Source organism: Mycolicibacter senuensis (assembly GCF_002101885.1).
In the GTDB taxonomy this organism is placed as follows: domain Bacteria; phylum Actinomycetota; class Actinomycetes; order Mycobacteriales; family Mycobacteriaceae; genus Mycobacterium; species Mycobacterium senuense.
This window is the reverse complement of the sequence record NZ_LQPS01000036.1, coordinates 1-55472: the sequence shown is the minus strand read 5'-3', so window position 1 is coordinate 55472 and position 55472 is coordinate 1. Positions and strand designations below refer to the sequence as shown.

The 55472-nt window shown below is 68.9% G+C and carries 58 protein-coding genes and 3 tRNA genes (1 of these 61 running past the window's edge); 34 read left to right on the top strand and 27 right to left on the bottom strand.

Going from position 1 to position 55472, the window contains the following annotated elements:
- Positions 1–75, top strand: partial view of a plasmid pRiA4b ORF-3 family protein gene (locus AWC24_RS10740; protein WP_207568314.1) — the end only. 696 nt of this gene lie to the left of the window's left edge; only the last 75 of its 771 coding nucleotides appear in the window; the start codon falls outside the window, past its left edge; its stop codon occupies positions 73–75.
- Between the two features lie 169 nt (positions 76–244).
- On the opposite strand, the gene AWC24_RS10735 is transcribed toward AWC24_RS10740, so the two are convergent.
- A complete protein-coding gene (locus AWC24_RS10735; RefSeq protein ID WP_085084732.1) occupies positions 245–466 on the bottom strand; it encodes a DUF4926 domain-containing protein in 222 nt (73 codons plus the stop codon).
- Between the two features lie 166 nt (positions 467–632).
- Entirely contained in the window at positions 633–2573 is a 1941-nt protein-coding gene (locus AWC24_RS10730) for an SEC-C domain-containing protein (RefSeq protein WP_085084730.1), read from the bottom strand.
- A 117-nt stretch (positions 2574–2690) separates the two neighbouring features.
- Between AWC24_RS10730 and abc-f the strand changes: the two genes are divergently transcribed.
- The gene (abc-f, locus tag AWC24_RS10725; RefSeq protein ID WP_085084728.1) at positions 2691–4355 is read left to right on the top strand and encodes a ribosomal protection-like ABC-F family protein; all 1665 of its coding nucleotides are present in this window, start codon (positions 2691–2693) and stop codon (positions 4353–4355) included.
- 15 nt (positions 4356–4370) lie between these two features.
- On the opposite strand, the gene AWC24_RS10720 is transcribed toward abc-f, so the two are convergent.
- Both AWC24_RS10720 and AWC24_RS10715 read right to left on the bottom strand, forming a co-directional pair.
- Entirely contained in the window at positions 4371–4796 is a 426-nt protein-coding gene (locus tag AWC24_RS10720; RefSeq protein ID WP_085084726.1) for a tautomerase family protein, read from the bottom strand.
- A gap of 28 nt (positions 4797–4824) precedes the next feature.
- Positions 4825–5526 (bottom strand): SDR family oxidoreductase, encoded by a 702-nt coding sequence (locus tag AWC24_RS10715; protein WP_085084724.1) that lies wholly within the window; start codon positions 5524–5526, stop codon positions 4825–4827.
- Between the two features lie 94 nt (positions 5527–5620).
- Here AWC24_RS10715 and AWC24_RS10710 point away from each other — a divergent pair, with 94 nt between their 5' ends.
- Together AWC24_RS10710 and AWC24_RS10705 are read left to right on the top strand one after the other, a co-directional pair.
- Complete coding sequence (locus AWC24_RS10710) at positions 5621–6106, top strand: winged helix-turn-helix transcriptional regulator (RefSeq protein WP_085084722.1); 486 nt, start codon at positions 5621–5623, stop codon at positions 6104–6106.
- A 31-nt stretch (positions 6107–6137) separates the two neighbouring features.
- Positions 6138–7133 carry a hypothetical protein gene (locus AWC24_RS10705; RefSeq protein ID WP_085084720.1) on the top strand — a complete coding sequence of 332 codons (996 nt, stop codon included), beginning with the start codon at positions 6138–6140 and terminating at the stop codon, positions 7131–7133.
- A gap of 2 nt (positions 7134–7135) precedes the next feature.
- Here AWC24_RS10705 and AWC24_RS10700 read toward each other — a convergent pair whose 3' ends face one another.
- Positions 7136–9178: a YecA family protein gene (locus AWC24_RS10700; protein ID WP_133055715.1), complete on the bottom strand. Its 2043-nt coding sequence runs from the start codon at positions 9176–9178 to the stop codon at positions 7136–7138.
- Between the two features lie 41 nt (positions 9179–9219).
- On the bottom strand, positions 9220–9639 hold the full coding sequence (locus AWC24_RS10695) for a hypothetical protein (RefSeq protein WP_085084716.1): 420 nt from the start codon (positions 9637–9639) through the stop codon (positions 9220–9222).
- 131 nt (positions 9640–9770) lie between these two features.
- Between AWC24_RS10695 and AWC24_RS10690 the strand changes: the two genes are divergently transcribed.
- From AWC24_RS10690 to AWC24_RS10675, 5 genes are all read left to right on the top strand, one after another.
- The gene (locus AWC24_RS10690) at positions 9771–10754 is read left to right on the top strand and encodes a metallophosphoesterase (protein ID WP_085084714.1); all 984 of its coding nucleotides are present in this window, start codon (positions 9771–9773) and stop codon (positions 10752–10754) included.
- 218 nt (positions 10755–10972) lie between these two features.
- Complete coding sequence (locus tag AWC24_RS23325) at positions 10973–11107, top strand: hypothetical protein (RefSeq protein ID WP_013827576.1); 135 nt, start codon at positions 10973–10975, stop codon at positions 11105–11107.
- A 51-nt stretch (positions 11108–11158) separates the two neighbouring features.
- Complete coding sequence (locus AWC24_RS10685) at positions 11159–12802, top strand: NERD domain-containing protein (protein ID WP_085084713.1); 1644 nt, start codon at positions 11159–11161, stop codon at positions 12800–12802.
- 117 nt (positions 12803–12919) lie between these two features.
- A complete protein-coding gene (locus tag AWC24_RS23005) occupies positions 12920–13819 on the top strand; it encodes a hypothetical protein (protein ID WP_234807327.1) in 900 nt (299 codons plus the stop codon).
- 23 nt (positions 13820–13842) lie between these two features.
- Complete coding sequence (locus AWC24_RS10675; RefSeq protein WP_085084711.1) at positions 13843–13962, top strand: toxin-antitoxin system HicB family antitoxin; 120 nt, start codon at positions 13843–13845, stop codon at positions 13960–13962.
- Positions 13963–13972: 10 nt separating this feature from the next.
- On the opposite strand, the gene AWC24_RS10670 is transcribed toward AWC24_RS10675, so the two are convergent.
- Positions 13973–14365 (bottom strand): type II toxin-antitoxin system VapC family toxin, encoded by a 393-nt coding sequence (locus tag AWC24_RS10670; protein ID WP_085084708.1) that lies wholly within the window; start codon positions 14363–14365, stop codon positions 13973–13975.
- 6 nt (positions 14366–14371) lie between these two features.
- Positions 14372–14629 (bottom strand): type II toxin-antitoxin system Phd/YefM family antitoxin, encoded by a 258-nt coding sequence (locus tag AWC24_RS10665; RefSeq protein ID WP_085084706.1) that lies wholly within the window; start codon positions 14627–14629, stop codon positions 14372–14374.
- Between the two features lie 164 nt (positions 14630–14793).
- Here AWC24_RS10665 and AWC24_RS10660 point away from each other — a divergent pair, with 164 nt between their 5' ends.
- From AWC24_RS10660 to AWC24_RS10650, 3 genes are all read left to right on the top strand, one after another.
- Positions 14794–15267, top strand: coding sequence for a nuclear transport factor 2 family protein (locus AWC24_RS10660; RefSeq protein ID WP_085084704.1), 474 nt, complete (start codon positions 14794–14796; stop codon positions 15265–15267).
- 1 nt (position 15268) lies between these two features.
- On the top strand, positions 15269–16105 hold the full coding sequence (locus AWC24_RS10655) for an SDR family NAD(P)-dependent oxidoreductase (RefSeq protein ID WP_085084702.1): 837 nt from the start codon (positions 15269–15271) through the stop codon (positions 16103–16105).
- A gap of 61 nt (positions 16106–16166) precedes the next feature.
- Positions 16167–17765, top strand: a complete 1599-nt coding sequence (locus tag AWC24_RS10650) for a peptide chain release factor 3 (protein WP_109560406.1) — start codon at positions 16167–16169, stop codon at positions 17763–17765.
- A 16-nt stretch (positions 17766–17781) separates the two neighbouring features.
- On the opposite strand, the gene AWC24_RS10645 is transcribed toward AWC24_RS10650, so the two are convergent.
- The 7 genes from AWC24_RS10645 to recC form a co-directional block, all read right to left on the bottom strand.
- Entirely contained in the window at positions 17782–18666 is an 885-nt protein-coding gene (locus AWC24_RS10645; RefSeq protein ID WP_085084700.1) for an NYN domain-containing protein, read from the bottom strand.
- Between the two features lie 80 nt (positions 18667–18746).
- Entirely contained in the window at positions 18747–19055 is a 309-nt protein-coding gene (locus AWC24_RS10640) for a hypothetical protein (protein ID WP_085084698.1), read from the bottom strand.
- A 39-nt stretch (positions 19056–19094) separates the two neighbouring features.
- A complete protein-coding gene (locus tag AWC24_RS10635; protein ID WP_085084696.1) occupies positions 19095–19493 on the bottom strand; it encodes a type II toxin-antitoxin system VapC family toxin in 399 nt (132 codons plus the stop codon).
- On the bottom strand, positions 19493–19765 hold the full coding sequence (locus AWC24_RS10630; protein ID WP_109560405.1) for a type II toxin-antitoxin system Phd/YefM family antitoxin: 273 nt from the start codon (positions 19763–19765) through the stop codon (positions 19493–19495). Before AWC24_RS10630 ends, AWC24_RS10635 begins: the two co-directional genes overlap by 1 nt.
- A 40-nt stretch (positions 19766–19805) precedes the next feature.
- Positions 19806–21563, bottom strand: coding sequence for an exodeoxyribonuclease V subunit alpha (recD, locus tag AWC24_RS10625; protein ID WP_109560404.1), 1758 nt, complete (start codon positions 21561–21563; stop codon positions 19806–19808).
- The gene (gene recB, locus AWC24_RS10620; protein WP_085084694.1) at positions 21560–24853 is read right to left on the bottom strand and encodes an exodeoxyribonuclease V subunit beta; all 3294 of its coding nucleotides are present in this window, start codon (positions 24851–24853) and stop codon (positions 21560–21562) included. Before recB ends, recD begins: the two co-directional genes overlap by 4 nt.
- Entirely contained in the window at positions 24850–28140 is a 3291-nt protein-coding gene (gene recC, locus AWC24_RS10615; RefSeq protein ID WP_085084936.1) for an exodeoxyribonuclease V subunit gamma, read from the bottom strand. Before recC ends, recB begins: the two co-directional genes overlap by 4 nt.
- Before the next feature lie 53 nt (positions 28141–28193).
- Here recC and AWC24_RS10610 point away from each other — a divergent pair, with 53 nt between their 5' ends.
- Genes AWC24_RS10610 through AWC24_RS10600 form a run of 3 tightly spaced genes read left to right on the top strand, consistent with a single transcriptional unit; the run spans position 28194 to position 31229 of the window.
- Positions 28194–29357, top strand: a complete 1164-nt coding sequence (locus tag AWC24_RS10610) for a zinc-binding dehydrogenase (RefSeq protein ID WP_085084693.1) — start codon at positions 28194–28196, stop codon at positions 29355–29357.
- Positions 29354–30478: a 6-phosphofructokinase gene (locus AWC24_RS10605; RefSeq protein WP_085084691.1), complete on the top strand. Its 1125-nt coding sequence runs from the start codon at positions 29354–29356 to the stop codon at positions 30476–30478. The genes AWC24_RS10610 and AWC24_RS10605 overlap by 4 nt, the downstream gene beginning before the upstream one ends.
- Positions 30471–31229, top strand: a complete 759-nt coding sequence (locus tag AWC24_RS10600; RefSeq protein WP_085084689.1) for a class I SAM-dependent methyltransferase — start codon at positions 30471–30473, stop codon at positions 31227–31229. Before AWC24_RS10605 ends, AWC24_RS10600 begins: the two co-directional genes overlap by 8 nt.
- A gap of 238 nt (positions 31230–31467) precedes the next feature.
- Here AWC24_RS10600 and AWC24_RS10595 read toward each other — a convergent pair whose 3' ends face one another.
- Genes AWC24_RS10595 through AWC24_RS10580 form a run of 4 tightly spaced genes read right to left on the bottom strand, consistent with a single transcriptional unit; the run spans position 31468 to position 33951 of the window.
- Positions 31468–32085: an RES family NAD+ phosphorylase gene (locus AWC24_RS10595; protein ID WP_109560403.1), complete on the bottom strand. Its 618-nt coding sequence runs from the start codon at positions 32083–32085 to the stop codon at positions 31468–31470.
- Positions 32078–32593 carry a hypothetical protein gene (locus tag AWC24_RS10590; protein WP_085084687.1) on the bottom strand — a complete coding sequence of 172 codons (516 nt, stop codon included), beginning with the start codon at positions 32591–32593 and terminating at the stop codon, positions 32078–32080. Before AWC24_RS10590 ends, AWC24_RS10595 begins: the two co-directional genes overlap by 8 nt.
- A gap of 9 nt (positions 32594–32602) precedes the next feature.
- Positions 32603–33454: a cytochrome c biogenesis CcdA family protein gene (locus AWC24_RS10585; RefSeq protein WP_085084685.1), complete on the bottom strand. Its 852-nt coding sequence runs from the start codon at positions 33452–33454 to the stop codon at positions 32603–32605.
- Complete coding sequence (locus AWC24_RS10580) at positions 33451–33951, bottom strand: protein disulfide oxidoreductase (protein ID WP_085084683.1); 501 nt, start codon at positions 33949–33951, stop codon at positions 33451–33453. Before AWC24_RS10580 ends, AWC24_RS10585 begins: the two co-directional genes overlap by 4 nt.
- Positions 33952–33996: 45 nt before the next feature.
- Between AWC24_RS10580 and AWC24_RS10575 the strand changes: the two genes are divergently transcribed.
- The 3 genes from AWC24_RS10575 to AWC24_RS10565 are packed head-to-tail and all read left to right on the top strand — an operon-like array spanning position 33997 to position 35979.
- Positions 33997–34434 carry an SRPBCC family protein gene (locus AWC24_RS10575; protein WP_085084680.1) on the top strand — a complete coding sequence of 146 codons (438 nt, stop codon included), beginning with the start codon at positions 33997–33999 and terminating at the stop codon, positions 34432–34434.
- Between the two features lie 23 nt (positions 34435–34457).
- Positions 34458–34934: a cyanase gene (cynS, locus tag AWC24_RS10570; RefSeq protein WP_456320083.1), complete on the top strand. Its 477-nt coding sequence runs from the start codon at positions 34458–34460 to the stop codon at positions 34932–34934.
- The gene (locus tag AWC24_RS10565; RefSeq protein ID WP_085084677.1) at positions 34924–35979 is read left to right on the top strand and encodes a patatin-like phospholipase family protein; all 1056 of its coding nucleotides are present in this window, start codon (positions 34924–34926) and stop codon (positions 35977–35979) included. The genes cynS and AWC24_RS10565 overlap by 11 nt, the downstream gene beginning before the upstream one ends.
- A 7-nt stretch (positions 35980–35986) precedes the next feature.
- On the opposite strand, the gene AWC24_RS10560 is transcribed toward AWC24_RS10565, so the two are convergent.
- Positions 35987–36817: a DUF8453 domain-containing protein gene (locus AWC24_RS10560; protein WP_085084675.1), complete on the bottom strand. Its 831-nt coding sequence runs from the start codon at positions 36815–36817 to the stop codon at positions 35987–35989.
- An 11-nt stretch (positions 36818–36828) separates the two neighbouring features.
- Positions 36829–37545 carry an MBL fold metallo-hydrolase gene (locus AWC24_RS10555; RefSeq protein ID WP_085084673.1) on the bottom strand — a complete coding sequence of 239 codons (717 nt, stop codon included), beginning with the start codon at positions 37543–37545 and terminating at the stop codon, positions 36829–36831.
- A gap of 208 nt (positions 37546–37753) precedes the next feature.
- On the opposite strand from AWC24_RS10555, the gene AWC24_RS10550 reads away from it, so the two are divergent.
- From AWC24_RS10550 to rplA, 11 genes are all read left to right on the top strand, one after another.
- Positions 37754–37826: transfer RNA gene (locus tag AWC24_RS10550), tRNA-Thr, on the top strand.
- A 38-nt stretch (positions 37827–37864) separates the two neighbouring features.
- Positions 37865–37938, top strand: a tRNA-Met gene (locus AWC24_RS10545).
- 43 nt (positions 37939–37981) lie between these two features.
- The gene (gene rpmG, locus AWC24_RS10540) at positions 37982–38149 is read left to right on the top strand and encodes a 50S ribosomal protein L33 (RefSeq protein WP_024440978.1); all 168 of its coding nucleotides are present in this window, start codon (positions 37982–37984) and stop codon (positions 38147–38149) included.
- Between the two features lie 11 nt (positions 38150–38160).
- The gene (hadA, locus tag AWC24_RS10535; protein ID WP_085084671.1) at positions 38161–38637 is read left to right on the top strand and encodes a (3R)-hydroxyacyl-ACP dehydratase subunit HadA; all 477 of its coding nucleotides are present in this window, start codon (positions 38161–38163) and stop codon (positions 38635–38637) included.
- The gene (hadB, locus tag AWC24_RS10530) at positions 38624–39055 is read left to right on the top strand and encodes a (3R)-hydroxyacyl-ACP dehydratase subunit HadB (protein WP_085084669.1); all 432 of its coding nucleotides are present in this window, start codon (positions 38624–38626) and stop codon (positions 39053–39055) included. The genes hadA and hadB overlap by 14 nt, the downstream gene beginning before the upstream one ends.
- 8 nt (positions 39056–39063) lie before the next feature.
- Positions 39064–39564, top strand: a complete 501-nt coding sequence (gene hadC / locus AWC24_RS10525; RefSeq protein ID WP_085084667.1) for a (3R)-hydroxyacyl-ACP dehydratase subunit HadC — start codon at positions 39064–39066, stop codon at positions 39562–39564.
- Between the two features lie 156 nt (positions 39565–39720).
- Positions 39721–39793: transfer RNA gene (locus AWC24_RS10520), tRNA-Trp, on the top strand.
- A gap of 86 nt (positions 39794–39879) precedes the next feature.
- Positions 39880–40329 (top strand): preprotein translocase subunit SecE, encoded by a 450-nt coding sequence (gene secE / locus AWC24_RS10515; protein WP_085084665.1) that lies wholly within the window; start codon positions 39880–39882, stop codon positions 40327–40329.
- Positions 40330–40354: 25 nt separating this feature from the next.
- Entirely contained in the window at positions 40355–41137 is a 783-nt protein-coding gene (nusG, locus tag AWC24_RS10510; RefSeq protein ID WP_085084663.1) for a transcription termination/antitermination protein NusG, read from the top strand.
- A 28-nt stretch (positions 41138–41165) separates the two neighbouring features.
- Entirely contained in the window at positions 41166–41594 is a 429-nt protein-coding gene (gene rplK / locus AWC24_RS10505) for a 50S ribosomal protein L11 (RefSeq protein WP_064855581.1), read from the top strand.
- Between the two features lie 153 nt (positions 41595–41747).
- Complete coding sequence (rplA, locus tag AWC24_RS10500) at positions 41748–42455, top strand: 50S ribosomal protein L1 (protein WP_085084661.1); 708 nt, start codon at positions 41748–41750, stop codon at positions 42453–42455.
- A 63-nt stretch (positions 42456–42518) separates the two neighbouring features.
- On the opposite strand, the gene AWC24_RS10495 is transcribed toward rplA, so the two are convergent.
- The 4 genes from AWC24_RS10495 to AWC24_RS10480 all read right to left on the bottom strand — a co-directional run bounded on the left by AWC24_RS10495 (position 42519) and on the right by AWC24_RS10480 (position 46777).
- Positions 42519–43424 carry a cyclopropane mycolic acid synthase family methyltransferase gene (locus AWC24_RS10495; RefSeq protein ID WP_085084930.1) on the bottom strand — a complete coding sequence of 302 codons (906 nt, stop codon included), beginning with the start codon at positions 43422–43424 and terminating at the stop codon, positions 42519–42521.
- A 151-nt stretch (positions 43425–43575) separates the two neighbouring features.
- Positions 43576–44439: a cyclopropane mycolic acid synthase family methyltransferase gene (locus tag AWC24_RS10490; RefSeq protein WP_085084659.1), complete on the bottom strand. Its 864-nt coding sequence runs from the start codon at positions 44437–44439 to the stop codon at positions 43576–43578.
- An 83-nt stretch (positions 44440–44522) separates the two neighbouring features.
- Positions 44523–45428: an alpha/beta fold hydrolase gene (locus tag AWC24_RS10485; RefSeq protein WP_085084657.1), complete on the bottom strand. Its 906-nt coding sequence runs from the start codon at positions 45426–45428 to the stop codon at positions 44523–44525.
- A gap of 2 nt (positions 45429–45430) precedes the next feature.
- Positions 45431–46777 carry an ABC1 kinase family protein gene (locus AWC24_RS10480; protein WP_109560401.1) on the bottom strand — a complete coding sequence of 449 codons (1347 nt, stop codon included), beginning with the start codon at positions 46775–46777 and terminating at the stop codon, positions 45431–45433.
- A 135-nt stretch (positions 46778–46912) separates the two neighbouring features.
- Between AWC24_RS10480 and AWC24_RS10475 the strand changes: the two genes are divergently transcribed.
- Both AWC24_RS10475 and AWC24_RS10470 read left to right on the top strand, forming a co-directional pair.
- A complete protein-coding gene (locus AWC24_RS10475; RefSeq protein WP_085084653.1) occupies positions 46913–51088 on the top strand; it encodes a glycoside hydrolase family 38 N-terminal domain-containing protein in 4176 nt (1391 codons plus the stop codon).
- Positions 51088–52002, top strand: a complete 915-nt coding sequence (locus tag AWC24_RS10470; protein ID WP_085084928.1) for an ROK family protein — start codon at positions 51088–51090, stop codon at positions 52000–52002. The genes AWC24_RS10475 and AWC24_RS10470 overlap by 1 nt, the downstream gene beginning before the upstream one ends.
- Before the next feature lie 51 nt (positions 52003–52053).
- Here AWC24_RS10470 and AWC24_RS10465 read toward each other — a convergent pair whose 3' ends face one another.
- Positions 52054–52377: a winged helix-turn-helix transcriptional regulator gene (locus AWC24_RS10465; RefSeq protein ID WP_085084651.1), complete on the bottom strand. Its 324-nt coding sequence runs from the start codon at positions 52375–52377 to the stop codon at positions 52054–52056.
- A gap of 70 nt (positions 52378–52447) precedes the next feature.
- Between AWC24_RS10465 and AWC24_RS10460 the strand changes: the two genes are divergently transcribed.
- The 3 genes from AWC24_RS10460 (at position 52448) to rplL (ending at position 54187) form a co-directional block, all read left to right on the top strand.
- A complete protein-coding gene (locus AWC24_RS10460) occupies positions 52448–52867 on the top strand; it encodes an anthrone oxygenase family protein (protein ID WP_085084649.1) in 420 nt (139 codons plus the stop codon).
- Between the two features lie 244 nt (positions 52868–53111).
- The gene (gene rplJ / locus AWC24_RS10455; protein ID WP_085084647.1) at positions 53112–53741 is read left to right on the top strand and encodes a 50S ribosomal protein L10; all 630 of its coding nucleotides are present in this window, start codon (positions 53112–53114) and stop codon (positions 53739–53741) included.
- Between the two features lie 56 nt (positions 53742–53797).
- Complete coding sequence (gene rplL / locus AWC24_RS10450) at positions 53798–54187, top strand: 50S ribosomal protein L7/L12 (RefSeq protein ID WP_085084645.1); 390 nt, start codon at positions 53798–53800, stop codon at positions 54185–54187.
- Positions 54188–54276: 89 nt separating this feature from the next.
- Here the strand turns inward: rplL and AWC24_RS10445 are convergent, their stop codons facing one another.
- Positions 54277–54999 carry a TetR/AcrR family transcriptional regulator gene (locus tag AWC24_RS10445; protein ID WP_085084643.1) on the bottom strand — a complete coding sequence of 241 codons (723 nt, stop codon included), beginning with the start codon at positions 54997–54999 and terminating at the stop codon, positions 54277–54279.
- Between the last annotated feature and the right edge of the window lie 473 nt (positions 55000–55472).

Here is a 55472-nt window from a genome sequence, read left to right as displayed (position 1 = left end):
CCGCGCGGCTGGGCGCCGACGCCCTTCGAGATCGAGCAGATCAACCGCGAACTGGCCCAGCAGCACCGACGATAGCCGGCAGGCGCCCACAAGTATCACCGCAGAATGTCGGTACCCCTGGCTACGGTGCACAACAGAACCTTTCCCGAGGCCGAAATCCAGTCAGGTGGCACCGCGTTGGCGTTTTGGGGAGGTAACTGTCCAGCTTGGAGCCGAGGCTCAGCTGCCACCACGTGCGGAAGAACTAGGCAACTTCGCGGACATGCAGGATCTCGCGCCGCCGTGGTGACCGGATTGCGTCGTCGCCGACGGTGACTACGGCAATCGTGCTGCCATCTGCGGCGGCAAACTCGACTTCGTAGCCGCCTGCTGCGTAGTGGCCGATGATGGCGCCGACGTCCCCAGCGAGAAGGGCTTCGGCGGGAAGGTCGCGAGTTAATACGACAACATCGTGTTCGGTATACATCGATCCACTCTTCAGCTTGGCTATGCCGTAACCAGTCGGGGAACGGCGTCGGGGCCATCGCTGATCCATACGGTACGCAATGCCACGGTTCGACCGCACGGTGTTTCCACGCGACCGTCGACGACGGATTTGAGACCATATGGCGTCCCATCGGATCACAAGGCGCCTACAGGGCAGGGACGCGAGTCGTTTCCGCACCGCCACTGAGCTGCGCCAAAAGTTCCGCCGGGTCAGGCCAGCCCGAGAGCAGCGCGAGCAGCGGGCCGCGCTGCTGCACCGAGATGGGTTCCAACCCGAAAAACCCCATACCGACGCCGACGGGCACCACCCGGGCGCAGACTAGCTGCCCGGGCTGCAGCGGGTAGCCGGCGCTGTACTCAGCGACCTCGTGGCGTTCGCCGGTGCGTGCGTCGCGCACGGCGACGCTGCCGCCACGCTGCACCCGCTCGATCTCGAATACCGAACGTGGCACCAGCCGCCACTGTTCGGCCAGCTCGCGTTCGTCCTCAGGCAGCAGCGTGCCGCGCACCGTCAGGAACTCGTCGAATCCGCCGCCTTCGAACAGCACGGTGTCGATCACCACCGGATCGGCCAGTGCCGCATTGAATGCCTCTACGTCGTCGACGATGACCGAGCGGCACCGTTCAAAGGCGGCCGCGTAGCGCAGCTCGGTCCAGTCGCCGAACAGCACGTGCGCAATGGCCTTGTGGTAGAGCCAGCCGACCCGGTCGCACAATGGCAGCCCGCCCAGATGACACTTCTTGTACTTGCGGCCTGATCCGCACCAGCACGGGGCGTTGCGGCCCAAGTCGTTTCGCTGCGTGGGGCGATGCAGCCGCAGTAGGTACACCAGCGGATGATCTGCCTTCGCTCGGGCGCGCCGCAGCAGCGCCAGCCCGGCCTCGGCGTCGCCGCGGTCGGAGGCGATGCCGGCCAAGTCGAGCAGTGGCAACGGCCAGGCGCCGTCCATCGCCTCGGCCTTCAGCAGGGCCCGTTCGAAGCCGGCGATATCGCCTTCGCGTTCGCACGCCACCGCGCGAAGCCACTGGCAGGCCACCCTCGCAGACGGCGGCACCCGCGGCGCCAACGCGTCAGCCAGCTCCCGCAGCCCGCCCGCGCTGAACCGGCCGTCCTGCACGGTCTCGGTCGCCAGCGACTCGGCGATCACCGGATCGGCCAGCGCAGCAGCGACGTCGTCCATGATGTCGCCGAAGTCGATCGCCGCAGGCGTGGCGGCGTCGTCGGCGGGATGTGACTTGCGTAGGTGGTGCACCGTAAGCAGCCCGTACAGTCGCAGCAGCGTGTTGAGCGTTACCGCGTCATCGTCGGAGAGCCGGTGACGTCGCGCGAGCCGCTCACATTGCCGTGCGAAAACCCAACGGGAGAAATCGAAATCCGGTGGTGCCAGCCGTTCGCCACGGCGGGACAGGCCACGCTCTGCGGCCAGTTCCGACAGCGGCGCTACCGGCTCGGTGAACAGTGCCGGATCGGCCAGGCACGCCGTCCAGACCAGTGCGTCGATGAGTTGCGGCTGGCCGTCGAGTAGTACGGCCAGCTGAGCGCCGGCCGCGCTCGGGGCAGCAGCAGTGACCCGTTCGACCACCAAGCCGGTATTGCCCAGGCGCAGGCCGACGAGGTCTCCATCGTCGACGCCGAGTGCCTCGAACGTGCCCACGGGCAGAGCGAGCACATCGCCGTTGTTGAGCATCTCCTCCGGAATGTCCAACTGGTCCAGCGCCTGTTCATCGCCGGAAAAAACGAGGTGCACTGCGGACCCGTCGGCCAGTCGCTGATATGGCTCGCAGTCGCAGAGTGCGGCGATCGGGGCGAGATCCGGTCCGACCGTGAGCACATCGAAGCTCACCTCGGGCTCGGTGACCCGCCGGGTGAACACCCGGTCAGCCAGTATGGCGGGTAGCCATACCCAGCGGTCATCAACCAATTGTCCTGCCGGGATGCCGATTTTGAGGCGCAGCCGCCGCAGCACATGGGCGGGATCGCCCACACCGGCGGCCCGCAGCCGCTCGGTGATGTCGTCGTCACCCAGCGGGCCGTGCTCGGTGAGGACCTTCGACAACACCCCGATGGGATCGAACGGCTCGGCCATGGCGGTCAGGCTAGGGGCGAGGCCGTTAACCCGCACTTCACTAGATCAGACGGTGTGGAGGAGTCGCTGTCACCGCCATCCCGCCGGGCCGCCGCCGCCCAGTGCGACCATGTAGCGATGACCGCAACGCTCGTCGCCAAGAATGTGGCCGGCGGCTTCGCCCACCGCACCCTGTTCGAGGGCCTGGATCTGACCGTGGCCCCGGGCGATGTCATCGGTGTGGTGGGCGCCAATGGCGCCGGCAAGAGCACCCTGCTGCGGATCCTGGCCGGTGATCTCGAGCCGTTGCACGGTGCGGTCAACCTCGCCCCGGCCGATGCGTTCGTCGGTTGGCTGCCGCAGGAGCACGAGCGGGTGCCGGGGGAGACCGTCGCGGCCTATATCGCGCGCCGCACCGGCTGCGCGCACGCCGCGCACGCCATGGATGCCGCGGCCGCAGCCCTGGCAGACCCGGATCAGGCTGTGGCGCACAGCGATCCGGCTGAGACCTACTCCACAGCATTGGATCACTGGCTGGCCACCGGTGCGGCCGACCTCGACGACCGGCTGCCGGCCGTACTGGCCGACCTGGGACTGGACACCCAAGCCGTGCGGCCCGAATCCACGCCGATGAGCGCCTTGTCGGGTGGGCAGGCAGCCCGGGTGGGCTTGGCGGCATTGCTGCTGTCGCGGTTCGACATCGTCCTGCTCGATGAGCCGACCAACGATCTCGACCTCGACGGGCTGGCCCGCCTGGAGCAGTTCGTCGGTGATCTTCGGGGCGGGGTGGTGCTGGTCAGCCACGACCGGGAATTCCTGTCCCGCAGCGTCACCCGGGTCCTGGAATTGGACCTGGCTCAGAACACCACCACCGTCTTCGGCGGCGGATACGACAGCTATCTCGACGAGCGTGAGGTCGCTCGCCGACACCGGCGCGAGCAGTATGAGGAGTTCGCCGAGAAGAAAGCGGACCTGGTGGCCCGCGCCCGCACGCAGCGCGAGTGGTCGAGCCAGGGCGTGCGCAACGCGATGCGCAAGGCGCCGGACAACGACAAGATCCGGCGCCGCGCGGCCACCGAGTCCAGTGAGAAGCAGGCGCAGAAGGTGCGTCAGATGGAGAGCCGGATCGCCCGTCTTGAGGAGGTCGTCGAACCCCGCAAGGAATGGACCCTGCAATTCAGCATCGGCGCCGCGCCCCGGTCCAGTTCGGTCGTCGCAACCCTCGACAATACTGTTGTGCGGCAGGGTGATTTCGTTCTCGGTCCGGTATCGCTGCAGGTCGACGCCGGCGAGCGGATCGGCATCATCGGCCCAAACGGGGCAGGAAAATCGACGTTGCTGCGCCTACTGCTGGGCCGTCAACAGCCCGACGCGGGCCGGGCAAGCCTGGGCGCCAACGTCGCGATCGGCGAGATCGACCAGGCGCGCGCCGATTTCACCGGCCGCGTCCGGCTGATCGATCGCTTCGAGCAGCGGGTGCCGTCCTGGCCGACCGCCGACGTGCGAACCCTGCTGGCCAAATTCGGGCTGGCCGCCGACCACGTGGAACGCGCAGTCGATGACCTCTCACCCGGGGAGCGCACCCGTGCCGGCCTGGCGTTGCTGCAGGCCCGCGGCACCAACGTGCTGGTCCTCGACGAACCGACGAACCATCTCGACCTGCCCGCCATCGAACAACTCGAGCAGGCCCTGGACAGCTATGACGGTGCGTTGCTGCTGGTCACCCACGACCGGCGGATGCTGCAGAACGTCCGGTTGGACCGGTCCTGGCTGGTCGAGAACGGGCGGGTCGCGGAGCTGTAGCAATGAGGGTGCGCCTCAATACCTCGACGCCTCATTCTCCGTCGCCCAACGCCTCTCGGCCTCCGACCCGCCCGGTGGCGGGATCAGCCCGTTGATCATCCACAGATCTTCGCTGGTCTCGTCGACGTGGAACTCCCAGTGCAGTCCGGGATGCCGGTCCAGAAACGGCGTCAGAATCTTCTTGATTCCCCCGGCGATCCGCTGCCGGGTCTCCTTGTCGCCGGCGCGCCGGGCGATGTGATCGATGACGATGCGCACCCCGACCGGAGTCGGCTCGCCCCCGACATACAGATCGTCGGGGGCCGTCTCCTGAAACAGCGCGACCACGTAGAAGCGCGGCAGCCCGACCCGCTGGTAGTGATCGGTGATGCGCGAGGCCAGCTCGTGCTTGTCGGCGGCACTGAAGATCCCGGGGGTGTGGTGAATCGTCCACAGCGGCATGGCGGTTCCGTTCTCAACAGGCGGGCGTTCAGACCGGCAGGGTGACGGACAGGTTTTCGACCGGACCCGACAGGGCGGCCTTGACGTCAACGCTGAGATCGTCGGCAAGAACCTCCAGAGCCCCGTCCTCCACGCCGTCGACGATCCGCCGGGCCACCTCGGCCGAGCTCATCTTGTCGGCGGCGATCTCCGAGACCATGTCGGTGTCGATGAACCCGGCGTGCACGCCGACCACCTGGGTGTGCTGCGCCGCCAGCTCGGAACGCAGCGAGTTGGTCGCCGACCAGATGGCGGCCTTGGACGCGCCGTAAGCCCCCGCGCCACCCAGCCACGACAGCACCGAATGCATGTTGACCAACGCCCCGCCGCCCTTGGCCGCCAGGATCGGAGCGAAGGCGCGGGCGACGCGCAGCGGCCCGAACACATTGATGTCGAACGTGTCGGTCAGGTCGTCGAACCCGCCGCCCAGCAGGGAGCCGGGGTGCAGGATGCCGGCGTTGTTGAACACGATCTCGGCGTCCCCGGCGGCGCGCGCGAGAGCGCCCACCGATTCGGCCGAGCGCACATCGAGGGCGTGCGGCACCACCTGGGGCCGGTCATCGGTGAATGCCGATCGGCCGGTCGAGTACACCTTGGCCGCCCCGCGGGCCAGCACCTCGTCGACCAGTGCCGCGCCGAGCCCCCGGCGTCCGCCGGTGACGACCACCACCTTGCCTTGTACTGCAACCATCTCAACACCCTCTCAGGCTAGATAACGAATACGTTAGGCAGATGGAACCACGAATTGCTGGATAACGCAAGCGTTAGTCACGTAGGATGTCGGCATGGAGTTCGAACCCCGCCTGCGCGACCGCACCCGGTGGTCGATCGGTGACCGCTGCTCGATGACGAAGCTGCTCAACGTGCTGAGCACCAAGACGGCGTTTTTGGCGCTGCGCGAATGCTTCTACGGCACCACCCGCTTCGAGGATTTCACCGAGCGGATCGGGGCGTCTGCGCCGGCCGTGTCCCGGGCGCTCAAGCAGCTCGAAGCCGCCCGGATCATCACCCGGGTGCCGTATCAGGAGTCCGGCAAACGCGCCCACGACGAGTACCGGCTGACCCCGGCCGGGGAGGATCTGCTCCCGGTCCTGGTGGCGTTGGTGCAATGGGGCGACAAGTACCTGCAGGACAGTGGCCCGCCGCTGGAACTCGTCGCCGCCGGCACCCAGCGCCGCATCGGGGTGCGCGTCACCGACGACCTGGACGCGCCGTCGATCGAACCCGAAGACATCCAGATCCGGCGGCCCGTCAAGCGCCGCTCACCCTGAGCTGTCGGACCCCGCTCGTAGCGTGCAGGCCATGAACGCGTTGACCGCGAGGGCCCGCACGGCACTGCGTTCCGGCGCCGGTCCCGTCGTAGCCCTGCTGTTCGTCGCCGCACTGTGCGGGTCGGCCGGGCTGTGCATCGCCGTCGTAGTCCTGGCCGCGCTCGGGTTCGCCGGCTACCTGCTGGCGCCGTGGCTCCTCGAGCAACGGGCCGTGGCCGTGCGCGGCCACGAGCAGCTGCGTCGACGCGCCGACCAGCAGCACCGCTGGGCGCTGCGCGGCGACAACCGGGGCCTCTACGGCACCGACGGCGCCGCGCTGATGCGCCGCATCGCCGCCGACGCGACCCCGGACGACGAGCCTGCCGACGGCAGCGACGAAGAGCCGCAGATCGCCGCGGTCGCCTACACCCCCGAAGGTCTGGACGCCCTGCTGGCCGAACGGCCCGCCTGCTGGCGCTACGCGGCCTTCGTCTCGGTGCTGGTGCAGCGCTACGCAGCCCTGCAATCACGGCTGCGCGATCAGCAGCTCGGCTACGCACCGACGCGAGGCGCACTCATCCGCACCCGATTTCAGCTGGGGCAGTATCTCTATGACCTGTTGGACGAGATGCTCGCGCTGATAAATCAGGTCGAGGAGTTGATGCTCAGCCCGGGGTTCACCCGGATGTTCGGCGAGCCCACCGACGAGACCACCGCCGACGCCGACGCCATTCTGCACGCGGCGCACCGGCTGATGGATCTGCACGAGCGGCTGTTGGGCCTGGCCGAGCGCTGTCGCGGCGTGAACGCGCCAGGCGAACACGCCGACGTCGTGCGTGATTGCGCCCGGGTGCTCGACGTTCCGCTGGAGGGCTACCGCAGGTTCATCGACGAATTCGTGGGGCGCGTCGGCGAACTGCCCGACGTGCTGCCGTATGCGCGCGGCACCATCCAGATGGACCCGGTGATGTTGGAGATGGAGGACAGCGACGAGCTGCTCGATGCGGCCGTCACGGGGCTCAGGAGCTTGGCGCCCGGTGGCCGTTAACGTCAGCCCGGCTCAAAACCCTTGCCCCTGAGTTGAACGATCGCATGGCCATCGTCGACCGGATCCGACACGAACCGCCGGCTCAGGAAACCCACCAGCTCCGCCGGGTCGGGATCGGCGTCGAGCAGGGCGAGCAGCTCGTCACGCTCGTCGGGCTCGATCGGGTCGACCCCGCCGAAGAACGTCAGGCCGTTGCCGGTCGGCAGCACCCGTGAGCAGATCAGCTGCCCCGGCGTCAGCGTCCGGCTGGCGTTCGGTGCGCTGACCTGCTGGGCATCGCCGGTGCGCACGTCGCGCACGCTGACGTCGTGACCGGGCCGCACCCCCTCGACCTCGAACACCGCCCGCGGCACACCCAGCCACTGCTGAGCCAGCTGCCGCTCGTCGTCGGGCAGCAGCGCCCCGCGCACCTCCAGGAATTCGGCGAACGCCCCGCCCTCGAACAGCAGGGTGTCGATGGCCAGCGGATCGGCCCGCGCCGCGGCCAGCGGATCCTCAAGCTCCTCCTCAAAATGTTGGATGCGTTCGTAGCCGGCCAGCACCAGTAGTTCCTGCCAAGCGCCACCGAGCAGCTGCTGGCCGGCCTTGGCATACAGCCAGCCCAGCCGGTCGACCAGCGAGAGCTGCTCATTGCCGAGGTGGCACTTCTTGTACTTGCGGCCCGAGCCGCACCAGCACGGCTCGTTGCGGCCGACGTCGTTACGCGGCTGAGCCCGATGCTGTTCCAGCAGACGCACCAGCTCATGATCGGCGCCCACACCGGCGCGACGCAGCAGCCCCAACCCGGCCTCGGCGTCACCGCGGTCCGAGGCGATCCGGGCCAGCGTCAACAGCGGCAGCGGCCAGTCCGGGTCCAACGATTCAGCGGCCAACAGCTCACGCTCGCAGCCTTCGGTATCGCCGAGCCCCTCGCAGGCCATCGCCTGCAACCAGTGCGTCGCCACCTTTGCTGAGCGCGGCACTTTCGACTCCAGGGTCTCGGCGAACATCCCGAGCGCGGCCGCACCCCGCCGCCCGCTGCGGGCCGCCTCCTCCATGAAGGCTTGCGCCAGTAACGGATCCACCAGTGCCGCACCCAATTCGCCGAGCAGATCCGCGGATTCTCCATCCTCGGGATCCGGGTCGGCCGGACCGTCGGCCGCATCGACGCCGTCGTCCTCTTCGGTGTCGTCCCCTTCGGCCGCGGCGGCGATGTCGAGCAGCCGCGCCATCTGATCATGCATCGCGACCAGCGCGGTTAGCACGAACGTCTGGTCGGCGTCCAGGCCGTAGCGGTCGGCCAGCAGCGCGGATTTGCGCTCGAAGTCCCACCTCTCGAAGTCGAACCCGGCGGGTGCCAGCCAGTCGTCGTGGCTCGCCAGGCCGTGGGCATCGATGGCCTCGCTCAGCGGGGCCAGCGGTGTGGTGAACAGCGTCGGATCGTCGGCGCAGGCCGCCCACACCACGGCGGCAAGGCGTGACGGTTCCTCGGTGTCGAGCAGCGCGGCCAGCCGAGCGCCGACGGTGGTGTCGGTGGTGGCGTCGACGGGTTCGAGGGCCAGCCCATCGTCGGTGCAGCGCAACCCGACAAGATCCCCGGCGGAGAGCCCCAGCGCCGTCAGAGTGCCCGGATTGAGCAGCAGCACGCCGGACTCATCGACCAGCTCGAAGGGAATGCCGCGCTGCTCCAGCAGCAAGTCATCGAAACCCGGCAGCACGATCGTCACCGGCGCGCCGTCGGCGAACTCGCGGTAGCCGTCGTGATTGCACAGTTCGAGGATCGGATCCAGGTCCGGGGTGATCGCGAGCAGGTCGTGGATGATCTCCTGCTCGGTCAGCCGGTGGGTGACGACCCGGCCGGCCAGCAGCGCCGGCAACCACACCCACCGCTCATCGGGCAATTCCGCAGCCGGGCAACTGTATTCGTCGAGGTAATCCTCGATGACGTGGTCCGCATCGCGTATCCCGGCCTCGTCCAGCCGCTCGGCGATATCCTCGGCGTCCAGCGGGCCGTGCTCGGTCAGGATCGCCGCGAGGGTCGCCACCGCGTCGGGGGAATCGGTCACGGTAGACACCTTATGGTCGGCGGCCGCCGCGTGCAGCACCGTCAGTCCGCGGCGTTGTCGCCCGGTGTGTCGATGACGGTTTGAATCAGCTCAACGATGCGCTGCTGTCCGGCCGCGGTCATGTCGAACTTGGCGCGCATCTCGGCGAAGCCGATGCCGACCTGCGCGAACTGCTCATCGACCTGCGCGAACTGCTCATCGACCCGCCGGAAACCGTCGTTCATATCCTGGCGCAGGTCGGTGATGTCCTGGCGCATGTCGACCATGTCTGCGCGTAACGCATTGAAGCCGGCCACCGTCGCTCGGCGGAACCCCCGCATCTCGCTGACATCGCGGTCGACGGCCCCGGCGAGCTCCCGAACAGTGGCCACCTCGACCTTGTTGGCCCGCACCTCGCCGCGCAACTCGCCCACCTGTCTTTCCAGCGCGCTCACGCGTGGCTCAAGGTTCTCCGGCGACATGCCGGCAGCGTACGCCGCAGTCGCGGCTTGCGACGTCGGTCCATCCACAGCTCCCGGCCAGAGCGGCAGACACCGTCGACCTGTCAGTGGGTGCTGAGACACTTGAACTGCAAGGAGATAGGGGGCACTGAATGGCTGAATCCGCGGTGCAGGGCTACGACATCATCGGCGACGTCCACGGCTGCGCCGACAAGCTGGAGGCGCTGCTGACCAAGCTCGGCTACCAGATCAACGGTGGCGCAGGCGAGTATCGCCACCCGAAGCGGCAGGCGGTCTTCGTCGGCGATCTCATCGACCGCGGCCCGGATCAACTGCGGGTGCTGGAAGTGGTCAAGGACATGGTCGATGCGGGCAGCGCGAAGATCGTCATGGGCAACCACGAATTCAATGCGCTGGGCTACCACTGCGAGCACCCCGACGGCAGCGGAGAACACCTGCGGACGCACAGTGCGAAGCACATCGAGCAGCACGAGGCATTCCTGAAGCAGGTGACCGGCAAAGACCGCGAACGCTACCTGGCATGGTTCGCCACCATGCCGTTATGGCTGGATCTGGACGGCCTGCGTGTCGTGCACGCCTGCTGGGACAAGGAATCGATGGCGACGGTGGAAAAGCACTGTGAGTCCAGCGCACCCTTTGCCGATGTGGGTCATCTGGCGGCAGCACACGACAAGACGCACGAGCTCTACGACGCGATCGAGAACCTGCTCAAGGGCCCCGAGATCAGCCTGGTCGAGCACGGGGAGCCCCCGTATCGCGACGTCGGTGGCCACCTCCGGAAGCATGCCCGGATCCGCTGGTGGGACAGCGGCGCGGTTACCCTGCGCGACATTGCCGTGATGAGTAGCAGTTTCACCACGGAGGACGGCGAGCCCTACCCCCCGCTGCCGGAGCTGCCGCTGCTGGCCGAGACCGGGGAGTTCGTCTACACCGGCAAGGTCCCGGTGTTCTACGGGCACTACTGGCGGCAGGGGTCACCCCAAGTCGGTGAGGACTTCACCGACCGCACCGCGTGCGTGGACTTCAGCGCCGGCAAGGGCGGGCCATTGATGGCCTACCAGTGGTCGAGGGGGGAGACCACGATCCGGCCCGACAACTACGTCCAGCTTGACTGACCCCGACAGCGCGCACACCGGCATCCGCTCCGCCGTCGGCGGCTAGCCCACGATCCCCTGAGCCTGCCTGACCAGCGCATATGCGCTGGCTTTTAGCGGCCCGAAATCGCACAGCCTTTTCGGGGCGTGGGATTGGGCTGGCATTTTCCTTAGAGGTATGATGTGGTGTAGACCACGTTGGTAAACGAGATGTGACGGACACCACAGGAGCTGCTGCCATGACCGCTTTCTTGAGCGCCTTGGGGATCACCGCGGCCACCGCAACCATCGGCGCCAGCATGATGGGCCAGACGACGGTGGCGTTGTGCGTCGGTTTGGTGTCGTCGGCGTTCTTCGCCGGCCGGTTCTGCTGATTCCCGCCGGGAGCCGACACTGCCACCGATAGACGTGGCAGTCTTCTCCGCGTGCCAATCTCCCTGCCCGAGCATCCGCGCTTCGCCAGCCCCTCCGAGCGCCACGTCTACCAGGCGCTGATCGAGCAGCTCCAAGACGGCGACGTGGTGGTGGCCGGGCAGCGCGTCACCGACCACCTCAAGGATCACGAGATCGACTTCGTCGTGGCGATCGAGGGCGCCGGCATCATCTGCATCGAGGTCAAGGGCGGCGACGTCTGGCACGACGGCTCCGGGTGGCGCCAGCTGCGCGGCGGCAAGGAATGCCGTATCCACCCGGTGCGCCAGGCGCGTGATGCCTGTTATGCGCTGCGCGACTACATCGAACACGACCCGCGCATGACGCAGGACCGGCTGCGTTGGGATCACATCGTCGCGTTGCCGCACACCGAGCTGCCGGCCGACTTCGAGCTCCCGGACTGCCCGCGCTGGAAGGTGATCGACCGAAACGACCTACCGGAGATCGTCTCTCGGCTGCGCCACGTGCTGATCCGCCAGGAGCTGGACCGGCCGCTGCTGACCGCCGAAGGCATCGAGCAGTTCCGCACCGCCCTGGGCGGGCGGGGACTGCCGCAGCGTGACGTCGTGGCGCGCGCACTGGCCAACGACAGTGCCGCCGACGCCCTCACCGAACAGCAGGCCGTTATCCTGGAGGCCATCCGGCTGCTCAACCGGGTGCAGGTGCGCGGCAGTGCCGGCAGCGGAAAAACCTACTTGGCCGTCGAACAGGCGCGCCGGCTCTCGGATCACGGGAAACGCGTTGCGCTGCTGTGCTATTCGCACGGGCTGGCCTCCTACCTCAAGCGGCTCACCGGGGCGTGGCAGCGCCGCCAACGCCCGGCCTACGTCGGCGAATTCCACTCGCTGGGCGTGGTGTGGGGCGCCCCGGACGGCCCGGCGGACCCGGCGGACGCGGTGACGTTCTGGGAGGAGCAGCTGCCGCAGCAGATGCTCGCGCTGGCGGAGACCCTCGACGACGGGCAACGGTTTGACGCGATCGTGGTCGACGAGGCGCAGGACTTCGCCGACGCCTGGTGGGATCCGCTGCTGGCGTCACTGCGCGACGACGAGGACGGCGGGCTGTTCGTGTTCAGCGACGAAGGCCAGCGGGTCTTCGACCGGCAGGGCACCCCGCCGGTGCCGCTGGTCTCGCTGGTGCTCGACCGCAACCTGCGCAACACCCGCCAGATCGCCGCGACGTTTCGGCCGCTGGTCGATCACCCGATCCGGTTCCTGGGCGCCGACGGACCCGAGGTGCGGTTCGTGCCGTGCCGCAAGGAGGCCGCCGTCGAGACCGGCGACGACGAAGTCGAGCAGCTGCTCGACGACGGCTGGCGTCCCGAGGACGTCGCACTGCTGACCACCGGCAGCCGCCATCCCGAGCAGGTCGCCCGCCAGGAGCAGGGCATCGAGGCCTACTGGGACAGCTTCTGGGACGCCGATCAGGTCTTCTACGGGCATGTCCGGGGCTTCAAGGGATTGGAGCGCCGCGCAGTCGTGCTCGTCGTCGATGCCAGCGGGCCGATCGAGCTGGCCCGCGAACGCCTCTACGTCGGGCTGTCCCGGGCCCGCGACCAGCTGGTGGTCTGCGGTGACCCGGATTTCATCGCCGAGGTGGGCGGGCCGGACCTGGCGCGCAAGCTGGGGATCGCTTAGCGGTCACGCCCACCAGGGCGGGAAAGCGCATTTCTCCACAGGCGGCGGACGGAGTGACTGGCTGGGCTGGAATGCCGGGCGCAGACTCGTCGCCAACCGAGAAATGGGGTGGCGACCATGGGAAACCGGGCGAACTTCGTCGTCGTCGAAAATTCCGACTGGCGAATGCATTACGCGCACTGTACGGGCTACCGCATGCTCGACGCATTCATCGGAGGCCCGGAACTTGCGTTGCACTACGCAACCTCCATGGAGCCCTGCCCGAAGACCCAGTGGGTTGACGCGCTTTGGGCCGATGGCGGCGCAGTGATCGACCGGGACCGGCGTCGGCTGCTGTTCTTCGGGGACGAGCTGATGACCGCCATCCCGGAGCGTCGCGCAATGCTTAAGGTGCTTGACGCACTCTGGCCTGGGTGGACGGTCAGCTACGCCTACGACGGGGTCGCCGAGATCGCCGATTACGTCGGTGGGCAGCCGCACGTCTACGAGTGGTCCAAGTGTCCGCCCGTCAAGCTGGCCCGAAACCGCAAGGCGCCGGCTCAGGTGGTGTCGGTCATCGATCCCACCGGGCGAGTTCGACTGTGGCCGTTGTGCTGGGCGGATAGCCAGGCCTGGAACGGACCCGCGCTACTGGACAAGCTGCCAGGGCCCGGTCTGGCCCGGCTGCAGTTGCAGACTCACCCCGCGGGCGGCGTCCACGTGGATGTCGGTCGAAAGACTATGGCGGAGTGGCACACCGCCGACACGATGGGCATCTGCCGGGAGCTACCGGACCTGTGGCCCGGCTGGCGCACTGAATCGTGGGCGGATCGTTTCGAAGAACAAGCACGCCGCTGCGGTCCGGCGCTGCGGCTACCCGAACTGGACTTGGGCGCCGCCGCTGCCAGTGCTCGGGCCTGGATCCGTAAGCGGGAACCCGACGCGCCCTACCGTGCGCCACACCCCACTCCGGCCGAGTGGCGCAGGTTCACCGCGGCATGCGATGCGCTGCGAGCTGATCGCGCCGACTCAGCGTGAATCGATGAAGGTGATATCAAGGCATGGCCGTTGCTATCATTTCCGGTGTGAAGCAGCTTCTTCTTCGGGTTCCCGAGGAACTGCACCGACGGCTGGTTGCTCGCGCGGCGCGCGAGGGCCGCAGCCTCAATGCGCTGATCTGAGCGGAATCTTTCAGAGCTGAATGACGGTGACTCCAGGCATCCCCGAGTAATCAGTGTCCTGGGTCACCACCGGAATGTCGTGTGTCAGAGCGGTTGCGGCAATCCAACTGTCGTTGAGCGGTACCCGCCGGCCGGCGGCGCGTAGCTGGGACACCAGTAATGCCCACGCTTCCGAGACTCGCTCGTCGATGCTTAGCGGCTCGAAGCGTTGTGCGATTTGGTAGGTGGATAGCCGCCGCGATGCGGCTTCGGGAGTGGAAGCTCGCAACACTCCGAGCCGGAGTTCCCCGAGCGTGATGGTCGAGACGCCCCATTCAAACGCGGCGAACTTGTCTGCGTCGATGCGCTGCGTTTCGATTCCGATGAATACTGACGTGTCCGCCAATGCCCGCTGAAGAACCATGCCTGCTCAGTCAGGCAGGTCGTCGGTGGTCTGCGTCAGTGTTTCGCGCAGTTCTTGACGCAAACCGGTGCTATCCGGGCCTAGTCGCACCAGTTCGTCAATCACTTCGGCGGCCGGCCGCCACTGGCGTCGCCGTGAAACCGGGCTGATCAGCGCCACCGGACGGTTGTCCTTGAGAACCTCGATCTCTTCACCGGCAGCCACCCGCCGCAGGATCTCCGCGGTGTGATTGCGGAGGTCGCGAGCGGGAATCGTAGCAGCCATGCTACGAGTGTAGCTGCCCATAACTCACCTCGTCCTCGGAACATACGTCCAGCACGAATGCGACCGCCGGGACCGCCAAGCCCAGCCCGAACAGCGCCAGCGAGCAGAGGAGGTATCGCATGCCTCCACCGTGGCACGGGGTACCGACAACTATCGTCGAGACGATGACCGTCGAACAGCGACTGGAAGCCCTCGAACAGATCGAGGCGATCAAAGCCCTCAAACACCGCTACTTCCGCGCCTGCGACGCCAAAGACCCCGCCACCTTCCGGTCCTGCTTCATCGCGCAGGGCGCCGACGTGCACTACGGCCCGCTGGGTGGCTTCGACGACGCCGATCAGATCGCTGAGGTGTTCACCCGCATCGCGCTGCACACCGTGGACGGCAAACCGGTGATCCTGGACATGCACCACGGCATGCACCCCGACATCGCCGTCACCGGCCCCGGCACGGCCACCGGGCACTGGACGCTGAAGTTCCGCCAGCTCAACCTGATCGACCGCACCGAACGACTGCTCACCGGCGAGTACGACGACGACTACGTCATCGAAGACGGGACCTGGAAGATGGCGCGCAGCCACTTCCGTCAACTCTGGTCGCTCACCCGCCCGCTCGGCGACGCCGTGGTGGAGGTCTGAGATGAGCGTACGGATCGCCCTGGTCACCGGCGCCAGCCGCAGCGTCGGCAAGGGCATCGCGCTGGCGCTGGGCTCGGCCGGCTGGACCGTCTACGTCACCGCCCGCGGCGAGGTCGGCGCCGGCGGCGCACTGGATGAGACCGCCGCCGGTGTCACCGACCGCGGTGGCCGCGGTATCGCGGTGCAGTGCGACCACCGCGACGACGCCCAGATCGCCGCACTGTTCGCCCGCATCGCCGACGAGCAGCACGGCCGGCTGGACCTGCTGGTCAACAACGTGTGGGCGGCGCCCAAAGGGTTCGCCGGGTTCACCGAGAAGTTCTGGCAGCGCCCGCTTTCGGACTGGGACACCCTGATCGGGGTCGGGTTGCGCGCCCACTACGTCGCCTCGGTGCACGCCGCGCAGCTCATGGTGGCGCGCGGCTCGGGCCTGATCGTCAACATCTCCTCGTTCGGCACCCGCGGCCACCTGCACTCGGTGCTCTACGGCATGTCCAAAGCCGGGCTGGACAAGATGGCCGCCGACATGGCCGTCGAACTGGCCGGCACCGGCGTGAGCGCGATATCGGTGTGGCCGGGCCTGGTGAAAAACGAAGTCATGCAAGGCTTCATCGACCGCGGCCTGGACAACTTCCAGGGCTTTCCGCTGGCCAACGCCGAAACCCCGGAGTTCATCGGCCGGGTGATCGCCGCGCTGGCCGCCGACCCCGACATCACCGCGCGCAGCGGGCACACCCTGATCACCGCCGAGACCGCCGTGGACTTTCGTGTCACCGACGTCGACGGCAACCAGCCCGACTCGCACCGGGAACTGTTCGGCGGCGGGCCGCTGTACTGACCGGCGGCAGCCGTGCCCGATTATTGATCTGCCCGGCACCGCCCATACACTTTCTGGCGCCATGACCGACAACGCCGTGCACTCCGAAGCGGGCCGCCGCAGAACCTTCGCCGTCATCAGCCACCCCGACGCCGGCAAATCCACCTTGACCGAGGCGCTGGTGCTGCACGCCAAGGCCATCACCGAAGCCGGCGCGGTCCACGGCAAATCCGGTCGGCGCGCCACCGTGTCGGACTGGATGGAGATGGAGAAAGCCCGCGGCATCTCCATCACGTCGACGGCACTGCAGTTCGGGTACCGCACCGCGCGGGGACAGGACTGCGTCATCAACCTGCTCGACACCCCCGGCCACGCCGACTTCTCCGAAGACACCTACCGGGTGCTGACCGCGGTCGACTCCGCGGTCATGCTCATCGACGCCGCGAAAGGCCTTGAGCCGCAGACCCTCAAACTGTTCCAGGTGTGCCGCCACCGCCGGATCCCGATCATCACCGTGATCAACAAATGGGACCGCCCCGGCCGGCACGCCCTGGAACTGATGGACGAGATCGCGACCCGGATCGGGCTGCGCCCCACCCCGTTGACCTGGCCGGTCGGCATCGCCGGAGACTTCCAGGGCGTGCTCGACCGCCGGTCCGGGAACTTCATCCGGTTCACCCGGACCGCCGGCGGCGCCACCGCAGCACCCGAGGAACACATCCCCGCCGACGAGGCGCACGGCGCGGCCGGCGCCGACTGGGACACCGCGGTCGAGGAATGCGAGTTGCTGAGCGCCGATGGTTCCGACTTCGACCGCGAGGCGTTCCTCGACTGCAAAGCATCACCGGTGTTGTTCACCTCGGCGGCGCTGAATTTCGGGGTGAATCAGCTGCTCGACGTACTCACCGAGCTGGCGCCGTCGCCCGGTGGAGCGCTCGACGTCGATGGCAACCGGCGCGCCACCGACGCACCGTTCAGCGCCTTCGTCTTCAAAGTGCAGGCCGGCATGGACTCCGCGCACCGCGATCGCATCGCCTTCGCGCGGGTGTACTCGGGGACCTTCGAACGCGGCGACGTCCTCACCCACGCCGCGACCGGCAAGCCGTTTGTGACCAAGTACGCCCAGTCGGTGTTCGGCCAGCAGCGTTCCACGCTGGACACCGCCTGGCCCGGCGACGTGATCGGGCTGGCCAACGCCGCCGCCCTACGCCCGGGCGACACGCTGTATTGCGATGTGCCTGTTCAGTACCCGCCGATACCGAGCTTCTCGCCCGAGCATTTCGCGGTGGCGCGCAACGCCGACCCCAGCAAGCACAAGCAGTTCCGTCGCGGCATCGAGCAGCTGGACCAGGAGGGCGTTGTGCAGGTGCTGCGCTCCGATCGCCGGGGCGACCAGGCGCCGGTGCTCGCCGCGGTGGGCCCGATGCAGTTCGAGGTGGCCGCCCACCGGATGGCCACCGAGATCGGTGCGCCGATCACGCTGGAGTCGCTGGCCTACCAGGTCGCGCGGATCGTGGAACCCGGCGACGTCGACTTCGTGAACAGGCAGTCGTTGACCGAGGTCATGACCCGTACCGACGGGGTGCACCTGGCGTTGTTCTCCAACAGCTGGCGACTGCAGGGATTCCAGCGCGACAACCCCGACATCCGGTTGCGGTCCTTGGTGGCCGCCGACGAGTAGCTCGCCGGGTTCTGGATCAGTTGCGCAGCCGCACCATCCGCGTCGTCGAACTCTCATCGAGCTCGACCAGGTCGGAGTAGGACCTCAGGAAATCACTGAATGACTTGTAGCCCAACTGTTTCTCGCTGAACGACGGATCCATCCGCTTCATCTGCGCCTTGACCGCCGAATTGTGCAACCACTCGACGTCGTCCTTCTCCAGGCCGATCTGCAGCGCGCGGGTGAGCAGCGCGGTGGCGGTGTCCACCGGATCCGGCGCCGGCGGTTCTTCGGGCTGCTGCTTGGACTGGCGGGGGCGCCGCTTCGGTTCGGCGCCGGCGTCGTCGGCGTCGGGCGGTGCGGGCTCGAACACCGGCACCCCGGGCAGTGCGTCGTAGCTGACGAAATCGTCACACGCCGCGGCCAGCGCCCGGCTGGTGGACCCGGCCACCCCGATGCCGACCACATAGCGGCCCAACCGTTTACAGCGCTGCGCCAGCGGGATGTAGTCGGAGTCTCCGGCCACGATCACCACATGGGTCAGATCGGGCAGCCGGAACATGTCCTCGACCGCATCGACGGCCAGCCGGATGTCCGCACCGTTCTTGCCGTAGGCCGCCGCCGGGAACAACTGCACCAGATCGACCGCGCGGGCCACCAACTGCTGGCGGTAGCCGGTGTTGACCTCGGCCGACCAGTCGGCGTAGGCGCGGGTGAGCACCAGGGTGCCGAACGACGACGCGAAGTCGATGATCGCCCCGACGTCGACGGTGGCCCGGGCGAGGCGATCCGGATGCTTGGCCAGGCCCTTGGCTTTGTCCTTCTGGAACGAGCTGCGCCCGTTGACCTGGTCGTAGCGGGAGATCACGATGTTGTCGAAGTCGAGGTAGACCGCGACCCTGGTGTCGCCGGATTCCGTCATGGTGACAGTGTGGCACCACCGGTCTCATCCGTAGCGGCTTGGCGGGCAACCATCCGTATGGTCCCGGGCCGCCGGCACCGTCAACGCGGCCGGTACCACCGCGGAATCAATTCCGGGTGCGGCAGCGGGTACTGGCCGTAGAACCCCTGCGGATCGCCGCGCAGCACCTGAGCGTTCTGGAGTTCGGCGCGGTGCCGGATCGCCTGCAGCCGGCCCAGTTCGGCAGCGCGGTGCTCGGCGTAGCTGCGCATCAACCGCCGCGTGACGAGCACCGCCACGGTGATCACGACTCCGGCCAGGATGACCCAGCGCAACCACCACAGCAGCGCGAGAACCAGGATGACGGCGAACACCGACCCGCCGCCCGGCGACCTGCTGCTCCTGCTCATAACCGACACGATAAAACCAGGGTGTGACAAAGCCGAACGTCAGCGGCCGGGGATGACGACCGGCAGACCGACGGCGCGGGCGACGTCGAGCAGACGCTGATCGTAGGCCACGAAAGCCGTCAACCTGGCACCGAACACCGCATGGGCGGTGGCGAGGTGGATGGCGTCCAGGGATCGCAGTGTCGGGTCGGGATGGGCCGCAGCGGCGGCTCGCACCGCGTCGTCGACTTCGTAGCGGGCGACGCGGGCTAGGACCGCGGGGACATCAGATAGCCGGGCAGGCTCCAGCCGTCGAATGGCGCGGGCGAGTTCGACCTCGACCACCGCCGACGACACCCACGGCGCGGACTCATGCGAGTCGAGCCAATCGGCCAGCGCATCGGACTCCGGCTCGCGGCGGATCAGCTTCACCAGGGCCGAGGTGTCCAGATAGAGCATCAGTAGCGCTCGTCGTCCCGCGACTCGCGCAGTACTTGACCCGCCTCGTGGTCAGTGCGTACGGGCCCCGAGGGTCGAGGCGCCGGCCCACGTACGGTCGCGGGGCGAAGCCGCCCGGACCGGATCATCTCCGTGAGCGGATCGTCGTGGGCGGGAACCAGGCGCGCGATCACCGTTCCCCGCTCGGTGATCTCGAGCTCTTCGCCGCTTTTGACACGCGCCAGCACACCGGCGGTGTTGTGGTTCAGTTCGCGGATCGGCACCTCGGCCATGAACAGATTGTACTACTGATTTGTATTACAATGTCTGGTCTCAGGCTTCGCGCAGCCGCAAGGCCAGACCCGACGCCCGCACCGCACGCCGATCCAGCGCGGCACGGATCTCCTGTTCGGAACCGATCACCCGCACCTGATGCTTGGCGCGGGTCACCGCGGTGTAGAACAGCTCGCGGGTCAGCAGCCGCGACTCCACCGGGGGCATCAGCACGGTCACCACATCAGCCTCGCTGCCCTGGCTCTTGTGGATGGTCATCGCGTACATGCTGTCGACGTCGGAGAGCCGGCCGGTCGCGAAATCCACCGGGCCCGACGCGGTGGCGATCACCGCGCGCAGCCCGTCGGCGCGTGCCACGACCACCCCGGTGTCGCCGTTGCGCACCCTCAGCCCGTAGTCGTTGGCGGTGACCAGCAGCGGCCGCCCGGCATACCAGTCCGCCCACACCGGATCCCCGGTCTGCTCGGACACCCAACGGCGCACCTGACGGTTCCAGTGGTTCGCGCCGTGTGGGCCGTCGCGGTGCGCGCACAGCAGCCGGTGCTCGTCGAGATTGCGCAACGCCTCCTCGGCGCCGCCGAGCAGCGCCGCCTGACGCACCCGCAACGCGTGCGGTACCGCGATCGCCGCCAGCTCGTCGGCCAACGCGGCCGGGCCGGCCACGTCGATCCATTCCCGATGCTCGTCACCGGAACGCAGCAGCGCGATGACGGTGTCGCCGTCACCGGCGCGGATCGCCGCGGCCAGCTCACCGATCGCCTTCTTGTAGCGGTGCGCGGTCGCCAGCGTCGCCACCCGGGTTCCCGGGCGGGCGGCCAAGCCTTCCACCAGGTCGGCCAGCACCGCACCGGCCTCCACCGACGCCAACTGGTCGGGGTCGCCCACCAGGATCACCCGGGCGGTCGGCCGTACCGCCTCCAACAGCCGGGCCATCATCGTCAGCGACACCATCGAGGTCTCGTCGACCACGATCACGTCATGCGGCAGCCGGTTGCCGCGATTGTGCTTGAACCGCGCCGAATTTCCCGGCCGCGAACCCAGCAGCGAGTGCAACGTGCTGGCCTGCAGCCCGGCCAGCCGGGCCTGGTCCACCGGCTCGAGTCCGGCCACCTCGCCGGCGACGGCCTCGGTGAGCCGGGCGGCGGCCTTGCCGGTCGGCGCGGCCAGCGCAATCCGCAAAGCCGGCCGCCCGGCCGCCTCGGCCTGCTCGGCCAGCAGTGCCAGCAACCGGGCCACCGTGGTGGTCTTGCCGGTACCCGGCCCGCCGGTGAGCACCGTGACCGCCTGCGTCAACGCGATCTCGGCGGCGGTGCGCTGCTCGTGGTAGCCGGTCGGGAACAGCCGCTCGAGCCCGGGCAGCTCGACCGGTCCGGCCTGCGGCGTGGACAGCGCCAGCAGGTCGGCGCAGACCTGCTCCTCCTCGCGCCAATAGCGATCCAGGTACAGCAGCCCGCCCGAACCGTTGTCGTAGAGCCGCAACACCTGCTTGGCGACCAGCGAACTGGCGCGCACCGCCGCCAGCCAGGCCGCCGGCTCCGGCCAACTCAGCTCCGGAGCCTCGGTGCCGTCGGCCACGGTGGCCAGCTCCACGCAGACCGAGCCGGTGCGCAACGCCCGCACCGCCAGCGCCACCGCCAGCGCCACCGTCTCGTCGGCTTCGGCGCCCAGCGCGCAGACCCGTTGGGCGGTATGCACATCCGCGGCCTCCAACAGTCCGGCCTCGTTGAACTCCCGCAACAAGCCGGTGGCGCCACGCGCCACCCGCCACGACAGCGGATCGAGCTCGGTGCTGTTCACGCCGCCACCCCCTGCTGCAGCAGATCCGACAGCGCCACCACCAGCGCCGCTGGCGGCCGCCAGCTGAACACCCCGGCCGGATACCCACCCAGAATCGGGGTGTCCGGCCCGCACATGCCGCGCACGAACAGATACAGCACCCCGCCCAGGTGCCGGTCCGGGTCGTAGCCGGGTTGGCGCCAGCGCAGAAACCGGTGCAACACTGCGGTGTACAGCAGCGCCTGCAGCGGGTAATCCGAGTGCAGCATGGCCTCGGCCATCCGGGGCGGGCTGTAGTCGGCGGCCGTCTCGCCGAGGTTGTTGGTCTTGTAGTCGACGACCAGATACCGCTGATCGGGCAACCGCAACACCACGTCCAGCGAACCGGACAGGTAACCCCGCAGTGACTGGCCGCCGAGCGCCTCGGACAGCAACCGGTCGGCGTAGACCGCGAACGGATCCTCGGGCGACAGGTGCTCACGCAACAGTGCGCCCACGTCGGCGACCCGCAGCCGCCGGTCGGCGCCGGGGGCGTCGCCGCCGGCCAGTGGAATCTCGAAGTCCAGCTCCCGCAACCGGTCCGGTAAGCCGATCTGCTGCAACGTCAACCCGCCGGCCAGTGGCCCCAGCGGGGTGTCGTGCATCGGCACCAGCGCGGCGGCCAGCGTCTCGGCGTCGACCCCGATCGGCCACCACGGTTCGTGCACCCGGACCTGCTCGGTCAGTTCGGCGGCCAGGTCCGCCGCGAACGGGTCGGCGGTCTCCAGCACTCCGTGCACCAGCGAACCGAACGTCTTGCCGCCGGGCAGATCCGCCATCGGCGAGCGCAACTCGGCGCCGTCGGCGGCGGCCTCCCGGGTGACGGTGACGTCGTCGGACTCGTCGTCGCGGGTATGGGCGTCGGGTTCGGAGTGCACGCCGCTCTCCGCCTGCTGTTGTGCGCCGCGGAGCAGCGCCGAATAGGAGGTGCGCCGCCAGCCGGTATCGATGTGGCGGTGGAAGTGGCGCACCGCCAGCTCGCCGGGCGCCTCGCGCCGAACCGGCGCCGTCGGCGGGCCGATCACCGACTCCTCCACCACCGGCCCGCCCCGGTCCTGCCACGCGGTGAACACCGCCCAGGCGTCGTCGTCGGAGATCCGCGACTCGCACCGGTCGGGCACCTCGGCCTGCCCTGGCGGCCGGCCACGTAACAGCCGCGACAGCCCGCCGTTGACCTCGTCGCCGGCCGGTGCCCACCAGGCGATCACCTGCGACTGGGCCCGGGTCAGTGCGACATAGCTGATCCGGATGTGGTCGAGTGCTTCCTCGCGCCGATGCAATTCCTTGACCGCGGCCATCCCGGGGCTCCGCGACCCGCCGATGTGCAGGCAGCGGACCTCGGCGCCGTCGGTGCCCGTCTCGTGATAGAGCAGGTTGCCCTTGTCGTCGATGTGACGGCGAAACATGAAGGGCAGGTACACGATCGGGAACTGCAGGCCTTTGGCGGCGAAAACGGTCATGATCTGCACGGCACCGGCGTCACTGTCCAGGCGCCGGTTGCGCTCCACCGCCCCGGTCCGGTCCTCACGCTGGCGGCGCAACCAGTCCCGCAGCGCCGGCAGGCCGAGCCGATCGGCGTGCGCTTCCTCGTGCAGCAGCTCACCGATATGGGCCAGATCCGTCAGGTGCCGCTCGCCGCCACGTTGACTCAGCACGCGCCGCCCCATCCCGGCGAGCTGTGCGGCCTCGAACACCGCCGCGACGCCGCGCAACCGGACATGGTCGGCCCACTCGCGCAGCGTCTGGGTGACCCGGTCGGTGAGCGTGTCACCGCCGCGGGCCAACGATTCCGCGGACTCGCCGAAGAACATCGTGCAGGCGGCCGCGCGCACCAGCCCGGTGCGGCCCGGCTGGTCGAGGGCCTCCAACAGGCACAGCCAGTCCTCGGCGGCGCGTGAGGCGAACACGTCGGCGTCACCGGTGTAGACCACCGGGATGCCCAGCCTGGTCAGCGCGTCCCGGCACAACGCCGCATCCTGGTGGCGTTCGACCAGGACCGCGATGTCGCCGGCGCGCACCGGCTCGCCGTCGTAGCGGGCGTCGGAGTTGAGCAGCGCGCCGACGTCGGCTGCCAGGTCAGCCGGAATATGTTGGCGCAGTGGGCCGATCAGCAGGCTGTCTAGACCGTCTTTGCCCAGCGTGGGCCGCTTGACGACCCGCAACCGGAACGGGGCGTTGTGCGGCGCCCCGCTGAGCCGATACCCGGAGTGGTGGGCCTCGATGGGCGGCACGACGATCTCCGGGTGGCCCAGCTGGGCGCCGCTGAGCACGGTCTGCAGGCTGTCGACCAGCGCCTTGTCGCTGCGGTAGTTGGTGGCTAGGGTGCGCCGGTCGCCGGCGGCGCGCACGGCGGCCAGGTAGGTGTAGATGTCGCCGCCGCGGAAACCGTAGATCGCCTGCTTGGGGTCACCGACGAGCACCAGCGTGGAATGCCCGCTGAAGGCGCGGTCGATCACCTCCCACTGCACCGGGTCGGTGTCCTGGAATTCGTCGACCATCACGATCGGCCATCGCCGGCGCATTCGTTCTGCGGCGTCGGATCCGCTGCGCCGTAGGGCGTCGGCCAGCCGGGTCAGCAGGTCGTTGTAGCCGAGCACCCCGAGCCGGCGCTTGCGGCGCTCGAGCTCGGCGAGCACCGCCTCGGCGAACGCCCGCCGCACGCCCGCCTCCGATTCGGGGTCTGGGCGCTGCGGGCGCAGCTGCGCAGCCGGGTCGTCGACGACCTCGCCGGCCAGGTCGAGTGCGTCCTTGCGCGTCATCGGCGGCTTGTTCTCGTCATTGCCGAAATGCGCCAAGTAGTGGTCGTCGACGATCTCGGTGACCAGATCGGTCAGGCTCTCCAACAGGGTCGCGGTGGAAGACGTATCACCGGCCACGCCAAGTGATTTCAGCACCATGGCGCAGAACTGGTGAATGGTGACGATCGTCGCGGCGTCGAAGTCGGTCAGCGCGTTGCGCAGCCGGGCGCAAGCCTTCCCGACCTCGCCGGTGGTGAGCAGCGCGCGCTCCAGGTCGTTGGCCGGCTCCCGGCGGCCCTCCAGTACCGCCAGCGCATTACCGATCTGGTCGCGCACCCGTTCCCGCAGCTCCCGGCTGGCCACCCGGCCGAAGGTGATCAGTAGCAGCTGGTCGACGGTGGCGACCCCCTCGGCCAGATAGCGGGTGACCAGACCGGCCAGCGTGAAGGTCTTGCCGGTGCCGGCGCTGGCCTCCAGCACCACGGTGGACCGCTCGGCGGGCAGCGGCCCCAGCAGATCGAAGCGGTGCGTCATGAGAGCACCTCCGCGCTCAGCAGCGGCGCCCACAGCCGTACCGCCAGCGCCCCCAGTCGGGTGCCCTCGCCGGTGATCTGCTCGCCGGGACGCGGGACGTCCAGCAGCTTGTCCAGCGGTGCGTCTTGACCCCACACCTTGACGTGGGCGGCGTCGGTACGCTCGCCGTACTTGCCGCCCCAGGCGCGCCGGGCGGCGCCGACCGGGTCCTCGTTCTCGCGCCGGGCCGCAGCCCAGGCGCACGACGTCGCCAGCGGCAGTGGCAGCGGCTCGCGCCGGCCCGCGTCGTAGATCGCCACCAGGTCACCGAGCACCGCGGCCGGGTCCGGAGGTGGGACGAAGAGCCGCTGTCGGATATGGCTGCGCCCCATGCCCCGCCCGATGCACAGCGCGCTCCACCGGGTGTCGGGGTACTGGGCGGCCAACGCCAGCAACGGAATCCAGGAAGCCAGCACATGCTTGGGCGCCAGCCGCGAGTAGACCACCGACACGGTGCGGTTGCCGTGCACCCCGGACACCGTGCCGGTGAGACGGCGCCCGTTGAGGTCGACGTCGATGTCGTAGGCGTCCGGATCCCCGCCCCGGTGGGCGAACGCGGCCTCGGCCAGGGCCCGGGACAGGTCGCGGATCTCGCAGGCCGTGCGCATGCCGAGCCGCCCCGGCGGCAGGGTGCCGCGGCGCCACTCGGCGTTCGCGGCGTCGTCGGGATGCATGCCGGCAAGCATGTCGGAGAGCATCCGATCGCCGACCGCCCACTGCGCCAGACCCTCGATCTCGACGGGCATGGCGTCCTGCACCCCCTCGACATCCCACGGCAGGGTGTAGTCCAGCGCCCGGAAATACCCCTTGACCGGGTCCTTGAAGAACCGGGTCAGCTCCTCGAGTTCCACGTCGGTGGCCGGTGGCGGCGGCAACAACGCGGCGAAGGTGTCGGTCGGCTCGGTGCGGATGCCCGCGGCGGCCTCGGCAGTGGACAGGTTGGTCGGATCGAACGTGAACGGTCGGCCCGGCACCCCCAGCGCGCCCGGCTCGACATTGCGGATGTCGAAGGGCTGCAACGGGTGCCGCACCACGACGTGATCGCGGACCGGCGTCTCGGTGGTGATGTCGATCGCGTCGAGCAGTTCGGCGAGCGGCACCGCCGGCGGGCGCAGCTTGCCGGTGCTCTCGTCGGCGCCGGCGTAGGTGATCACCAGCGTCTCGGTGGCCGCGCAGACCGCATCCAGCAGCAGCTGCCGATCCTCGGAACGCACATCGCGTTCCCCGGTCAGCGGGCGCCGGCACAACACGTCGTCGCCGTCGATGTGATCCGCCCGCGGGAACACCCCGTCGTCGAGACCGACCAGACACACCACCCGGTGCGGCACCGAGCGCATCGGCACCATCGTGCACACCGTCAGGCCGCCGGTGCGGAAGTTCGCCCGGGTGGGCCGCCCGGCCAGGTGACCGGCCAGCAGGGCACGCACGTCGGAGAGCTGCAGCGCGGTCTCGGCGTGCGAACCGGCCTCGATCACCACATCGGCCAGTTCCCGCTGCAACTGGCCGGTCTGCCAACCGTCGTCGATCGAGACCCGGGTCAGCGCGATCACGCCGTCGATCAACGCGGCGATCCAGTCGGTGAGCGGCCGGGACCCGCTGAGTGCATCGGTGGCGGTCTGCAGTCGTGCGACGAACTCGGCCAGCCGGCCGGCCAGCTCCACCCGGTTGCTGCCGACGTCGTCGAGCGGCAGTGCGGTGCCCAGCCAGGCCCGGGAATCTTCCGACATCGCCACCCCGGTCAGGATCCGGTCCAGCCCGAACCGCCAGGTGTTGTGCTGAATGGCCTTGAGCCCGTACCGTTCCCGATGGTCGGCGTCGAAGCTCCACCGGACGTTGGCCTGCTGCACCCAGGAGGTGATGTCCTCCAGGTCGTCGTCGGTGAACGCGAACCGTGCCCGCACCGGCGCCGCCTGCGCCAGGTTGAGCACCGCACTGGCGGTAGCGCGGCTGTCGGCGATGCCCAGCAGTTGCTCGGCCACCCCCAGCAGCGGGTTGGTCTGCGTCAGCGCCCGGTCGGCCAACTGCACCCGCAGCGAGTGCGCGGGATGGCTCTCGCCGGCCAGCTCACCGAGCCCGAAGCCGGCCACGATCAGCGGCGCATAGGTCTCGATGTCCGGGCACATCACCACGATGTCACGCGGCTGCAGCGTCGGGTCGTCTTCAAGCAGGCCGAGCAGCACCTCCCGCAGCACGTCGACCTGGCGGGCCGGGCCGTGGCAGGCGTGCACCTGAACCGAACGGTCCGCGCGCGTGGCGCAGCGCCCGTCCGGCCGCACCGCATTGGCGGCGAGGTCGGCCTGCAGCCAGCCCAGCAGGGTGCCGGGTTGTGCCGCAGCGCCGAGGTAGTCATCGCCGGCCGACCCGGGCAGGGCGCGTTGCAGCTCACGCAGGTCACGGCCCAGGGTCTGCAACAGCGGATGGGCAGCCCGGTGGCGGCTCTCGTCGTCGGCACGCGGCACCGCCCCGTGCACACCGCGCAGTGCCTGCCACAGCGCATCGGAGGGATGCGGCAGCCACAGGTGCAGCTCGTGGTGGGTGGCCAGCGCGTCGAGCAACTCGATGTCGGTGCACGACAGCCGGGTATGCCCGAACAGGCTCAGCCGGGCCGGCAGGGTATCGGCGGGCGCGCCGCGCAGCCGGTCGACGGCGCGGCGGTGCCGAAGGTGCGGGGGATCGGCCGGGATCGCCGCGGCCAGCGCCCGCCACAGCGGCGGCTGCCAGGCGAGGTCGGGATCCAGCTGCCCGCCCGAACCGTCGCCGCAACCGCCGTCGAGCCAGTCCGCCAGCATGTCGGGCCGCTGCCGGGCGTAGGAGGCGAACAGCCCGGCCAGCCGCCGCGCCACCGCGTAGCGCCGGCCACGTCGCACCTGCGCGTCAGCACCGTCGTGGAAATGGCCCAAATGTGCTGCCAGCGTACGGCACCAGTCTTCGTCGAGGCTGGCGTCGATCACCGTGAGCAGCGGCCAACTCATCGCGTCCGGCGACCACGGGTCGTCCCCGTCGGTGCCGGTGATCTCGGCGATCAGCGACGCCGGGCTACGAAATTCCACGCCGGCGCAGACTCCGTCACGCCCCGAACCGGCGCCGAGCACGTGCGACAGCCGCTGGGACAGCCAGCGCTCCACACCGCGGGCCGGCACCAGCACCAGATCCAGGGTCAACGGGTCGGCCGGCGGTGTCGCCAGCAGCGCGCCCAGCCCGTCGGCGAGGGCGTCGGTGCGTTCAGCGCGGTGCAGGTGCAGTCCCATCGCGGCCACCATAAACCGCGCCCCCGACAGGGGTGCCTCGTAGGCTGGGTCGTGTGAAAGCGGTCAGCTGCAGTAATGCCCAACTCGACGTCATCGACCTGCCGACACCGGCACCCGCCAAAGGCCAACTGCTGCTCGGAGTGCTGCGCTCCGGGATCTGCGGGTCGGACCTGCATGCCCGCCGGCACTGCGACGAGGTGGCCGGGGTGGCGGCCGAGACCGGCTACGACGGTTTCATGCGCTCGGACCAGCAGGTGGTGCTCGGCCACGAATTCTGCGGCGAGGTGCTCGACCACGGTCCCCGCACCCGGAAGGCGCCCCGCGCCGGCACCCGGGTGGTCTCGGTGCCGTTGGTGCGGCGCGGCGAGGACATCCACCCCGTCGGGCTGTCGGTGTCGGCGCCGGGTTCCTATGCCGAGCAGCTGGTGGTCGAGCAGTCGTTGACGTTGCCGGTCCCCAACGGGCTGTCGGCGGAGGCGGCTGCGCTGACCGAGCCGATGGCGGTCGCCTGGCACGCGGTACGCCGCGGTGAGGTGCGCAAACGTGACGTGGCGATCGTGATCGGCTGCGGGCCGATCGGCCTGGCGGTGGTGTGCATGCTCAAGGCGAGCGGGGTGCGCCACGTGATCGCCAGCGACTTCTCACCGGGCCGGCGCGCCCTGGCCGTGCGCTGCGGCGCCGACGTCGTCGTCGACCCGGCCCACGGCTCGCCGTACGCCTCGGCCGCCGGACACGGTCATTTCGAGGGCGCATCGGATGCGTTCGGCGCCGCGGTGGGCACCGTGGAGAAGCTCTATAAGGCGCGGCTGCCCTGGTGGCATGTCTGGCGGGCCGCCGAGGCCGTCGGGGCCGCCACCCCCAAGCGCCCGGTGATCTTCGAGTGCGTCGGGGTGCCGGGCGTCATCGACGGCATCATCGCCGGCGCGCCGCTGTTCTCCCGGGTCGTGGTGGTCGGGGTGTGCATGGGCAACGATTCGATCCGCCCGGCGATGGCGATCAACAAGGAGATCGACCTGCGGTTCGTCTTGGGTTACACCCCAATGGAATTCCGCGACACGCTGCACATGATCGCCGAGGGCAAAGTCGACGTCACACCGCTGATCACCGGCACCGTCGGGCTCGGCGGGGTGGCGAACGCCTTTGACGCCCTGGGCGACCCGGCCCGGCACGCCAAGATCCTGATCGATCCGAAGAGCCCGCTGCAGGAGGTGTCATGACCTCGGGGATCAAACGCATCGCGATCAACACCGGCGGCGGCGACGCCCCCGGCCTCAACGCCGTCATCTACGCCGCCACGCTGGCCGCCGGCAACCGCGGCTGGGAGGTCGTCGGGATCCGTGACGGCTTCAACGGGATGCTGTTCGGTGACGACTACCCCGACGGCGGGCTGATCGAGCTGACCCGCAACCGGGTGCGCGGCATCATCCACCAGGGCGGCACGATCCTGGGCAGCACCAACCGCGGCAACCCGGTCGCCTACCCGGTACAGCAGGCCGACGGCAGCTGGATCGAGGTCGACCGCACCGACGAACTGCTCGAGCGGTTCGCCGAGCGGGGGATCGACGCGTTGATCACCGTCGGCGGCGACGGATCCCTGACGATCGGCAACCATCTGCACCGGGCCGGGCTGCCGCTGGTCGGGGTGCCCAAGACCATCGACAACGACCTGGACCGCACCGCCTCGACGTTCGGTTTCGACAGCGCGGTCAGCTTCGCCTCCGAATGCATCGACCGACTGTTCTCCACCGCGACCTCGCACAGCCGGATCATCGTGGTGGAGGTGATGGGCCGCTACGCCGGCTGGATCGCACTGCACGCCGGCATGGCGTCGGGCGTGCACGCCATCCTGATCCCGGAGATCCCGTACCGGCTGGAGCCGGTCGCCGAACTGATTCGCGAACGCGCCCAACGTGGTTCGACCTACTCGATCGTGTGCGTGGCCGAAGGTGCCAAACCGGTGGGCGGCGAGCACACCGTGGTGGGAAAGGCGGTGGGCCAAGCCGAACGGCTGGGCGGCATCGGCACCAAGGTGGCCGCCGAGCTCGAGGCGATGACCGGCCGGGAGTCGCGGGCGGTGGTGCTCGGCCACCTGCTGCGGGGCGGGTCGCCGACATCGCTGGACCGACTGTTGGGATTGCGGTTCGGGGCCGCGGCGGTGCGGGCTCTCGACGAGGGCCAGCACGGGGTGATGGTGGCGCTCAACCCGCCGACGGTGGACTACGTGCCGCTGGCCGAGGCCACCAGCCGGCAGAAAACCGTTCCGCTGGACTGCGATGCGATCCAGACCTCGCGTGACATGGCCATCCGGTTCGGCGATGAAAGCCTCGCCGATGGCTGAGCGGGAACCGCGTCGCGGCGACTACGGCGTCGACGGGTCGTTCAAGCGGGTGCCGCTCGGCGGGCAGGTCGCCGCGCTGGCGCTGGGGTGCAGCGCGCTGGCGATCTACGCCGGCATCGCCTTGGCCCGGGGACCGGTCTGGGCCGGCGTGGTGGCATTGGTGCTCGACGCCGGCATCCTCGCCCAGGTCGGGCTGTACTGGCACGCCACCCGGGCCGGCAAGTTTATGGTGTGGGAACGCATCCTCGACGGCCTGCGACTGCGCGGCGACGAAACGGTGCTGGATATGGGCTGCGGGCGCGGTGCGGTGCTCTGCGCCGCGGCCAAGCGGCTGCCGGCGGGCCGGGCGATCGGCGTCGATCTGTGGCACGCCGACCAGACCGGCAACTCCGCCGCCGCCACCCTGGCCAACGCCGCACTGGAGGGCGTGACCGAGCGGGTCGAGGTGCACACCGGCGACATGACGGCGCTGCCGTTGGCCGACGCCAGTGTCGATGTCGTGGTGTCCAACCTGGCGATCCACAACATCCTGAGCCGAGATGGCCGTCGGCGCGCACTGGCCGAGGCGGCCCGCGTGTTGCGGCCCCGCGGCCGGCTGGCGATCGCCGACCTGTGGGAGGTGCGTGCGCACGCCGCCCAACTGCGTGAAATCGGTTGGGGCGACGTGCGCTGGCGCAACCTGGGATGGCGGATGTGGTACGGCGGGCCGTGGGCTGCAACCCGGCTGGTGACCGCGACGAAGCCCGGCTGAGCTGCGCACCCGAGCTGCGCGCATCTTTCCCGCTGGGGCCCGACTCTCGTTGCAGGCGACACGGGGACGTCGGCATAAGGTGTGTGCCCGCCTCTGAGCGACAACCAACGTTATGTCAGGGGTGCGGGCCGGGTGCGCGGGCCGTTGTCGCTCGGAGGCGGGCAACAGCCACATTCCCCTGGCGCCGCAACGGGTGGGGCCGATGGTGCCGTTGTTGAACGAGCCGGGCGAGAAGGCGTCAGTAGCCGAGCGTGAACCCGTGCCGCAGCACCAGATCCGCGGTCACCTCGGGGCGCTCCGAGAGCGGCCACGACTCCACCTCGAACGCCTCGACGGCGAAGAACGCGTAGTTGACCGAGGTCTCCGGGGTGGTGCGCGACCGGTAGACAATCGCATCCGGGCACTCCTCGGGCTCGGGCCACCAGCGCCGCACCGCGTCGGCCAGGCGCTGGCAGGTGGCCCACACCGCGTCGTGCTGCCCGGTGCTGATCTGGTCGTCGACCCCGAGGGCATCCAGGTTGCGTTCGGTGCGCAGGTCGAGCACCCGCAGGTGCCGGGCTGCGGTCAGTCGCACCAGGTGGTGGCCGGCGTGGTCGGCGGGGATCAGCAGCCCGGTCAGCCGGTAGCGCTCGCGGAACGCCCCGAGCAGATCGGTTGCGCCGTAACGGGTGCGAAACGCCCCCGACGGCGGGTCGAAGCGATAACGCGGCTGGCCGAACCCGTCCCACGTCCAGCCGTCCGGGTGCTCCGCGTCCAGCCGCCACAGCTGCGTCCCGGCGGTGATCCGGCGGCGGCGCAGCCCGGTCGGGCGGGCGTCGGGCAGCGGGGCCCGGTAGCCGGCGGGAAGCTCAGGCACCGAGCGAGGTCAGCATCCGCCGGGCGGCCGGCGCCGTCTCGGGGTGGCGTAGCGCCTCGGCGATCGAGATGCCGCCCAACTCGTCGTGGGTGAGCCGCATGATGCGGTCGGCGGCCAGCGGGTCGGAGGTGAACCGGCCCAGCAGCTCCAGGATCTCGGGCAGGTCGGCACGCACCCGGGCGTCGTCGAATTGCCAAGCCGGGAACCAGGTCTGGTTGCCCACGGCGGCTCCGGTCAACTTGCCGCGGCTGCGCAACCGGTGCACCGCCTGCGGCGTGCCGAGCCGCAGCAACTCCTGGACCTTGGGGGTGGGCAGTGCGCCGGCGACGAAGTCGTCGATGAGCGCGGCGCGGCGCTGGTCGTTCAGCGCGTGGGCGGCGATGCGCTCCAAGGTGCCTTGCGGCGCCGTCGGCGCCTCCAGCAGGACATCGAGCACCTGGGCGAACCCGGCGTCGGTGCGGGCGCGCTCGGCGACCTGGCGGGCGATCGGTGCGACGGTGGTGGGCATGCGTCCATGCTACCCGCGAGTGCGCCTAATTGAAACAATCGAAACCGATATTAGTACCGCGGCCGCACCCAGCAGCGGCCACACGCCCAGCGCGTCGACCCGATCGGCCAGCCAGGACTGCACCGCTCCGGCCGCGTGGATCACCGGATCGTCGGCTTCAGCGCCGGCGAAGTACAACCGGATCTCGTAGTAGCCGTAATAGGTCACGTACAACCCGGTCAACAACACGATCACCCCGGCGATCCGGCCCACATACGGCAGCACCCGCCGCAGCGCCGAGGTGGCCTTGGAATCGGCTCCCGACCCTGCCAGCGCCACCGCCAGCGCCGCCACCCCGACGGTGATGCTCATGCCGGCGGCGTAGGCCACGAACGCCAGCACGCCGGCCAGCGTCGACCCCTGCTGGAAGGTGGTGCTGATCACCGCGAGAAACGGTGCGATCGTGCAAGACAGCGACGCGATCGCATAACCGACCCCGTAGCCGTACATCGAGCCCAGTCGCGCGGTGGGTGTGCCCCCGGCGGTGGGCATCAACATCGAGATGTCCCGGCCGGCCAGCAGCCAGGCGCCCATCGCCAGCAGCAGCACGCCGATGACCACGGTGGCGAACGGCAGATACTTCTGAGCCGAGGCGATCAACGGCGACACCGCCAGGCCGAAGATCCCGAACACCGTCAGGAACCCGGCCGACATCGTCACCGTCGCCGCGCCGGCCCGGGCCAGCGCGGCCGGGCGCGACGTGTCCCGGCTGCCGGCGATCACCAGCCCCAGATACCCCGGCAGAAACGCGAACCCGCACGGGTTAAGCGCCGCAACCAGTCCCGCGCCCAGCGCGAAACTCAGTGTGGCGGTGTCGATCACGAATTCTTCAGCGCCTGCACCCGCGCACTCAGCTCGGCCTCGGACAACGAGCCCTTCACCACCTCGACCTCGCCGCCCGGACTGATGAAGGCGTACGCGGGCTGGCGGGTCACCCCGAAGCGGGCCCACACCGCCGCGTCGGTGTCCGCCAGCTCGGTGAAGCCCTCGACGCCGTACTTGGCGGCGAACTCCTGCAGCGCGTCCGGCTGATCCCGGGCGCCGACCCCGACGAACGTCACCGCCGGGTTCGCCGCGGCCACTTGCGCGACCAGCGGCGCCTCCTTCTGGCAGGTGGGACACCACGGCGCCCAGAACCACAGCACCGCCGGCCGGCCGGCCAGGCTGGCACCGGAGAACGGCCGGCCGTCGAGGGTCTGCGCGGTGAAGTCCAGCTGGGTGCCCTCGGCCGGCGTCCGGGAACCGCAGCCGGCGATCAGCAGCACCGCCAACAGCACAACCGCGAGCAGCCGAAATCCAGAAGTCTTCTCAGCGGGCATGTCGCCGAGTATGCCACCGCATCCAGCGGGGCTAAGGTCGCTTGCATGGCCCGCGGACGCCTGGAACACACCGCCGACATCGCCGCGCCACCCGAGGCCGTCGCCGCGTTCCTGGCCGACCTGGTCAACTACGAAGCCCTGCACCCGATGTTGGTGGACGTCCGCCGGGTTCCCGGTGGCACCGATGGCGCCACCCGCTATCTGGCCCCGCACCGCATGCGCCTCTGCGGCATACCGATCCGCTTCACCTGCCGGGTGGAGCTGCGCGCCGCCGGCCCCGGCGACATCGTGAGCCACACCCGGCAGCGGCCCGGCATCGAGATGTGGTCGACGGTGACGGTGCGCCCGCACGGGGCCGGCAGCCGGCTGCACGAACACGTCGACATCACCGCACCCCGGCTGTTGATGAACACCGTGCTGCGCGACGGCGGCGCCTCACACGCCGCGATGTGGGAGAACCTGCGCCGCCATTTCGAAGACTGAGCGACGCGGGCATGCTGGAAGCCATGAACCGAAGCGAGATCACCGAGCAGATCGTGGCCGCCCGGCTGGCCAAGGGCCTGAGCTGGCAGGAACTGGCCGACGCGATCAACCGGCCGGTGGTGTGGACGACGTCGGCACTGCTGGGCCAGCAGCCCATCCCCGCCGAGCTGGGCGAGATCCTGGTCGGCCTGCTGGAGTTGGATCGCTCCGCGGTACCGGTGCTGGCCGCGGTGCCGATGCGCGGCGGGTCAGCCGCCCGGGAAGCGCCCGCCGACCCGACCATCTACCGGCTGTACGAGGCGCTGGGCGTCTACGGTCCGGCGATCAAGGAACTCATCCATGAGCAGTTCGGCGACGGCATCATGAGTGCGATCAACTTCAGCATGGACCTCGAGCGCAAGCCGCATCCGGGCGGTGACCGGGTGGTGATCACCTTCGACGGCAAATTCCTGCCCTACGAGTGGAATTCAGCGGACCGAGTTCCCGACGATGGTTGCTGACCGACCCACGACCCAGCCGCTGACCGCCGACCTGGTGCTGTCCGGCGGGGGAGTGCGGTTCATCGGGCTGGTCGGGGCGGTGGTCGCGCTGATGGACGCCGGCTACTCGGTGCAGCGCATCTCGGGGGTGTCCGGCGGCTCGGTGGTGGGCACCATCCTGGCCGCCGCCGCCCAGGGCGACCAGCTGACCGCCGCGCAGGTCAAGGAGCTGGCGCTGTCGGTGCCGCTGGACACCTGGCGCGACACGGAGGTGCCGGTCCCGCTGCTGGGCGCGGCCTACGGGTTCCTGCGCGACAGCGGCCTGTACCGCGGCGACGTCGCCCACGACTGGATCCGCGGCGAGCTGGCGAACCTGGGCGTGCGCACCTGGGGCGATCTGGCCTACGACCATGACAACCTGCTCGCCGAGCGGCGCTACCGGGCGGTGGTCACCGTGACCGATGTGACCACCGGCCAGCTGGTCCGGCTGCCGTGGGACTACCGGCGGGTCTACGGCCTCGATCCCGACGAGCAGTCCGTCGCCGACGCGGTCCGCGCTTCGATGTCGGTGCCGTTCTTCTACCGCCCGATGACGCTGACCAGCGCCACCGGGCGGCGCTCCACGCTGGTCGATGGCGGCGTGCTGTCGAACTTCCCGATCTACACCTTCGACCGGCTCGACGGCCGGGTGCCGCGGTGGCCCACCTTCGGGGTGACGGTGGTGCCCGAGCTGTCCGGCGGCGACATCGGTGACATGGTTCCCGGCCTGCGCCCGCTGCGCATGTTCGGGCAGTCGCGGCTGCTGGAGAACCTGATCAGCACGCTGCTGATCGGCCACGACCAGACCTACCTGAACCAGCCGTGGGTCAGCGTGCGCGCCATCAAGGTCGACCCGACCGACGTCGGCGTGCTGGACTTCGGGATCGCCCGCGACCGGCTCGAAGAGCTCTTCGACAACGGCTACACCGCGACGCAGGAATTCCTGGCGACCTGGGACTGGCCGGCCTACCTGCAGCGGTTCCGGGTCGCGCACTACCCGGGAGCAGACTCGGCCCGCCCCGACTGAAACCGCCTCAGTGGCGGTGCTTGCCCAGCTCGGCGCTGGCGTCCCCGAGCCGCACCGTGATGTCGGTGTTGGCGGCGTTCTCGAGTTGCTCGCGGCCGCGCAGCCGGTCCTGGATCTCGCGGGCCGCCCCGTTGATCCGCTCGATCTCGGCGCGGAACACGTCCGGCCGGGTCTCCTTGGACGCGTAGTGGAAGTAGCTGAGCAGGCTGCGCAGCAGCTCCAGCTTCTGCTTCTCCCGCTTGGCCAGGTCGTGCGTCGTCATCAACTCGACCCGCCGCACCGGAGGCAGGTCACCCCAGTCGAGCGTCACCTTGTTCTCGTAACGGGTGCGCTTGCCGCGCCCGAACCAGCCCTTGGGCTCCTCGGGGGTGTCGTGGTAGCTCACCGTCCCGGTGAACCGCGACTCGATGCCCTCACCGAGTTCGGCCCGGTCGATCGCTGAGTCCCACACCGTGCGCCACTCCTGGTTGGGCGCCAGCACCGTCAGCTCCTCGGGCAGCTGCAAGGCCACCACGTCGGCGTAGCCGTCGGAGGCCGTCTCGTAGCGGGCCACCGTGGGCGGCTGGGCGAACGAGAACCCGATGTCGTAGGCGGCGGTCTTACCGAAGTTGCGCACCACCAGCTCGATGACGTGCCAGTCCGCGGCGTGCGGCTCCATGAACATCGCCACGTGCGGGCGGGTCTGCTCGGCGGCCGCCCGCCGGTTGCGCTGCAGTTGCCGATTCAGATAGAGCAGCGCCAGCACGGTGATCCCGATCGCCAGCCACGCGGCGCACGCCAGCCACGCCTCCGGCCCCGCGTGGGTGATGTCGTACCAGCGATCCTCTACTGATCCCATCGGCTATCCCCTCATCCGCCCATCAGCATGCGCCACCGGTCCAGGCTGTCGGCGCGAAATACGTAGTTGGATCGCTTGACCTCGGAGAGCGCGGCGCTCGGATCGGTGGAATACCAATGGCCGGGAAACACCGTCGGGTCGCCCGGCAGGGCGGCCAGCTGCTGCAGGCTGCGATACATCTCATCGGAGTCCCCGCCCGGGAAATCGGTGCGCCCACAGCCGTCCAGGAACAACGTGTCCCCGGCGACCAGCCGGCCGTCCAGCAGGAAGCACTGACTGCCCGGGGTGTGCCCGGGGGTATGCAGCAGCTCGATCTCGATGTCGCCGATCGCGACCTTGTCGCCGTGCTCGTGCGAGGTCAGGTCGGTCATCGCAATCCCGGTGATCCGTGAAACCCACTGTGCCTCATGGGTGTTCACATGAACCGGGACGCTGACCCGCTCCAGCAGCTCGGCGAGGCCCTTCAGCTCGAAGCCCATCATCTCCCCGCCCACGTGATCGGGGTGGTGGTGGGTAACCAGCACCCCCGACAGTCGCATGCCGTCGGACTCCACGGTGTCGAGCAGGTCCCCGGCGGCGTAGGCCGGGTCGACCACCACCGCGTCGCCGGTCTGTCGGTCGCCGATCAGGTACGCGAAATTGCGCATCTGGGCGGCCATCGGGTCCCCGACCGCGAAATCGCGTCCGGAGAGCAACTGGCGGAAATAGAGCCTGTCGGATTCGGGCACGCCCTCCACCCTAAAGCAGTCGATTGCAAGTGCGGCGGAGCCGGGCGCAGGGGGTGCCACCCGCTCCCCGGGGAAGGCTCGCGCTGGTCTGTCAACCGGCGATTACCAGCCCGCGGAGCCGGTATCAACCATTGCGGTTTGGTGACCTCGTAGGCGAGGTTGTAACCTTCTACAGGCTTACGGCGCCGCAACGGCCGCCGTGAGCGAGGCCCCCTTAGCTCAGTCGGCAGAGCGTTTCCATGGTAAGGAAAAGGTCAACGGTTCGATTCCGTTAGGGGGCTCGGTGGACGCCGGGCCTGCTGGCAGGTGTATTACCCGCGGCGATGTAGCTCAGTTGGTTAGAGCGAACGACTCATAATCGTTAGGTCGCCGGTTCAAGTCCGGCCATCGCTACAACGACAACCAGCGCAACAACAGATGAAAGAGGGCAGCTGACGTGGCCTCCAGCACCGATGTGCGGCCGAAGATCACCTTGGCCTGTGAGGTGTGCAAGCACCGCAACTACATCACCAAGAAGAACCGCCGGAACGACCCCGACCGGCTGGAGCTGAAGAAGTTCTGCCCCAACTGCGGCAAGCACGAGTCGCACCGCGAATCCCGCTAGTAGCGCGAACCGTGTCGTTGGCCGAGCGCCTCGCCGGGGCGCGATACCGCTATCCCGACCACTATGAGGTGGAGCGGGAGAAGATCCGCGAGTACGCGCGCGCGGTCAAGGCCGTGGATCCGGCCAGTTTCGACTTGCGGGCGGCCGCCGGCCTCGGCTACGACGGCCTGCTGGCTTCGCTGACCTACATCTCGGTGTTCGGGCACAAGGCGATTTCGGCGTTCTTCGAGCATGCCGGTGTCGCCGTCGACGACGCTCAGATCGTCCAAGTCGACCAGAAGATCGAGTTTCACCAGCCGATCAAGGAAGGCGACCGGCTGTACTGCGACGTCTCGGTCGAATCGGTTCGCCGCGCACACGGCACCGACATCATCGTGACCAGGCAGCTGGTCACCAACGATGCCGATGAGATCGTGCAGGAGACGTACACGACGCTGGCGGGTCGCGCCGGCGAGGGAGATAAGGGTTTCACCGATGGCGTTGCGTGAATTCAGTTCGGTCAAGGTCGGCGATCAGCTGCCCGAGCGGGTCATCCCGCTCACCCGGCAGGACCTGGTCAACTATGCCGGCGTGTCCGGCGACCTTAACCCGATCCACTGGGACGACGAGATCGCCCAGCAGGTCGGCCTGGACACCGCGATCGCCCACGGCATGCTGACCATGGGGCTCGGCGGCGGCTACGTCACCGCCTGGGTGGGAGACCCGGGCGCGGTGACCGAGTACAACGTCCGCTTCACCCAAGTGGTGCCGGTGCCCAACGACGGCAAGGGCGCCGAGGTCATCTTCAGCGGCCGGGTGAAGTCTGTCGACCCGGAAACGAAGTCGGTGACGATCGCGCTCAGCGCCACCAGATCTGATGGCAAGAAGATCTTCGGACGGGCGGTCGCCTCGGCGAAGCTGGCCTAGGGAAAATAATGGCGATCAAAACCGATATCCGGGGCATGATCTGGCGCTACCCGGAGCCGTTCGTGGTGGGCCGCGAGAAGGTCCGCGAGTATGCCCGGTCCGTCAAGGCCGAGGACCCCGCCTGCTACGACGAGGCCGCGGCGGCCGAACTGGGCTATGACTCGGTGCTGGCCCCGCTGACCTTCGTGTCGATCCTGGCCAAGCTGGTGCAGTCCGACTTCTTCCGCAATGTCGACACCGGCTACACGACCATGCAGATGGTGCAGGTCGACCAGGGATTCACTTATCATCAGCCGATCAAGGCCGGCGACGTCCTGTACGCCCGGATGGACATCGCCTCGGTCAACGAGCGGTTCGGCGCCGACATCGTCACCACCCGCAACATCTTGACCAACTCCGACGGCGACATAGTCCTGGAGGCGTTCACCACGATCATGGGCCACGAGGGCGACGATTCGGTCAGCCTCAAGTGGGACGCCGAATCCGGTCAGGTCGTCCGAACGGCCTGATTAGTAACTGGCCCGGGCGGCGAGGTACACTCGAACCTCGGGGTTTTCCCAGCACTAGCGCGCTTTCCGTGGATCCGGGGAGCGCGCGAATTGTGTGGGCCGGAGACGGTGCACTGGTGAAACTCCGGACCGCGCAGGTTGGTCTGCCAACCGCGAAGGGGCGTAGCTCAACTGGCAGAGCAGCGGTCTCCAAAACCGCAGGTTGCAGGTTCAAGTCCTGTCGCCCCTGCTGACGTGCCATGGTGGACAGTGGACACTGGAACTCACCAGGCGCGGTACGGCAATACGTAAGCGAGAAGAACGAAGGAGCATGCGGTGACCGACGAGCTCGACCGTCCCGACGCCGCAGCCGGCGGCGACAGCGAGGCCGACTCCACCGGCCACGGGCGCACGGCCGTGGCGAGCATGCAGGCCGGCGCGCCGCTGCGGCCCACCGGTAAGCGCTCCCGGCGCCGTGGGGGCGCCGATGACGACTCGGCCGAGTTGGAGTCCACGGCGACGGAGCTGGGTGTGGACGGCACCGGCGCCAAGAAGGCCAAGAAGGCCAAGAAGAAGTCGGACGGGCCGTCGCGCAATCCGTTCGTTTTCGTTTTGAACTATCTCAAGCAGGTCGTCGGCGAACTTCGCAAGGTGATCTGGCCGAACCGCAAGCAGATGGTCACCTACACCGCGGTGGTGCTGGTATTCCTGGTCTTCATGGTGGCCTTGGTCGCCGGGGCCGACTACGGATTCGCCAAGCTGATCCTGCTGGTGTTCGGCGAGTGAAGTAATTAGGGAAGGACTGACAACCGTGACTACCTTCGACGGCGATACGCCCGCGGGCGAGCCGGTCGACGTGGCGGAGACCACCGAGGCGCCTGCCGAGGCCCCGGCTGAAGAGACCCTTGCGGCTGCTGACGCCGCTGAGACCGCGGAGGGCGCCGAGGCTGCCGAAGCCGAGCCGGAAGAGCTCGACCCCGCGGTGGTGCTGAAGGCGGAGCTGCGCACCAAGCCGGGCGACTGGTACGTCATCCACTCCTACGCCGGCTACGAGAATAAGGTGAAGGCCAACCTCGAGACCCGCGTGCAGAACCTGGACGTCGGCGACTACATCTTCCAGGTGGAGGTGCCCACCGAAGAGGTCACCGAGATCAAGAACGGCCAGCGCAAGCAGGTCAACCGCAAGGTGCTGCCGGGCTACATCCTGGTGCGGATGGACCTGACCGACGACTCCTGGTCGGCGGTGCGCAACACCCCGGGCGTCACCGGCTTCGTCGGCGCCACCTCTCGCCCGACCTCGTTGCCGCTGGACGACGTGGTCAAGTTCCTGCTGCCGCAGGGCGCGGCCAAGAAGGCCGGGCGGGGCCCCTCGACCACCGCGACGACCACGCACGACGGCGGCCTGGACCGGCCGGTCATCGAGGTCGACTACGAAGTCGGCGAGTCGGTCACCGTCATGGACGGCCCGTTCGCGACGCTGCCCGCCTCGATTTCCGAGGTCAATGCCGAGCAGCAGAAGCTCAAGGTGCTGGTGTCCATCTTCGGACGCGAGACACCAGTGGAACTGACCTTCAACCAGGTCTCCAAGATCTAAGTAGTAAGCGAAAGGAACACCAACACTCATGGCCCCGAAGAAGAAGGTCGCCGGTCTGATCAAGCTGCAGATCGAAGCCGGCCAGGCCAACCCCGCGCCGCCGGTGGGACCCGCGCTCGGTCAGCACGGCGTCAACATCATGGAGTTCTGCAAGGCGTACAACGCCGCCACGGAGAACCAGCGCGGCAACGTCGTCCCGGTCGAGATCACCGTCTACGAGGACCGCAGCTTCACCTTCGCGCTCAAGACCCCGCCGGCCGCCCGGCTGCTGCTCAAGGCTGCCGGCATCGCCAAGGGGTCGGCCGAGCCGCACAAGACCAAGGTCGCCAAGGTGAGCTGGGACCAGGTTCGCGAGATCGCCGAGACCAAGAAGGCCGACCTCAACGCCAACGACATCGAGGCCGGCGCCAAGATCATCGCCGGCACCGCCCGCTCCATGGGCATCACCGTCGAGTAGTACCCCCACTCGACGAATGTCCTGAGCACGACGAAGCGGGCCGAGGAACGAGGCCCAGCGCAGGAGTGCGAAGGAGTATTCGGAGAGAAACGGAACCGTGGGAGGGCCAGCTTCGGCCCGCAAACCACAACCAACCACGAGATTGGATAACCGATGAGCAAGAACAGCAAGGCCTACCGCGCCGCCGCCGAGAAGGTGGACCGCGACAACCTCTACACCCCGCTGCAGGCCGCCAAGCTGGCCAAGGAGACGTCGTCGACCAAGCAGGACGCTACCGTCGAGGTGGCCATCCGGCTCGGCGTGGACCCGCGTAAGGCCGACCAGATGGTCCGCGGCACCGTGAACCTGCCGCACGGCACCGGAAAGACCGCCCGGGTGGCGGTGTTCGCGGTCGGCGAGAAGGCCGATGCCGCCGTCGCCGCGGGCGCTGATGTCGTCGGCAGTGATGACCTGATCGAGAAGATTCAGGGCGGTTTCCTCGACTTCGACGCCGCGATCGCCACCCCCGACCAGATGGCCAAGGTCGGTCGCATCGCCCGCGTGCTGGGCCCGCGTGGCCTGATGCCCAACCCCAAGACCGGCACCGTCACCCCCGACGTCGCCAAGGCCGTCTCCGACATCAAGGGCGGCAAGATCAACTTCCGGGTGGACAAGCAGTCCAACCTGCACTTCGTCATCGGCAAGGCCTCGTTCGACGAGTCCAAGCTGGCGGAGAACTACGGCGCCGCCCTAGACGAGGTGCTGCGGCTCAAGCCGTCGTCGTCGAAGGGCCGTTACCTCAAGAAGGTCATCATCTCGACCACGACCGGCCCCGGCATTCCGGTGGACCCGACCGTCACCCGGAACTTCGCGGCCGAGTAGGGCACGCATCGAAAAGCCCCCGCACGCTTGCGCGTGGCGGGGGCTTTTCGACGTGATCGAGGCTCAGGCCGCTTGCTTGACGTAGCTGACCAGGCTGACGTCCAGGGCCTCGTCGGCGAAGTAGTGCTCGCAGCCGCGCAGATACTTCATGTAGCGCTGGTAGACCTCTTCGGACTGGATCGCGACAGCCTCGTCGTGGTGCGCCTCCAGCGCATCACCCCAGATCCGCAGGGTCTTGATGTAGTGCGACCGCAGGGAAAGCGCTTCGGGCACAGCGAAACCGGCCTTCTCGCCGTGCTCCACCATCATGTCGGTGGTGGGCAGGCGCCCGCCCGGGAAGATCTCGGTGAGGATGAACTTGATGAACCGGGCCGTCTCGAACGTCAGCTTCTTGCCGCGCGCGTTCAGGTCATAAGGATGGAAGCTGACACTGCTCTGGATCGCCATCCGGCCGTCGGCCGGCATGATCTCGAAACAGTTCTTGAAGAAGTCGTCGTAGTTCTCGAAGCCGAAGTGCTCGAACGCCTCGATCGAGACGATCCGATCCACCGGCTCGTCGAACTCCTCCCAGCCCTGCAACAGAACCCGCCGAGAACGCGCGGTGTCGATCTCGTCGAGCAGGCTCTGGGAGTAGGCGTGCTGGTTCTTGCTCAGCGTCAGCCCGATCACGTTGACGTCGTAGCGCTCCACGGCGCGCTTCATGGTGCCGCCCCAGCCGCAGCCGATGTCCAGCAACGTCATCCCGGGCCGCAGGTTCAGCTTGTCCAGGTTCAGGTCGACCTTGGCGATCTGCGCCTCTTCCAGTGAAATGTCCGGCGGCTCGAAGTACGCGCAGCTGTAGGTCCGGCTCGGGTCCTGGAACAGCGCGAAGAAGTCGTCGGACAGGTCGTAGTGGGCCTGGATGTTCTCGAACTTCGGACGCATCCCCTCGGCGCGTGTGGCTTTTTCCACCATCTGTTTGTCCACCATGTGTGACTGGTTGCCTTCCTGATGTAACCCGTCGTGACCGGACCTGGCGGGTGCCGTCTGGTCGGTCAACTGTTGCAGCTTAGCGGGTCGAGGGTGAATCGGTTGACGGGAAATGCGATCATGCCGGATCCCGCGGAGAGCCGGTCCCGTGCTACTTCTGCAGCGTGTACTGATGGACCGTGTTGTAGCCGTCGCGGAACAGTTTCACGCAGCCGTTGAGGTACTTGTCGAAGCGGTCGTAAGCCTCCTGACCTTGCACTTCGATCGCCCGCTCCTTGTTGGCCGCCAGCATCGCCGCCCAGTCTTCCAGGGTGCGCGCGTAGTGCGGCCCGATCTCGTCGTCCCGGGTCACGGTGAAGCCGGCCTGGGCGGCGTACTGGCGGGGCAACCAGGCCGAGGGCAGCTGACCGCCGGGGAAGATCTCTTTCATGATGAACAAGGTGAACTTGGCCAGGTCCATCGTCAGCGGCAGACCCCTGGCCTGCGCATCATCCGAACCGGCGATCGCGGTGATGGTGTGCAGCAGCATGCGCCCGTCATCCGGCAGCGCCTGGTAGGTGATCCGGAAAAAGTCCTCCCAGCGCTCCCGGCCGAAGTGCTCGAACGCGCCGATCGACACGATCCGGTCCACCTTGTCGGTGAACTCCTCCCAGCCCTGCAGTCGCACTTCGACGCTGCGGTTGGTCTCCACCTTGGCAAGCTTTTCGATCGCGTACGCGCGCTGCTCACCGCTGAGGGTGAGCCCGATGACGTTGACGTCGTAGGTCTCGATCGCGCGTTGCATGCAGGCCCCCCAGCCGCAGCCGATGTCGAGCAGCGTCATTCCGGGCTTCAGGCCCAGCTTGCCCAGCGCCAAGTCGAACTTGGCGATCTGCGCCTCGTCGCAGGTGGTGTCCTTGTCGGGGTAGAACCCGCAGGTATAGCCCATCGTGGGTCCCAGGAACAGCTCGTAGAACTCATTGGAGATGTCGTAGATCGACTGCAGTTCTTCGTACTTGGGTTCCAATTTCGGCATGGCTCGGTTTACTCACGATCTTCTGGGGGGTTAGGAAGAGGCCCCGACATCGTACCGTCCGCTGTTAGCCGGATAACAATTAGCTAGTGGCCGGCAGCAAACGTCGTGGTCAACTCGGTGATCACCGGATCCCACAGTTCCTCAGGAAGGTCATGGCCCATGCCCTCGAACAGCACCAGCCGGGCCCGATCGATGGCATCGGCGATCGCCCGGCCGCCCGACGGCCGCATCAACTTGTCGGCCAGGCCGTGGATGACCACCGTCGGCGCGGTGATCAGTTGGTCGTAGGCGGCCAGGCTCCCGCTGGCCAGGATGGCGCCGAACTGGCGGGCGATGCCCCACGGGTAGTAGCTGCGTTCGTAGGCCTCGGTGACGTTGGCCCGCAGCTGCTCCTCCGGTGTCGGATACCGGGGACTGCCGATGATCCGGCTGGCCCGCACCGCGTTGTTGACGATCACCTCACGCGGCGAGTCCGGCGGCGGACCGGACAGCAGTGCCATCAGCGCGCGCGGCGCCGGCGGCGGCAGGAACCGGCGGTTGTTGCTGGAGAAGATCACCCCCAGCGACCGGGTCCGCTCGGCGAACCGGGCCGCGAACACCTGCGCGATCATCCCGCCCATCGATGCGCCGACCACGTGGGCCCGGTCGATGCCCAGATGATCGAGCAGCGCGGCGGCGTCGTCGGCCATGTCTTCCAGGGTGTAGACCGCCGAGCTCGGCTTGCCCAGCCAGAACCGCGCCATCCGGGGCACCAGCGCGCCGCGGGCATGCTTGCGGCCCAACTTGGTGGACAGGCCCACATCCCGGTTGTCGTAGCGGATCACCCGCAGACCCTGGGCGACCAGCTTCTCGCAGAACCCGGGACGCCACAGCAGCAGCTGCGCGCCCAGACCCATCACCAACAGGACCGCCGGATCGTCCGGGCTGCCCATGTCCTCATAGAAGATCTCCAGCTCGCCGGAGCGGGCGGTACCGCTGCGCACGTCCACGACTAAACCTCCGGCGAGTCTTTGTGTTCACGGCTGACGTCGACCATGAAGTTGGCGAAGTAGCCGGTCAGTTGCGGGTCCGACATCATCTGCCAGCGCGGCGCCAGCAGCTTCATGTAGCGCTCCACGTACAGGAACTGCTTGCCGATCAGCACCAGCTCGCGCGGCAGCTTGACATCGTAGGCGTCGGCCAGCGCGCCGAGCTGCTTGCCGATCTCGGCATAGGACATGTCGCCCAGGGTCGTCATGGTCAACGGGGTGGAGAACGCCTCCAGATCCTTGGCGGCCTGCGCCTCGGGCTTCATCGTGCCGACCGCACCCATCAACACCACGATCTTGCCGGCCGCGGCGTGGTCCTTCTTGACCAGCAGCGCATACACGAGTTCGCGCAGCAGCCATCGGGTGCGCGGGTCGATGCGGCCCATGATCCCGAAGTCAAGAAAAACGACACGTCCGTCTCCGTCGACGAGCAGGTTGCCGGCGTGCAGGTCGCCGTGGAACAGGCCGTGCCGCAGCCCGCCCTCGAAGGTGGAGAACAGCAGTGCCTTGACCAACTCCACGCCGTCGAAACCCGCCTTGCGGATGGCCGGGGCGTCGTCGATACGCAGACCCGCGACCCGCTCCATGGTCAGCACCCGCTCGCTGGTGAAGTCCCAGTGCACGTCGGGCACCTTGATGTTGCGGCCCAGCGGTGAGGCGTGCAGATGCGACACCCAGGTCTGCATCGACTGCGCTTCGATGCGGAAGTCCAGCTCCTCGGCGAGGTTGTCGGAGAAGTCGGCGACGACGTCCTGCGCCGACAGCCGCCGGCCCAGTTTGGCCAGCTCGACGACCTGCGCGAACCGTTTGAGGATCTGCAGGTCGGCGGCCACCCGGCGGCGGATCCCCGGGCGCTGAATCTTGACGACGACGTCCTCGCCGCTGTGCAGTGTGGCGAAGTGCACCTGCGCGATGGACGCCGACGCGATCGGGGTCTCGTCGAACTGCGCGAACAGCTGCTGCGGTTCGGCGCCCAGCTCCTCGACGAACAGTTTGTGCACCGCCCCGGGGTCGGCCGGGGGAACCGAATCCAGCAGGCCGCGGAACTCCCGCGACAGCGGTTCACCGAACGCGCCGGGGCTCGAGGCGATGATCTGGCCGAACTTGACGTAGGTGGGGCCCAGGTCGGCGAACGTCTGCGGCAGCTCCCGGATCACCTTCTGCTGGACCGGGCCGGGTTTGAGCAGCCGGGTGAACACCCGGGTGGCGGCGCGGGTGAGCTGCCAGCCCGTCGCGCCGATGCGGGCGGCCTCGACCGGAAGCGGCACCCGGTCCAGCCGGGCCACCTGGCGTGCTGGGGTCGAACTCATTGCTGCAGTCTGCCAAATCAAAGCCGGAAGTTGTCTGGCAATGCCTGGCCGGCCGGTCCCCACGGCGGTGCCGGCAGGTCATGCCCCGTCGCCGAAAGGAGCCATGCGGTCGGCGCACATCCGTAGGTTTGTGCCATGCAGGTGATCTCCGCCGAATCGACCGAGAAGTTCGTCGGGCCGGCCGACGCGCCCGTGCAGCTCGTCCGGGTCGAATACCGCGACGCCGAGGTGGCGACACCGCTGCGTATCGACGGCGACCGGCTGGCAGGGGAGGCCGTGGCCGGGCCCGGAAGCGGTGTCGTCGAGGTGCCGGTGAGCGTCGACGACCCGGTGCCGGGTCAACGCCGGGCCGCCCAGGTCAACGGCGCCGGTTTCACCTTCACCGTGGCCGAGCCTGGCTGGACGATGTTCCTGGTCGGGCACTTCCACTACGACCCGGTGTGGTGGAACACCCAGGCCAACTACACCAGCGCGTGGACCGAGCATCCGCTGGGCGCGTGCCGCCAGACCAACGGGATCAACCTGGTGCGCAGCCACCTGGACTGGGCGCGCGAGCACCCCGAGTACAAGTTCGTCATGGCCGAGGTCGACTACCTCAAGCCGTACTGGGACACCCACCCGGCCGACCGCGCCGAACTGCGCCGGTTGCTGGCCCAGGGCCGCGTCGAGGTGATGGGCGGCAGCTACAACGAGCCGTCGACCAACCTCACCGACGCCGAGACGACGATCCGGAATCTGGTGGCGGGCATGGGTTTTCAGCGCGACATCATGGGCGCCGCCCCGGCGACGGCCTGGCAGCTCGACGTGTTCGGCCACGACCCGCAGTTCCCCGGGATGGTCGCCGACGCCGGGCTGACCTCCAGTGCGTGGGCGCGCGGGCCGTTTCACCAGTGGGGGCCGATGGCCGGCGGGGGTGATCCGCGCCGGATGCAGTTCGCATCCGAGTTCGAATGGATCTCGCCGTCGGGAGGTGGCCTGCTGACCCACTACATGCCGGCCCACTACGCCGCCGGCTGGTGGATGGACGCGCGGGAGACGCTGGCCGACGCCGAGGACGAGGTGTACCAGCTGTTCGTCGAGATGAAGAAGGTCGCCGCCACCCGCAATGTGCTACTGCCGGTGGGCACCGACTTCACCCCGCCGAACCGCTGGGCGGTGCAGATTCACCGGGACTGGAACGCCCGCTACACCTGGCCGCAGTTCGTCTGCGGGCTGCCGCGCGAGTTCTTCGCCGCAGTGCGGGCCGAACTGGCCGAGCGAGGCGAGAACCCGTCCCCGCAGACCCGGGACATGAACCCGATCTACACCGGCTGCCACGTCTCCTATATCGACACCAAGCAGGCCAACCGCGCGGCCGAGCGGGCGCTGCTGGCCGCGGAGAGCTTCGGGGTGTTCGCCTCGGCGCTGACCGGGACCGACTACCCGGAGGCGGCGCTGGCCAAGGCGTGGGCGCAACTGTGCTACGGCGCCCACCACGACGCGATCACCGGGTCGGAGGCCGACCAGGTGTACCTGGACCTGCTGACCGGTTGGCGCGACGCCTGGCAGCTGGGCGCCGATGCCCGCGACGCCGCGCTGGCGGTGCTATCCGGGTTGGTCGACGCCGGTTCCGGGGGCGGCCAGACCACCGTGGTGTGGAATCCGGTGGCCGCCGACCGCACCGATGTGGTCACCGTGCGCCTGGACCCGCCGCCGGCGGCCGGGGTGCGGGTGTTCGATTCCGACGGCACCGAGTTGCCCGCCCACGTCGAGCACGGTGGACGGTCGGTGAGCTGGCTGGCCCGCGACGTGCCGTCGCTGGGCTGGCGGTCCTACCGGCTGGCACCGGCGCCCGAACCACAGGGCTGGGCGCCGATACCCGGCACCCGGATCTCCAACGAGCACCACCGGCTGACCGCCGATCCCGACCGCGGCGGCGGCATCACCTCATGGCGCTGCGACGGGCGCGAAATGATCATCGAGGGCGGGCTGGGCAACCAGCTGGCCGTCTACGACGAATACCCGAAACATCCGCAGTCCGGTGAGGGCCCGTGGCATCTGGTGCCCAGCGGTAACCTGTTCACCTCGGCGGTGGCCACCGACGTCACCGTGCAGGCCTACCGGGGGCCGCTGGGGGAGCGGCTGGTGATCTGCGGGCGGATCCGGGGCGTGCTGGCCTACACCCAGACCCTGACGCTGTGGCACGGCGTGGACCGGGTGGACTGCTCCACCACCGTCGACGAGTTCACCGGCGCCGATCACCTGCTGCGGCTGCGCTGGCCGTGCCCGGTGCCCGGTGCGCTGCCGGTCGCCGAGGTGGCCGACGCCGTGATCGGCCGCGGCTTCGCGCTGCTGCACGAGCCCAGCGGACGCTCGGTGGACACCGCGCAGTTCCCGCGGACCCTCGACACCCCGGCCAACCGCTGGTTCGGGCTGTCGGCGACGGCCCGGATCCGGGTCGGCGACGGCAGCCGGGCGGTCTCGGTGGCCGAGATCGTCACCCCGGACGGCGTTGCGGCACCGCGGGATCTGATGGTGGCGTTGGTGCGCGCCGGTGTCACCGCCAGTTGCTCGGCGGCCGGCGGGCCCCGCTACGGCAACCTCGACGTCGACTCCAACCTGCCCGACGTCCGGATCACGCTCGGTGGGCCGGACCGCAACGCCTTCACCCGGGCGGTGCTGGATGCCGCCGATCCGGCCTACACCGCCGAGCTGGACCGTCAGCTCGAGCGGCACGGCCGGGCCCGGGTCTGGGTGCCCGCGGCGAAACCGCTCGCCGAGGTGTGGGTGCCCGGCGCCGACTTGAGCGGCCCGCGCGCCCTGCCGGTGCTGGTGATCGCCGGCCGCGACGACGAGACTTCGGTGGCCGAGATCGCCCGGGTGACTGACGACCTGGCCGACAACGAGATCACCGTGGCACAGACCGCCCGCGCTGACCTGGAGCCGTTCGAGGTGCGCAGCGTCGCGCTGATCAACCGCGGCGTGCCCAGCTTCGCCGTCGACACCGCCGGCACGCTGCACACCGCGCTGTTGCGGTCGTGCACCAGCTGGCCGTCGGCGGCCTGGACCGACGATCCGCGCCGCACCGCACCCGACGGCAGCGCCTTCCAGCTGATGCACTGGACGCACACCTTCGACTACGCCCTGGTGGCCGGTGACGGCGACTGGCGTCAAGCCGGCATCCCGGCGCGCAGCGCGGAGTTCGCCGACCCGCTGGTGGCCGGTGCGGTGGCCGAGGGCTCCGGGGCGCTGCCGGTGACCGGCTCGTTGTTGCGCATCGACGCCGCCGGTGTCGGCCTGGGCGCGCTCAAGGCGGCCGGCAACCCGACGGCGCGCGGCAGCACGCAACCCATCGATCCCAAGACCGTCACCCTGCGGCTGGTGGAGACCCGCGGCGCCGATGCCGCCGTGACGCTGCGCAGCGACGTGGGGGCGGTGACCGTGCAGGGCCGCGCCGACCTGCTGGAGCAGGCCCGCGAGCACCCGGACCCGCAGCAGCTGCACGGCTACGAGATCGCCACCGTCACCGCCAGACTCGACGTTGAACGCCTAGGCGTCGCCGGCCCGTTGGCACCCGATGCGGAGACCGCCCAGCCGCTGTACGCCCGCTACTGGCTGCACAACCGCGGGCCGGCACCGCTGGGCGGCATGCCGGTGACCCCGGCGCTGCATCCACACCGGCTCGACGCCGACCCGGGTGCGCGGTTGAGCCTGGATCTCACCGTGGCCAGCGACAGTGTCGATGCCGAACTGGCCGGCGCAGTCACGCTGGCGTGCCCGGCCGGCTGGGACGCAGCCCCGGCCGCGCATCCGGTGCAGCTGGGCGCCGGCGAGCATGTCTGCAGGCCGCTGGCGGTGACCGTGCCGGCCGACGCCGCGCCCGGGCTCTATCCGATCCGTGCCCGCCTCGACCTCACCGGCGACGTTCCGCCGTCCTGGCGCCAGCCGGTCGAAGACGTCGCGGTGGTGCGTGTCGGCGATCCCGGCGCTGACCGGCTGTTGTACGTCGACGGGCCCGGCGCGGTCGAGGTGAGCGCGGGGCAATCCGCGCGACTGCGTGTCACGGTCGGCACCGACGCCTACCACGATCTGGCCGTCGAGGCGCATCTGATCAGCCCCTGGGGCACCTGGGAGTGGGCTGGACCCGCCGCGGTGGGTGCGGAGCTGCCGGCCCGGGGCAGCATCGAACTCGACTTCACGCTGAGCCCGCCGGTATGGGCACCGCCCGGCACCTGGTGGGCGCTGGTGCGGGTCGGCGGGGCGGGCGCGCTGGTGTACTCACCGGCGGTGCGGCTGGCGGTGGCGGCGCCCGGCACGGGCGGGCTCGACTGATGGCCGACGTGCTCGCCCTCGATGTCGGCGGCACCAAGATCGCGGCCGGCCTGGCCGACGCCGACGGAACCCTCGTTTACACCGCGGTTCGGCCCACCAGGGGCGACCGGGACGCCGAGGTGGTCTGGGCGGTGGTGGCCGAGTTGCTCGACGACGTCCTGGCGCAAGCCGGCGGACGGGTGCGTGCGGTCGGGATCGGCTCCGCCGGTCCCGTCGACGTCAACGCCGGCACGGTCAGCCCGATCAACATTCCCGGCTGGCGCGGATTCGCGCTGCGCGACCGGGTGGCCGCCGCGGTGCCCGGCGTACCGGTCGCCCTGGGTGGCGACGGGGTCTGCATGGCGCTGGGCGAACACCGGCACGGGGCAGGCCGGGGGACGCGCTCCATGCTCGGCATGGTGGTCTCCACCGGGGTGGGCGGCGGCCTGGTGCTCGACGGCGTGCCGTTTCACGGCCGCACCGGCAACGCCGGGCACGTCGGCCACGTCGTCGTCGACCCGGGCGGTGAAGCGTGCCGGTGTGGCGGGCGCGGCTGTGTGGAGACCGTCTCCTCCGGGCCGTCGATGGTGCGCTGGGCGCTGGCCAACGGGTGGACGCCGGCAGGGCCCGACGCGGACGCCAAGGCGCTCGGTGCGGCCGCCGAGGCCGGCGATCCGGTGGCGCTGCGCGCATTTCGGCGCGGCACCGACGCGCTGGCGGCAATGATCGCTTCGGTGGCCGCGGTCTGCGACCTGAATCTGGTGGTGATCGGTGGGGGAGTCGCGAAATCCGGTGCGCTGCTGTTCGATCCGCTGCGTGCGGCGTTGTCCGCGTACGCCCGGCTGGATTTTTTGACCGGACTGCAGGTGGTGCCCGCCGAACTGGGTGGCGAGGCCGGGCTGGTGGGCGCGGCCGCGTTGGCCGCCCTTCGTTGACCCTGCGTGTACCAGGCAAAAGTGCGAGTGGGCACCCTGGTGGACGCAGAGTCAACGCTGCATATGTGCGCGCCCCCAGTCGCAGAGCGCCTGCAGCACCGGTGCCAGCGTCGCGCCGTAGTCGGAGATCGAATAGTGCACGCACGGCGGCACGGTGCCGGCGTCGTGACGGTCGATGATGCCGTCGTCCACCAGTTCGTGCAGGTGACGGATGAGCATCCGCTCGCTGATGCCGGGAATGCTGCGCCGCAACTCGGCGGTGCGCATCGGCCCGTCGGTCAGTCGCCACAGGATGGTGCCCTTCCAGCGGCCGTCGACGACCGACAGCGCGGCGTCGATCGGGCACTCGCCGACTTCTTTCTTCGATACCGCCACCAGCGTCTCCTATGCTGACTAATTTGTCAGTACCTTGTTTTTTGTCAGTTTAACTACCATAGTCGATGCGATGATGCTCGGAATCGTGGCGGTAGCGGTGGTCGGTGTCCTGGTGGGCTCGGAGTTCGCGGTGGCGGCGTTCTTCCACCCGATCGTCGGGCGCCTGCCCGATGAGGCGTTTCAGGCCGCCCGTAGCGCGAGTGCCCGGTTGCTCGGGCGAGTGATGCCGTTCTGGTACCTGGGCTCACTGGCGCTACTGGTGATCGCCGCTGCCCTCGGCGCCGGCACGCAGCGCTGGCTGATCGGGGCCGGGGTGGCCCTGATGACGGTCGTGGCACTGATGTCGGTGACGATGCTGGTGCCGATCAACAACCGCATCGCCGCCGGCGAGGTGCCGCGCCCGCTTGCCGAGCGCTGGGACCGGCTGCATCGGGTGCGGGTGGTGCTGCTGGGTGCAGTGCTCGTCCTGTTGGTCGTCGCGAGCGCATAGGCGGCGATGGCCGTTTTGGCTGATCGCCACCCATCGCGCTATGGTGTGTGCCGATCCACCGAAGACCGTCGGTCACCGAGCAATCGGTTGAAGGTCCGGGAACATCCCGGCGGCCCACGCAGGAGGACGAGGCACCGGCCCGCCGGCACGAACTTGTGACGCCCCGACCGCTTCCTGCGTCGGGGCGTTCGTCGTCTCCGAGGCGGATCGCACGGACACCCACAGCGACCCCGAGGAGGTATGCATGGCGCGGGCTGACAAGACCGCCGCCGTCGCGGACATCGTCGAGCAGTTCAACGACTCGACCGCCACCGTGATCACCGAGTACCGCGGTCTGACCGTGGCGCACCTGGCGGAGCTGCGGCGCTCACTCGCCGGCTCGGCCACCTACACGGTGGCGAAGAACACGCTGGTCAAGCGGGCTGCTTCGGAGGCCGGCATCGAGGGCCTCGACGAGCTGTTCGCCGGGCCCACCGCGATCGCGTTCGTCCGGGGCGAGCCGGTCGACGCCGCCAAGGCCATCAAGAAGTTCGCCAAGGACCACAAGGCGCTGGTCATCAAGGGCGGCTACATGGACGGCCACGCGCTGACCGTGGCCGAGGTGGAGCGCATCGCCGATCTGGAGTCGCGCGAGGTGCTGCTGGCCAAGCTGGCGGGTGCCATGAAGGGCAACCTGTCCAAGGCGGCCGGCCTGTTCGCCGCTCCGGCCTCGCAGCTGGCCCGGCTGGCCGCTGCGCTGCAGGAGAAGAAACCCGCCGACGCTCCCGCTGCCGCCGAGGCGCCGGTTGCCGAGGCTCCCGCCGCGACCGAGGCCCCGGCCGACGCCGAGGCTCCCGCCGACACCGCCGAGGCTCCGGCCGAGGCTGCCGAATAACCAGGCATAACCCCCAACCCCGACTTCCTTAACCGGAATCAGAAAGGACCGAAATCATGGCCAAAATGTCCACCGAAGAGCTGCTCGACGTCTTCAAAGAGATGACCCTGCTGGAGCTGTCGGAGTTCGTGAAGCAGTTCGAGGAGACCTTCGAGGTCACCGCTGCTGCTCCGGTCGCCGTCGCCGCTGCCGGTGGCGCTGCCCCGGCTGCCGCTGAGGCCGCCGAGGAGCAGTCCGAGTTCGACGTCATCCTGGAGGCGGCCGGCGACAAGAAGATCGGCGTCATCAAGGTGGTCCGCGAGATCGTCTCCGGCCTGGGCCTCAAGGAAGCCAAGGACCTGGTCGACGGCGCTCCCAAGCCGCTGCTGGAGAAGGTCGCCAAGGAGGCCGCCGAGGAGGCCAAGACCAAGCTCGAGGCTGCCGGCGCCACCGTCACCGTCAAGTAGCTCGCACTACAGCCCAAACCCCCGGAACCCGCGAGGTCCGGGGGTTTCGGCTTTCTCTGGTCTGCGGTGAGGTTGCGGGCTGAGGGAGCTCAGGTCAGCTGCAGCGCCGCTTGCCGCGATTGCTCTACCCGGTCGGGGGGATCGCCGAGCGAGATCGCCAGGCGGGTGGTCATCACGGCCAGCACCAAGTCGACCGCGCTGCCGTCGTCACCGAAAAAGCCGGCCAGTTCGAGCATGACGAAGCCATGGATCAGCGTCCACATCTGGGCTGCGACGGAGATGACCGTGAGCGGGTCGTCGGCCGACCCCTCGAACCGGCCAGCTGCTATCGCCCGGTGTGCACCGGTCATGGGGTGCGCGAAACTCGGGTAATGCTTGAGGATCTTCTCCGGCGACATCGTGAGCATGTTGTAGGAGGGCGCGTTGATGCCGTGTGCGCTGGTGCTGCCGAACATCAGTCGGTAAAGGTGTGGGTGTCCGACGGCGAAGCGCCGGTAGGCCGCACTCATCGCGAACAGGTCAGCGACCGGGTCGTCCGTCGGCGGTAACGTCAGCGCGGCGTCGAACCGACGCCAGCCCTCTTGAGCGACCTCGGCGATCAGGCCGGGCATTCCGCCGAAGTAGGTGTACACGCCCATCGTCGAGGTGCCGACCGCCGTGGCGACCTTGCGGGCCTGCAGGGCCTCCGGGCCGTGAGTGTTGAGCAGCTCCAGGGCGGTGTTCACGAATTTCTCGCGCCCGCTGCGGTTGCGTGGCGTAGGCACGGTGCCATGTTTCCATACAGCGCCTGGCTCGCAAATAAGCGGGCGCATCCGCGGATTCTTCGCAGATTCGATGGTCAGCGGAGTCGTTCTCGCGTGCTCCGGGCTGTCCTGGCGAACCGCAACATTCTTTAGGGTACCTAAGAGGCTGTGACGGCGTGGTGATGTTGCTCAGTCGCCCGGCGCCGCCTCCGAGGGGCGTGGTAGCTAGTTGCTGTCTGCCAGGCGGCTGCGCGGCGTGGGCTCGCTAACTGTGCGCGGCGGAATGTAGCGCCGTTAGCAGCGGAGTTGTTTGCTCCAGCGCGGCGGTGTCGAGTTTCCGGGTTGGCCTGGCGGGGGCGAAGTGGCTTCGCCTGATCAAACGGAGCCGAGCAGGCCGGGGTGCGACCGCGTGGGGTTTGCCGGCGGCGGTTGACGGTGTGGCATATGCCCGTTATGTTTAGCGACTACTCAGGTACAACATCGTTATAACGGGTGGATGCTGGGCTGTGGCAGCCGGTGTGGGGCTCGTGGTTGGAGGGCTG

Excerpts from the sequence above, each read along its gene's own strand:
- rplL (WP_085084645.1), top strand. The coding sequence starts at position 53,798 with ATGGCCAAAATGTCCACCGAAGAGCTGCTCGACGTCTTCAAAGAGATG.
- AWC24_RS23325 (WP_013827576.1), top strand. The coding sequence starts at position 10,973 with ATGACCGCTTTCTTGAGCGCCTTGGGGATCACCGCGGCCACCGCAACC.
- AWC24_RS10695 (WP_085084716.1), bottom strand. The coding sequence starts at position 9,639 with ATGTCGCCGGAGAACCTTGAGCCACGCGTGAGCGCGCTGGAAAGACAG.
- rplK (WP_064855581.1), top strand. The coding sequence starts at position 41,166 with ATGGCCCCGAAGAAGAAGGTCGCCGGTCTGATCAAGCTGCAGATCGAA.
- AWC24_RS10460 (WP_085084649.1), top strand. The coding sequence starts at position 52,448 with ATGATGCTCGGAATCGTGGCGGTAGCGGTGGTCGGTGTCCTGGTGGGC.
- abc-f (WP_085084728.1), top strand. The coding sequence starts at position 2,691 with ATGACCGCAACGCTCGTCGCCAAGAATGTGGCCGGCGGCTTCGCCCAC.
- AWC24_RS10730 (WP_085084730.1), bottom strand. The coding sequence starts at position 2,573 with ATGGCCGAGCCGTTCGATCCCATCGGGGTGTTGTCGAAGGTCCTCACC.
- AWC24_RS10710 (WP_085084722.1), top strand. The coding sequence starts at position 5,621 with ATGGAGTTCGAACCCCGCCTGCGCGACCGCACCCGGTGGTCGATCGGT.
- AWC24_RS10705 (WP_085084720.1), top strand. The coding sequence starts at position 6,138 with ATGAACGCGTTGACCGCGAGGGCCCGCACGGCACTGCGTTCCGGCGCC.
- AWC24_RS10445 (WP_085084643.1), bottom strand. The coding sequence starts at position 54,999 with ATGCGCCCGCTTATTTGCGAGCCAGGCGCTGTATGGAAACATGGCACC.
- AWC24_RS10715 (WP_085084724.1), bottom strand. The coding sequence starts at position 5,526 with ATGGTTGCAGTACAAGGCAAGGTGGTGGTCGTCACCGGCGGACGCCGG.
- AWC24_RS10720 (WP_085084726.1), bottom strand. The coding sequence starts at position 4,796 with ATGCCGCTGTGGACGATTCACCACACCCCCGGGATCTTCAGTGCCGCC.
- rplJ (WP_085084647.1), top strand. The coding sequence starts at position 53,112 with ATGGCGCGGGCTGACAAGACCGCCGCCGTCGCGGACATCGTCGAGCAG.
- AWC24_RS10645 (WP_085084700.1), bottom strand. The coding sequence starts at position 18,666 with ATGACGGAATCCGGCGACACCAGGGTCGCGGTCTACCTCGACTTCGAC.
- AWC24_RS10655 (WP_085084702.1), top strand. The coding sequence starts at position 15,269 with ATGAGCGTACGGATCGCCCTGGTCACCGGCGCCAGCCGCAGCGTCGGC.
- AWC24_RS10675 (WP_085084711.1), top strand. The coding sequence starts at position 13,843 with ATGGCCGTTGCTATCATTTCCGGTGTGAAGCAGCTTCTTCTTCGGGTT.
- AWC24_RS10490 (WP_085084659.1), bottom strand. The coding sequence starts at position 44,439 with ATGCCGAAATTGGAACCCAAGTACGAAGAACTGCAGTCGATCTACGAC.
- AWC24_RS10565 (WP_085084677.1), top strand. The coding sequence starts at position 34,924 with ATGGTTGCTGACCGACCCACGACCCAGCCGCTGACCGCCGACCTGGTG.
- AWC24_RS10575 (WP_085084680.1), top strand. The coding sequence starts at position 33,997 with ATGGCCCGCGGACGCCTGGAACACACCGCCGACATCGCCGCGCCACCC.
- AWC24_RS10630 (WP_109560405.1), bottom strand. The coding sequence starts at position 19,765 with ATGGCCGAGGTGCCGATCCGCGAACTGAACCACAACACCGCCGGTGTG.
- AWC24_RS10480 (WP_109560401.1), bottom strand. The coding sequence starts at position 46,777 with ATGAGTTCGACCCCAGCACGCCAGGTGGCCCGGCTGGACCGGGTGCCG.
- AWC24_RS23005 (WP_234807327.1), top strand. The coding sequence starts at position 12,920 with ATGGGAAACCGGGCGAACTTCGTCGTCGTCGAAAATTCCGACTGGCGA.
- AWC24_RS10660 (WP_085084704.1), top strand. The coding sequence starts at position 14,794 with ATGACCGTCGAACAGCGACTGGAAGCCCTCGAACAGATCGAGGCGATC.
- AWC24_RS10580 (WP_085084683.1), bottom strand. The coding sequence starts at position 33,951 with ATGCCCGCTGAGAAGACTTCTGGATTTCGGCTGCTCGCGGTTGTGCTG.
- AWC24_RS10650 (WP_109560406.1), top strand. The coding sequence starts at position 16,167 with ATGACCGACAACGCCGTGCACTCCGAAGCGGGCCGCCGCAGAACCTTC.
- AWC24_RS10560 (WP_085084675.1), bottom strand. The coding sequence starts at position 36,817 with ATGGGATCAGTAGAGGATCGCTGGTACGACATCACCCACGCGGGGCCG.
- AWC24_RS10590 (WP_085084687.1), bottom strand. The coding sequence starts at position 32,593 with ATGCCCACCACCGTCGCACCGATCGCCCGCCAGGTCGCCGAGCGCGCC.
- hadB (WP_085084669.1), top strand. The coding sequence starts at position 38,624 with ATGGCGTTGCGTGAATTCAGTTCGGTCAAGGTCGGCGATCAGCTGCCC.
- AWC24_RS10605 (WP_085084691.1), top strand. The coding sequence starts at position 29,354 with ATGACCTCGGGGATCAAACGCATCGCGATCAACACCGGCGGCGGCGAC.
- AWC24_RS10670 (WP_085084708.1), bottom strand. The coding sequence starts at position 14,365 with ATGGTTCTTCAGCGGGCATTGGCGGACACGTCAGTATTCATCGGAATC.
- AWC24_RS10735 (WP_085084732.1), bottom strand. The coding sequence starts at position 466 with ATGTATACCGAACACGATGTTGTCGTATTAACTCGCGACCTTCCCGCC.
- AWC24_RS10600 (WP_085084689.1), top strand. The coding sequence starts at position 30,471 with ATGGCTGAGCGGGAACCGCGTCGCGGCGACTACGGCGTCGACGGGTCG.
- AWC24_RS10635 (WP_085084696.1), bottom strand. The coding sequence starts at position 19,493 with ATGCTCTATCTGGACACCTCGGCCCTGGTGAAGCTGATCCGCCGCGAG.
- AWC24_RS10495 (WP_085084930.1), bottom strand. The coding sequence starts at position 43,424 with ATGGTGGACAAACAGATGGTGGAAAAAGCCACACGCGCCGAGGGGATG.
- AWC24_RS10470 (WP_085084928.1), top strand. The coding sequence starts at position 51,088 with ATGGCCGACGTGCTCGCCCTCGATGTCGGCGGCACCAAGATCGCGGCC.
- recC (WP_085084936.1), bottom strand. The coding sequence starts at position 28,140 with ATGGGACTGCACCTGCACCGCGCTGAACGCACCGACGCCCTCGCCGAC.
- AWC24_RS10690 (WP_085084714.1), top strand. The coding sequence starts at position 9,771 with ATGGCTGAATCCGCGGTGCAGGGCTACGACATCATCGGCGACGTCCAC.
- rplA (WP_085084661.1), top strand. The coding sequence starts at position 41,748 with ATGAGCAAGAACAGCAAGGCCTACCGCGCCGCCGCCGAGAAGGTGGAC.
- AWC24_RS10665 (WP_085084706.1), bottom strand. The coding sequence starts at position 14,629 with ATGGCTGCTACGATTCCCGCTCGCGACCTCCGCAATCACACCGCGGAG.
- recB (WP_085084694.1), bottom strand. The coding sequence starts at position 24,853 with ATGACGCACCGCTTCGATCTGCTGGGGCCGCTGCCCGCCGAGCGGTCC.
- hadC (WP_085084667.1), top strand. The coding sequence starts at position 39,064 with ATGGCGATCAAAACCGATATCCGGGGCATGATCTGGCGCTACCCGGAG.
- cynS (WP_456320083.1), top strand. The coding sequence starts at position 34,458 with ATGAACCGAAGCGAGATCACCGAGCAGATCGTGGCCGCCCGGCTGGCC.
- AWC24_RS10640 (WP_085084698.1), bottom strand. The coding sequence starts at position 19,055 with ATGAGCAGGAGCAGCAGGTCGCCGGGCGGCGGGTCGGTGTTCGCCGTC.
- AWC24_RS10475 (WP_085084653.1), top strand. The coding sequence starts at position 46,913 with ATGCAGGTGATCTCCGCCGAATCGACCGAGAAGTTCGTCGGGCCGGCC.